The organism is Spiribacter sp. SSL99, assembly GCF_009805925.1.
Classification (GTDB): domain Bacteria; phylum Pseudomonadota; class Gammaproteobacteria; order Nitrococcales; family Nitrococcaceae; genus Spiribacter; species Spiribacter roseus.
The window spans coordinates 1-57671 of the sequence record NZ_MAOM01000002.1; the positions used below are offsets into that span (position 1 = coordinate 1).

General features: G+C 65.6%; 51 protein-coding genes (1 of these 51 running past the window's edge). 21 read left to right on the forward strand and 30 right to left on the reverse strand.

Annotated elements, in window-relative coordinates:
* Positions 1–61: 61 nt before the first annotated feature.
* Complete coding sequence (gene fdxA, locus BA899_RS00495) at positions 62–385, forward strand: ferredoxin FdxA (protein WP_069133923.1); 324 nt, start codon at positions 62–64, stop codon at positions 383–385.
* Here the strand turns inward: fdxA and xerD are convergent, their stop codons facing one another.
* The 3 genes from xerD to BA899_RS00510 form a co-directional block, all read right to left on the reverse strand.
* On the reverse strand, positions 386–1300 hold the full coding sequence (xerD, locus tag BA899_RS00500; protein WP_159299397.1) for a site-specific tyrosine recombinase XerD: 915 nt from the start codon (positions 1298–1300) through the stop codon (positions 386–388).
* The gene (locus tag BA899_RS00505; protein ID WP_110883009.1) at positions 1293–2105 is read right to left on the reverse strand and encodes a slipin family protein; all 813 of its coding nucleotides are present in this window, start codon (positions 2103–2105) and stop codon (positions 1293–1295) included. The genes xerD and BA899_RS00505 overlap by 8 nt, the downstream gene beginning before the upstream one ends.
* A gap of 99 nt (positions 2106–2204) precedes the next feature.
* The gene (locus BA899_RS00510) at positions 2205–3230 is read right to left on the reverse strand and encodes a Fe(3+) ABC transporter substrate-binding protein (RefSeq protein WP_159299398.1); all 1026 of its coding nucleotides are present in this window, start codon (positions 3228–3230) and stop codon (positions 2205–2207) included.
* Positions 3231–3373: 143 nt separating this feature from the next.
* On the opposite strand from BA899_RS00510, the gene BA899_RS00515 reads away from it, so the two are divergent.
* Positions 3374–4513 (forward strand): ABC transporter ATP-binding protein, encoded by a 1140-nt coding sequence (locus tag BA899_RS00515; protein WP_110883007.1) that lies wholly within the window; start codon positions 3374–3376, stop codon positions 4511–4513.
* Here BA899_RS00515 and BA899_RS00520 read toward each other — a convergent pair whose 3' ends face one another.
* Positions 4514–6211: an iron ABC transporter permease gene (locus BA899_RS00520; protein ID WP_235012699.1), complete on the reverse strand. Its 1698-nt coding sequence runs from the start codon at positions 6209–6211 to the stop codon at positions 4514–4516.
* Between the two features lie 134 nt (positions 6212–6345).
* Here BA899_RS00520 and hisC point away from each other — a divergent pair, with 134 nt between their 5' ends.
* Positions 6346–7416: a histidinol-phosphate transaminase gene (hisC, locus tag BA899_RS00525; protein WP_159299399.1), complete on the forward strand. Its 1071-nt coding sequence runs from the start codon at positions 6346–6348 to the stop codon at positions 7414–7416.
* A 3-nt stretch (positions 7417–7419) separates the two neighbouring features.
* Here the strand turns inward: hisC and BA899_RS00530 are convergent, their stop codons facing one another.
* The gene (locus tag BA899_RS00530) at positions 7420–8787 is read right to left on the reverse strand and encodes an MATE family efflux transporter (RefSeq protein ID WP_159299400.1); all 1368 of its coding nucleotides are present in this window, start codon (positions 8785–8787) and stop codon (positions 7420–7422) included.
* On the opposite strand from BA899_RS00530, the gene BA899_RS00535 reads away from it, so the two are divergent.
* On the forward strand, positions 8786–9466 hold the full coding sequence (locus BA899_RS00535) for a 7-cyano-7-deazaguanine/7-aminomethyl-7-deazaguanine transporter (RefSeq protein WP_159299401.1): 681 nt from the start codon (positions 8786–8788) through the stop codon (positions 9464–9466). The two genes, BA899_RS00530 and BA899_RS00535, sit on opposite strands and share 2 nt — an antisense overlap.
* On the opposite strand, the gene BA899_RS00540 is transcribed toward BA899_RS00535, so the two are convergent.
* The 6 genes from BA899_RS00540 to BA899_RS00565 form a co-directional block, all read right to left on the reverse strand.
* The gene (locus tag BA899_RS00540; RefSeq protein ID WP_144348203.1) at positions 9463–9852 is read right to left on the reverse strand and encodes a GNAT family N-acetyltransferase; all 390 of its coding nucleotides are present in this window, start codon (positions 9850–9852) and stop codon (positions 9463–9465) included. The genes BA899_RS00535 and BA899_RS00540 overlap by 4 nt on opposite strands.
* Complete coding sequence (gene serS, locus BA899_RS00545) at positions 9849–11132, reverse strand: serine--tRNA ligase (protein ID WP_144348202.1); 1284 nt, start codon at positions 11130–11132, stop codon at positions 9849–9851. Before serS ends, BA899_RS00540 begins: the two co-directional genes overlap by 4 nt.
* Positions 11133–11147: 15 nt before the next feature.
* Positions 11148–11531, reverse strand: coding sequence for a fluoride efflux transporter CrcB (gene crcB, locus BA899_RS00550; protein WP_110883000.1), 384 nt, complete (start codon positions 11529–11531; stop codon positions 11148–11150).
* Positions 11532–11595: 64 nt separating this feature from the next.
* Entirely contained in the window at positions 11596–12894 is a 1299-nt protein-coding gene (locus BA899_RS00555; protein WP_159299402.1) for a replication-associated recombination protein A, read from the reverse strand.
* Complete coding sequence (lolA, locus tag BA899_RS00560; protein WP_159299403.1) at positions 12891–13541, reverse strand: outer membrane lipoprotein chaperone LolA; 651 nt, start codon at positions 13539–13541, stop codon at positions 12891–12893. Before lolA ends, BA899_RS00555 begins: the two co-directional genes overlap by 4 nt.
* Positions 13541–15916 carry a DNA translocase FtsK gene (locus tag BA899_RS00565; RefSeq protein ID WP_159299404.1) on the reverse strand — a complete coding sequence of 792 codons (2376 nt, stop codon included), beginning with the start codon at positions 15914–15916 and terminating at the stop codon, positions 13541–13543. The genes lolA and BA899_RS00565 overlap by 1 nt, the downstream gene beginning before the upstream one ends.
* 83 nt (positions 15917–15999) lie before the next feature.
* Here BA899_RS00565 and BA899_RS00570 point away from each other — a divergent pair, with 83 nt between their 5' ends.
* The 4 genes from BA899_RS00570 (at position 16000) to infA (ending at position 18912) form a co-directional block, all read left to right on the forward strand.
* The gene (locus BA899_RS00570) at positions 16000–17157 is read left to right on the forward strand and encodes a GNAT family N-acetyltransferase (RefSeq protein ID WP_148122243.1); all 1158 of its coding nucleotides are present in this window, start codon (positions 16000–16002) and stop codon (positions 17155–17157) included.
* Complete coding sequence (gene aat / locus BA899_RS00575; protein WP_110882995.1) at positions 17150–17896, forward strand: leucyl/phenylalanyl-tRNA--protein transferase; 747 nt, start codon at positions 17150–17152, stop codon at positions 17894–17896. Before BA899_RS00570 ends, aat begins: the two co-directional genes overlap by 8 nt.
* The gene (locus BA899_RS00580; protein WP_235012701.1) at positions 17896–18621 is read left to right on the forward strand and encodes an arginyltransferase; all 726 of its coding nucleotides are present in this window, start codon (positions 17896–17898) and stop codon (positions 18619–18621) included. Before aat ends, BA899_RS00580 begins: the two co-directional genes overlap by 1 nt.
* A gap of 72 nt (positions 18622–18693) precedes the next feature.
* Positions 18694–18912 (forward strand): translation initiation factor IF-1, encoded by a 219-nt coding sequence (gene infA / locus BA899_RS00585; RefSeq protein ID WP_110882994.1) that lies wholly within the window; start codon positions 18694–18696, stop codon positions 18910–18912.
* 6 nt (positions 18913–18918) lie between these two features.
* Here the strand turns inward: infA and clpA are convergent, their stop codons facing one another.
* Both clpA and clpS read right to left on the reverse strand, forming a co-directional pair.
* Positions 18919–21189 (reverse strand): ATP-dependent Clp protease ATP-binding subunit ClpA, encoded by a 2271-nt coding sequence (gene clpA / locus BA899_RS00590; RefSeq protein WP_159299405.1) that lies wholly within the window; start codon positions 21187–21189, stop codon positions 18919–18921.
* 59 nt (positions 21190–21248) lie between these two features.
* The gene (gene clpS / locus BA899_RS00595; RefSeq protein ID WP_069134280.1) at positions 21249–21569 is read right to left on the reverse strand and encodes an ATP-dependent Clp protease adapter ClpS; all 321 of its coding nucleotides are present in this window, start codon (positions 21567–21569) and stop codon (positions 21249–21251) included.
* Between the two features lie 93 nt (positions 21570–21662).
* Here clpS and mnmA point away from each other — a divergent pair, with 93 nt between their 5' ends.
* The 3 genes from mnmA to acnA all read left to right on the forward strand — a co-directional run bounded on the left by mnmA (position 21663) and on the right by acnA (position 26271).
* On the forward strand, positions 21663–22784 hold the full coding sequence (gene mnmA / locus BA899_RS00600) for a tRNA 2-thiouridine(34) synthase MnmA (protein WP_159299406.1): 1122 nt from the start codon (positions 21663–21665) through the stop codon (positions 22782–22784).
* Positions 22771–23388 carry a high frequency lysogenization protein HflD gene (gene hflD, locus BA899_RS00605; protein WP_200833019.1) on the forward strand — a complete coding sequence of 206 codons (618 nt, stop codon included), beginning with the start codon at positions 22771–22773 and terminating at the stop codon, positions 23386–23388. The genes mnmA and hflD overlap by 14 nt, the downstream gene beginning before the upstream one ends.
* A gap of 129 nt (positions 23389–23517) precedes the next feature.
* Positions 23518–26271 (forward strand): aconitate hydratase AcnA, encoded by a 2754-nt coding sequence (gene acnA, locus BA899_RS00610; protein ID WP_159299408.1) that lies wholly within the window; start codon positions 23518–23520, stop codon positions 26269–26271.
* 126 nt (positions 26272–26397) lie between these two features.
* On the opposite strand, the gene tpx is transcribed toward acnA, so the two are convergent.
* The gene (gene tpx / locus BA899_RS00615; protein WP_159299409.1) at positions 26398–26907 is read right to left on the reverse strand and encodes a thiol peroxidase; all 510 of its coding nucleotides are present in this window, start codon (positions 26905–26907) and stop codon (positions 26398–26400) included.
* A 101-nt stretch (positions 26908–27008) separates the two neighbouring features.
* Between tpx and BA899_RS00620 the strand changes: the two genes are divergently transcribed.
* Positions 27009–28547, forward strand: coding sequence for a CoA-acylating methylmalonate-semialdehyde dehydrogenase (locus BA899_RS00620; protein ID WP_159299410.1), 1539 nt, complete (start codon positions 27009–27011; stop codon positions 28545–28547).
* A 78-nt stretch (positions 28548–28625) separates the two neighbouring features.
* Here BA899_RS00620 and BA899_RS00625 read toward each other — a convergent pair whose 3' ends face one another.
* From BA899_RS00625 to BA899_RS00650, 6 genes are all read right to left on the reverse strand, one after another.
* Positions 28626–28790: a hypothetical protein gene (locus tag BA899_RS00625; RefSeq protein WP_159299411.1), complete on the reverse strand. Its 165-nt coding sequence runs from the start codon at positions 28788–28790 to the stop codon at positions 28626–28628.
* The gene (locus BA899_RS00630) at positions 28787–30145 is read right to left on the reverse strand and encodes an amidase (RefSeq protein ID WP_144348190.1); all 1359 of its coding nucleotides are present in this window, start codon (positions 30143–30145) and stop codon (positions 28787–28789) included. Before BA899_RS00630 ends, BA899_RS00625 begins: the two co-directional genes overlap by 4 nt.
* Positions 30138–31556 carry a TRAP transporter large permease subunit gene (locus BA899_RS00635; protein WP_144348189.1) on the reverse strand — a complete coding sequence of 473 codons (1419 nt, stop codon included), beginning with the start codon at positions 31554–31556 and terminating at the stop codon, positions 30138–30140. Before BA899_RS00635 ends, BA899_RS00630 begins: the two co-directional genes overlap by 8 nt.
* Positions 31553–32170, reverse strand: a complete 618-nt coding sequence (locus BA899_RS00640; RefSeq protein WP_144348188.1) for a TRAP transporter small permease subunit — start codon at positions 32168–32170, stop codon at positions 31553–31555. The genes BA899_RS00635 and BA899_RS00640 overlap by 4 nt, the downstream gene beginning before the upstream one ends.
* An 80-nt stretch (positions 32171–32250) precedes the next feature.
* On the reverse strand, positions 32251–33423 hold the full coding sequence (locus BA899_RS00645; protein WP_144348187.1) for a TRAP transporter substrate-binding protein: 1173 nt from the start codon (positions 33421–33423) through the stop codon (positions 32251–32253).
* A 151-nt stretch (positions 33424–33574) separates the two neighbouring features.
* Positions 33575–35752, reverse strand: coding sequence for a malate synthase G (locus tag BA899_RS00650; protein ID WP_144348186.1), 2178 nt, complete (start codon positions 35750–35752; stop codon positions 33575–33577).
* 87 nt (positions 35753–35839) lie between these two features.
* On the opposite strand from BA899_RS00650, the gene sthA reads away from it, so the two are divergent.
* Together sthA and ppk1 are read left to right on the forward strand one after the other, a co-directional pair.
* Positions 35840–37237 (forward strand): Si-specific NAD(P)(+) transhydrogenase, encoded by a 1398-nt coding sequence (gene sthA, locus BA899_RS00655; protein WP_144348185.1) that lies wholly within the window; start codon positions 35840–35842, stop codon positions 37235–37237.
* 80 nt (positions 37238–37317) lie between these two features.
* The gene (gene ppk1, locus BA899_RS00660; RefSeq protein WP_144348184.1) at positions 37318–39396 is read left to right on the forward strand and encodes a polyphosphate kinase 1; all 2079 of its coding nucleotides are present in this window, start codon (positions 37318–37320) and stop codon (positions 39394–39396) included.
* On the opposite strand, the gene ppx is transcribed toward ppk1, so the two are convergent.
* Genes ppx through BA899_RS00680 form a run of 4 tightly spaced genes read right to left on the reverse strand, consistent with a single transcriptional unit; the run spans position 39397 to position 42984 of the window.
* The gene (gene ppx / locus BA899_RS00665; protein WP_144348183.1) at positions 39397–40926 is read right to left on the reverse strand and encodes an exopolyphosphatase; all 1530 of its coding nucleotides are present in this window, start codon (positions 40924–40926) and stop codon (positions 39397–39399) included.
* A 20-nt stretch (positions 40927–40946) separates the two neighbouring features.
* Positions 40947–42014 carry a GGDEF domain-containing protein gene (locus BA899_RS00670; RefSeq protein WP_144348182.1) on the reverse strand — a complete coding sequence of 356 codons (1068 nt, stop codon included), beginning with the start codon at positions 42012–42014 and terminating at the stop codon, positions 40947–40949.
* Positions 42011–42406 carry a DUF2721 domain-containing protein gene (locus tag BA899_RS00675; RefSeq protein ID WP_069134258.1) on the reverse strand — a complete coding sequence of 132 codons (396 nt, stop codon included), beginning with the start codon at positions 42404–42406 and terminating at the stop codon, positions 42011–42013. Before BA899_RS00675 ends, BA899_RS00670 begins: the two co-directional genes overlap by 4 nt.
* A gap of 23 nt (positions 42407–42429) precedes the next feature.
* Positions 42430–42984: a hypothetical protein gene (locus tag BA899_RS00680; protein ID WP_159299412.1), complete on the reverse strand. Its 555-nt coding sequence runs from the start codon at positions 42982–42984 to the stop codon at positions 42430–42432.
* Between the two features lie 115 nt (positions 42985–43099).
* On the opposite strand from BA899_RS00680, the gene BA899_RS00685 reads away from it, so the two are divergent.
* Positions 43100–43777, forward strand: coding sequence for an N-acetyltransferase (locus tag BA899_RS00685; RefSeq protein ID WP_159299413.1), 678 nt, complete (start codon positions 43100–43102; stop codon positions 43775–43777).
* Here the strand turns inward: BA899_RS00685 and BA899_RS00690 are convergent.
* The 6 genes from BA899_RS00690 to relA form a co-directional block, all read right to left on the reverse strand.
* On the reverse strand, positions 43713–44399 hold the full coding sequence (locus BA899_RS00690; protein WP_069134255.1) for an ABC transporter permease: 687 nt from the start codon (positions 44397–44399) through the stop codon (positions 43713–43715). The two genes, BA899_RS00685 and BA899_RS00690, sit on opposite strands and share 65 nt — an antisense overlap.
* Positions 44396–45088 (reverse strand): ABC transporter permease, encoded by a 693-nt coding sequence (locus tag BA899_RS00695; RefSeq protein ID WP_148122253.1) that lies wholly within the window; start codon positions 45086–45088, stop codon positions 44396–44398. Before BA899_RS00695 ends, BA899_RS00690 begins: the two co-directional genes overlap by 4 nt.
* An 18-nt stretch (positions 45089–45106) precedes the next feature.
* The gene (locus BA899_RS00700) at positions 45107–45844 is read right to left on the reverse strand and encodes an ABC transporter substrate-binding protein (protein WP_083217700.1); all 738 of its coding nucleotides are present in this window, start codon (positions 45842–45844) and stop codon (positions 45107–45109) included.
* Positions 45841–46635, reverse strand: coding sequence for an ABC transporter ATP-binding protein (locus BA899_RS00705; protein ID WP_069134253.1), 795 nt, complete (start codon positions 46633–46635; stop codon positions 45841–45843). Before BA899_RS00705 ends, BA899_RS00700 begins: the two co-directional genes overlap by 4 nt.
* Positions 46636–46706: 71 nt before the next feature.
* Positions 46707–48353, reverse strand: coding sequence for an ExeM/NucH family extracellular endonuclease (locus BA899_RS00710; protein WP_159299414.1), 1647 nt, complete (start codon positions 48351–48353; stop codon positions 46707–46709).
* Between the two features lie 3 nt (positions 48354–48356).
* Positions 48357–50573 carry a GTP diphosphokinase gene (gene relA / locus BA899_RS00715; protein ID WP_159299415.1) on the reverse strand — a complete coding sequence of 739 codons (2217 nt, stop codon included), beginning with the start codon at positions 50571–50573 and terminating at the stop codon, positions 48357–48359.
* Between the two features lie 89 nt (positions 50574–50662).
* Here relA and lexA point away from each other — a divergent pair, with 89 nt between their 5' ends.
* From lexA to recQ, 6 genes are all read left to right on the forward strand, one after another.
* Entirely contained in the window at positions 50663–51298 is a 636-nt protein-coding gene (gene lexA, locus BA899_RS00720) for a transcriptional repressor LexA (protein WP_069134250.1), read from the forward strand.
* Between the two features lie 24 nt (positions 51299–51322).
* Positions 51323–51997, forward strand: a complete 675-nt coding sequence (imuA, locus tag BA899_RS00725; protein WP_069134249.1) for a translesion DNA synthesis-associated protein ImuA — start codon at positions 51323–51325, stop codon at positions 51995–51997.
* A gap of 32 nt (positions 51998–52029) precedes the next feature.
* Positions 52030–53478, forward strand: coding sequence for a DNA polymerase Y family protein (locus BA899_RS00730; RefSeq protein WP_159299416.1), 1449 nt, complete (start codon positions 52030–52032; stop codon positions 53476–53478).
* A gap of 40 nt (positions 53479–53518) precedes the next feature.
* Positions 53519–54406 (forward strand): EamA family transporter, encoded by an 888-nt coding sequence (locus tag BA899_RS00735; protein ID WP_159299417.1) that lies wholly within the window; start codon positions 53519–53521, stop codon positions 54404–54406.
* A gap of 6 nt (positions 54407–54412) precedes the next feature.
* Positions 54413–57505: an error-prone DNA polymerase gene (locus tag BA899_RS00740; protein ID WP_200833020.1), complete on the forward strand. Its 3093-nt coding sequence runs from the start codon at positions 54413–54415 to the stop codon at positions 57503–57505.
* A 65-nt stretch (positions 57506–57570) separates the two neighbouring features.
* A protein-coding gene (gene recQ, locus BA899_RS00745) for a DNA helicase RecQ (RefSeq protein WP_159299418.1) crosses the window boundary here: on the forward strand, positions 57571–57671 show its 5' portion. Its footprint extends 1738 nt past the window's final position; the window shows 101 of its 1839 coding nt (coding positions 1–101); its start codon is at positions 57571–57573; its stop codon lies off the right edge, out of view.

The window sequence follows — 57671 nt, forward strand, 5'->3', positions numbered from 1 at the left end:
TGCCACCCGGCAGCGGCCCTAGCATCCGGGGGCATCGATTGATCACCGACCGGAGAGAACCATGACGTACGTCGTCACCGACAACTGCATCAAGTGCAAATACACCGACTGCGTGGAAGTCTGCCCGGTGGACTGCTTCCACGAGGGTCCCAACTTTCTCGCCATCGATCCCGATGAGTGCATCGACTGCACGCTCTGCGAGCCCGAATGCCCGGCCGAGGCGATCTATTCAGAGGACGACCTGCCGAACGAGATGGTGCATTTTCTGGACCTGAATGCCGATCTGGCGCAGAAGTGGCCGGTGATCACCGAAATGAAGGAAGCGCCGGCGGATGCCGAGCAATGGGACGGCGTTCCCAATAAGCTCGAGCACCTCGAGCGCTAGCTAGCCACGCGGATGATGCGCCGCGTGCAGGGCCTGTAACCGGGCCTGGGCCACGTGGGTGTAGATCTGCGTGGTCGACAAGTCGCTATGGCCGAGCAGCAGCTGCACCGCCCGCAGGTCGGCGCCATGATTGAGCAGATGGGTGGCGAACGAATGGCGGAGCGTATGCGGTGACAGCGGTTGGTGAATGCCCGCCGTGCGGGCATGATCGCGCACCCGGTACCAGAAAGCCTGACGGGTCATCCCCTGACCCCGTTGGGTGACGAACACGGATGTCGCGCCCGCGGCCCGGGTGACCGCCGCACGGCCATCCGCCAGATACTGTTCAAGGGCGGCGAGTGCCGTCTCACCCAGGGGTACCAGGCGCTCCCGGCCGCCCTTACCCGTCACCCGGACCACACCCTGTCGGCGATTGATCTGATCGAGTCGCAGCCCGACCAGTTCCGAGACCCGCAACCCGGTGGCATACAACAGCTCGAGCATCGCCCGATCGCGCAGCCCGAGAAACGAATCGGTGTCGGGCGCCTCCAGCAGGCGCTCCACCTCCGCCTCGGTGAGGGATGTCGGCAACGGCCGGCCCGAACGCGGTGCTTCCACCCGCGCGGTGGGATCATGCTCAATCATCCCCTGCCGGAGCTGGAAGCGATAGAAGCGCCGCAGGGCCGAGAGCAGCCGGGCGCTGCTGCGCCGGCTGGCCCCGCCCGCCACGCGGGCCGCGAGGTAGCGCATGACCTCCGCTCGCCCGACATCCAGCAGCGCCGGGGCACCGGATTCATCCAGCCAGCGGGCAAACGCCAGCAGATCGCTGCGATAGGCCGCCAGGGTATTGCCGGCCAGCCCCCGCTCCATCCACAGGCCGTCGAGGAAGGCCTCGACGGTAGCAGCCTGGGCCTCGGCCCGCGCCGGCTCAGCCATTGGCCCCCGCCGGCGCCGCGTCGCTGCCGGGGTTCACGCTGAACGGCGCGCCACCGGTCTGCAGCCCACCGGGGCCGAGGGCTTTCATCATCTCCATGGGCACCGGGAAGACAATGGTCGAGGCGTTGTCCACCGAGATATCGCTCAGCGTCTGCAGATAACGCAGCTGGATGGCCTGCGGATTCTCCGCCAGCACATTCGCGGCATCCAGCAACTGCTGCGAGGCCTGGTACTCACCCTCGGCATGAATCACCTTGGCACGCCGATTGCGCTCGGCCTCGGCCTGCCGGGCTATCGCCCGAATCATGGATTCATCAAGATCGACATGCTTGATCTCGACATTCGCCACCTTGATGCCCCAGGCATTGGTCTGGTCATCGAGGATCTCCTGGATGTCGGAGTTGAGCTTGTCGCGCTCCGAGAGCATCTCGTCGAGATCGTGCTTGCCAAGCACCGAGCGCAGCGTCGTCTGCGCGAGCTGGCTGGTGGCCGCGTTGAAATCTTCGACATGAATGACCGCCCGCTCGGGATCCATCACGCGGTAGTAGAGCACCGCGTTCACCTTGACGGTCACGTTGTCCTTGGAAATGACGTCCTGGGAGGGGACATCGAGCGTGATCACCCGCAGATCCACCTTGACCGCTTGCTGGATGATGGGAATGACCAGCCGTAGGCCGGGCCCTTTCACGCGCCAGAAGCGCCCGAGCAGAAACACCACCGCGCGTTCATATTCGCGGAACACACGAAACGATGCCACCACGATCAGCAGGATCGCAGCGGCGACAATCAAACCTGGAATCAACATGATATCCCCTTATCGGTATGTCTCCATTCTAGGACAGAAAAGGCCGCGAGCGGGTTCGTTCCCGTCGCGGCCAAGCCATCAAGGGGAGGGAATCAGGGATCAGCGCCAGCCGGCCCGGTCCATCAGTCGCACCGCGTCGGCGTTGTAGTCACCCAGCACGCTCATGCTGACATCGTCGAAGGCGACGTCGGTGTAGGGCTGAAGTGCCGCGACCGGCTCAACACCCTCGACCGCGGGAAACTCATTGTTGCCAGCGGAAAACAGCTTCTGAGCCTCGTCCGAGGCAAGAAACTCAAGGAACTGACGGGCCGCCTCGGGGTTCGGGGCGCCCTCGACCATGCCCGCGCCGCCAATGTTGCGATGCGTGCCCCGGCCATCCTGGTTGGGGAAGATCAACCCGGCCCGCTCGGCGACGGCCTGATCGGCCTCGTCGTCGGACAGCGCGAGGCGGATCCAGTAGTAGTGGTTACCCACCGCCAGGCCACACTCGCCGGCGGCGACCCCACGGATCTGGTCGGTGTCGCCGCCCTGCGGCGGACGCGCCATGTTGTCGACCAGTCCCTCGGCCCAGGCTTCGGTGGCCTCCGGCCCGTTGGCGGCGATCAGCGAGGCCACCAGCGACTGGTTGTAGTCATTGTTCGAGGAGCGGATGCAGACCTCGCCCTCGAAACGCGGATCCGCGAGCTCCTCGTAGCGACTGAGCGGCGGCTCGTCATACTGCTCCTTGTCGTAGTAGACGATCCGCACCCGCTCGCTGAACCCGAACCAGAGGTTTTCCGGATCGCGCAGGGGCGCCGGGATGCGCTCGGTGAGCACTTCCGAGTCCACCGGCGCAAACAGCCCCGCCGCCTCGGCGCGCTGGAGCCGGGCGGCGTCCACGGTCATGAAGATGTCCGCCGGGCTCGCCGCCCCCTCGCGACGGATCCGCTCGATGAGCTGATCGGAATCACCCTCGAGCACATTCACTTCAACGCCGGTCTGCCGCTCGAACGCCTCATAGAGCGCTTCATCCGAGTCGTAATGCCGGGCCGTGTAGAGGTTGAGGGTCTGGGCACTGGCGACGCTGACTCCCGCCGCCACGCCGACGCCGAGCATCCACGCGGTGTTTCGGATCTTCGTTGACATGCAAGTCTCCTGGTTTTTGCCGAGTTAAATGCGGATGCGAACCATTCGCAACTTGAAAGCGATTAAACCGAACCCATCGCCCCCCGTCAACCGCCAATGAGAATCGCTTGCAAAAACGCCGGGTGATGACCGAAACTCCCGGTATGAGCGCACAGCAGAACGATCTTGTCTCCCGGTTTCCCGCCGGTGGCGTCGCCGGCGTACAGGCCCCCTGCCCGACGCCGTCCGGCGAGGCCCTCCAGCTCGAGGGGATCAGTCATCAGTTCGATACCGTGACCGCGGCCGACGACATCAACCTGAGCGTCGAGCCTGAGGAACTGCTTTGCCTGCTCGGCCCATCGGGATGCGGCAAGACGACCCTGTTGCGGTTCGCCGCCGGGCTGGAGCGTCCCCAGGCCGGTCGGGTACGGATTGGCAACAAGCTGATGTCCGACGCCAGTGACAGCACCTGGACCCCGCCGGAGCAGCGCCAGGTCGGTCTTGTCTTTCAGGACGCCGTGCTGTTCCCGCACCTGAGCGTTCTCGACAATGTGGGCTTCGGGTTACCCAGAATGTCGGCGCGCGAGCGCGAGCAGCGTTCCCGCGCGCTGCTCGCGCAGCTGGGACTTGCGCCCTTTGCGGAGAGCTTCCCGCATGTCCTGTCCGGCGGGCAGCAGCAGCGCGTCGCGCTGGCCCGCGCGCTGGCCCCATCGCCGCGGATCATGCTCCTCGACGAGCCGTTCTCGGGCCTTGATGCGCGTCTTCGTGACCGCATCCGCGACGACACGCTGCACCTGCTCAAGCGCAACGGCACCGCGACGCTGCTGGTCACCCATGACCCGGAGGAAGCCCTGTTCATGGCCGACCGGATCGCCGTCATGCGCGACGGCCGGATCGTCCAGCAGGGCACGCCGACCGAGATCTACTGCAACCCGCAGGATCCCTTCGTGGTGCGCTTCTTCGGGGATGTGAACGAGGTCCGCGGGGTGGTCACGGACGGTCAGGTCGCGACCCCGCTGGGCCCTGTGGATGCAGGCCATCTGGCGGAGGGCACCAATGCCCAAGTATTGATCCGCCCGGAGGCGCTCAGCGTCGAAAAACGCTCAGGCCCCATGGACCACAGCCACAGCCATGTCCTCATGTCGCGGCTGCTGGGCGGGGCCAGCTTCATTCACCTGTGTGTGCACCAGGGCAATGATGAATTCCACATGCATGCCCACATGCCCGGGGTTTTCCTGCCTCAGCGCGACGAGCCCATCGATATCCACCTCGACCCCAGTCAGACGTTCGTCTTTGCGGCCTGATCAGTGATCCGAGTCGGCCGATCCGGGCCGGGAATGCCGCATGGCGCGGCTGAGCAGGATCACCGGGATGATCCCCACCAGCACGATCGCCAGTGACGCCGTGGACGACTGACTGAGGCGCTCATCCGAGGCCAGCTCGTAGGAGCGCACCGCCAGTGTGGTGAAGTCGAAGGGCCGCAGAATGATGGTCGCCGGCAGCTCTTTCATGACGTCGACGAACACCAGGATCCCGGCGCCCAGCAGACTGCCGCGCATGATCGGCGCATGCACCCGGCGCAGGGTCCCACCGGCGGTCTTGCCCAGAGTGCGCGACGCGGCATCCATGGTGGGCGTGACCTTGGTCAGACTGGCCTGGACCGCGTTGTAGGACACCGCCAGAAAGCGCACCAGATAGGCATACACCAGTGCCACGCCACTGCCGGTGAGCAGCAGACCGACATCCCAGCCGAACTCGCCGCGGAACAGCGCATAGATCTGCTGATCCATCCAGCCCAGCGGGATGAGGATGCCCACGGCGATGACGGCGCCCGGCACGGCATAGCCCATCGCGGAGACCCGCACCGCCGCCTCGGTGAGGGGCGAGGGCGCCAGCCGCACGCCGTAGGACAGCAGCACCGCCAGGCCGACCGCGCCCAGTGCGGCCGCGGTGGCCAGGCTGACACTGTTGAAGATATAGGGCAGAAACGCCCAGCCGAGCCGCCCATCACCGTTGGTCAGGCTCATTTCGAGCAGCAGCAGCGCCGGCAGGACAAAGCCCAGCACCACCGGCAGCCCGCAGCCCGCCACCGCCAGCCAGCGCCGCGCGCCCCGCAGCTCATACTGTGGCAGTTCGCGGTAGCGACTGGAGGTGTGAAAGTACTGTGCCTTGCCGCGCGAGATGCGCTCGATCAGCAGCAGCGCCAGCACGAACAGTAGCAGCACCCCCGCGAGCTGGGCCGCCGCGGTACGCTCACCCAGCCCGAACCAGGTCCGGTAGATGCCGGTGGTGAAGGTATCGAGGGCGAAGAACTGCACGGCGCCAAACTCGTTGAGCGTTTCCATCAGCGCGAGCGCGGCGCCCCCGGCGATGGCCGGCCGCGCCAGCGGAATGGCGATGGTGCTGAACAGCCGCCACGGCCCGCGCCCCAGCGTGCGGCCCACTTCGAGCACGCAGACGGACTGCTCGAGGAACGCCGCGCGCGTGAGCAGATAGACATAGGGATAGAGCACCAGGGACAGCAGGGCGATCGCCCCACCCAGCGAGCGCACCGGCGGGAACCAGTAGTCGCCCGCACTCCAGCCGAACAGGTCCCGCAGTAGGCTCTGCAGCGGCCCGGCAAACTGCAGGAAGTCGGTGTAGGCATAGGCGATGACGTAAGTCGGCACCGCCAGCGGCAGGAGCAGCGCCCACTCGAACAGGCGCTGGCCGGGGAACCGGCACATCACCACCAGCCATGCCGTACCGACCCCCAGCACCAGCACACCGATACCCACGCCCAGCACCAGACCCGCGGTGTTGAGCAGATAACGCGGCAGCACCGTAGTCGCCAGGTGCGCCCACACATCCGGCGCGGGCACGAACACATGCGCCAGCACCGTGAGCACCGGCAGCGAGACCAGCAACGCGATCGTGAGCATCATGACCGTCCAGATGCTCATGCGCCGCGAGGCGAGAAGCAGGCGGGGGAAGAACGAGAGCGAACGCGCAGACGCTGCCACTGTTGGATACTCCAGGCGCAATCGTGGATCAGGACCTTATTGGTCCACAATGATAGCGGTCTCGGGCGGGTTTTTCAGCCCATCACGGCCGGGTCGGCGCTGACGCCCGTCAATGCCGGCGGTATGATGCCCCTATGACTTACGAACGCGACATCATCCGCCGTATGGCGGGTTACGTGCCCGGCGAGCAGCCCACCGACCCGGGCGTCATCAAGCTCAACACCAACGAAAACCCGTGGCCGCCCTCGCCCCGGGTCATGGAGGCGCTGACAACGATCGGCGCCGAGGCCCTGCGCCGCTACCCCTCCCCCGGCGCGGCAGCGGTGATGAACGAGGCGGCGGCGCTGCATGGCGTGAACCGGAGCCAGCTGGTGGCCACCAACGGGGGCGACGAACTGCTGCGGCTTGCCATCACCACATTCGTCCCGCCCGGGCAGCCCATCGGCATCGCCGAGCCCAGCTATTCCCTCTACTCCGTGCTGGCCGCGATTCACGACACCCCGGTGCACCGGGTGGCACTGGACAGCGACTGGGCGCCGCCGGCGGAATTTGCCGCCGAAATGAACCGTGCCGGCGTACCCCTGACGCTGCTGGTCAATCCCCACGCCCCCAGTGGTCGGCTGCTTGCCGCGGATGTCATCAGCGCCCTGGCCGACGCGCTGCAGGGCGTGCTGCTGGTGGACGAGGCCTACGTGGACTTCGCCGACCCCGATCACGATGTCACCGCCCTGATCCACCGGCACGACAACCTGATGATTCTGCGGACGCTGTCAAAGGGCTATTCGTTGGCCGGACTGCGGCTTGGCTACGGCATCGGCCCGGCTGGCCTGATCGAGCCGATCGCCACCAAGACCCGGGACAGCTACAGCGTCGATGCGTTGGCTGATCACCTGGGCGCCGCCGCGCTGGCGGATCAATCCAGCGCCCGGGCCAGCTGGGCGGCGGTGCGTGATGAACGCCAGCGCCTGACCGGGACCCTGCGCGAGGCAGGCTTCACGGTGCCCGACAGCCAGGCGAACTTCTGCCTGGCGCGGGTGCCTGGGGGCGCTGCGGCCGGCGCCGCGCAGCTGTACGCCGGGCTCAAGGACCAGGGCATCCTGGTGCGCCATTTCGACACCCCGCGGCTGCGCGATCATCTGCGCATCAGCGTCGGGACCCCGGCGCAGAACGATGCGCTGCTGACCGCGCTGCTCGCGATGCTCTAGGCGTCAGGCGTCCAGCGCTGCGGCAAACCAGGTGCGATGCCGCCAGCTGCGCCAGAACACCGCACCCAGCAGTACACCGCGGGCCAGGGTGAAACTCACGAAGGCCAGCCACAGGCCGTGGTTGCCCAGGGGCTGCGACAGCCACCAGACCGGCAGATAACCGGCCACCACCGCCACCACCATGGTGTCCCGCATGGCTCGGGTCCGTGTCGCCCCAATGAAAATGCCATCAAGCAGATAACTGGCCACCGCCAGCAATGGCATGGCCACCATCCAGGGCAGAAAGCGCTCGGCCATGGCCCGCACATCGGGGAGATCGGTGAGCAGCCGGATCAGCGCCTCGCCCCCCAGCGCAAAGCCCAGACTCGCCAGCATCGCGGTCGCCAGCGACCATTCCAGCGCGGCCCGCACCACCCGTCGGAAGCCGGCCTCGTCATCGGCGCCGATCTGTTGGCCCACCAGTGACTCGGTGGCATGCGCGAACCCGTCGAGCCCGTAGGAGGCGAGCAACACGAACTGCAGCAGCACCGCGTTCGCCGCCAGGGTGACATCCCCCAGCTGCGCGCCCTGGGAGTGGAAGAAGGCGAACGCGAACAGCAGGCACAGCGTGCGAATGAAAAGCGCCGCGTTCACCCCCAGCAACCGCCGATACCCCGCGACGGGGCCAAAGACACCGGTCACCCGGCGCCACCCCCAGCCCCGCCAGGCATGCAATGCCCAGCCGGCGCCAACGATCAGCGCCAGGTAGTCGGCCATCACGCTGGCAAGCGCGACGCCGTCGGTGGTCATGCCAAGTCCCACCACAAACAGCAGGTCCAGCAGGATATTGGCCACATTATTGACGATCATCAGCACCAGGGTGATGCGACTGTAGCCGCGCCCCAGAAACCAGCCGATCAGCGCATAGTTGGCCAGCACGGCCGGCGCGCTCAGTATGCGGATGCGGGCGTAGGTATCGGCCTCGGCGGTGACCGCCGCGCTTCCGTCGAGCAGCGCGAGGCCTGCGGGGATCAACAGCGGATGCAGGGCGATCAGGGCCAGACCAATCACCGCCGCCAGCATCAGGCTCTGTCCCAGCAGCCGGATGAGATCGTCCTGATCCTGCCGCCCGCAGGCCTGGGCCGCCAGACCCGTCGTGCCCATGCGCAGAAAGCCGAACCCCCAGTAGAGGAAACTGAACAGCGTCGCGCCCAGCGTCACCCCACCGAGGTATTGGCTGTCGGACAGGTGACCGACCACCGCGGTATCGACCAGGCCCAGCAGCGGCACCGTCAGGTTGGACACGATCAGCGGCCAGGCCAGCGCCATCACGCGCCGGCGCGCCGCCCCGGGCGTGCGTGGCGCTGTCGGGCTGCTATACTCCGCACCCATGAAAATGGTCACTCCTGAACAGTATCGCCGCGCCCTGCTGGTGCTTGCCGGGGCGCATATCGCCATCATCGCCGCCAGCAACTACCTGGTGCAGCTACCGGTGACGCTCTTCGGGGTGCAGAGCACCTGGGGCGCGTTCTCGTTTCCTTTCATTTTCCTTGCCACGGACCTGACGGTACGGACCTTTGGCAAGTACGCCGCCCGGCGGATCATCTTTTTTGCCATGGGCCCGGCACTCGTGGTGTCGTATGCACTCGGCGTGCTGTTCCAGCAGGGCAGCTTCCAGGGGAGCGAGGCGCTGCTCACGCTCAACAGCTTCGTCGGCCGGATCGCCATCGCCAGTTTCATGGCCTATGCCCTCGGGCAGCTGCTCGACATCCAGCTGTTCGATCGTCTGCGGGCCTCGGCCCGCTGGTGGGTGGCCCCGGCGGTTTCCACCCTGTTCGGCAATCTCGCCGACACCGTGGCGTTCTTCGGCATTGCCTTCTACCGCAGCCCCGACCCCTTCATGGCCGCCCACTGGCCGGAGATCGCGGCGGTGGACTATGCCATGAAGCTGGGCATCTCGCTGCTGCTGTTCCTGCCCGCCTACGGGCTTCTGCTGGGCTGGCTGCAGCGCCGGGTGCTGGGGCCGGACGGGCGCATCGGCCTGCGACCGGCCACGGCGTCGCCGCGCTAGTCAGCCGGCGCCGGGCGGCGCGGATACCAGACCAGCGGCCCGCCGCGGCGGCTGGCATCGATTTCAAACCCGTGCCGGGCATACCAGTCGAGCAGCGCGGTCTGCTCCAGGCCGCCCGCCTCGTCGACGTTGGCCTGCCCGAGCAGCGTCACGCCATGGCGATCGCACAGCGTTTTCAGCCACTCCAGCGCCTGACTCGCCTCGCCGCGGCCCCGCGAGGCCGGATCGGTCTCGATGCGCATCAGGACCAGATAATCCGACTCGGCCTCGACCACGGCCCGCACTGAGCCGAACCAGCGGTAGGCGAGCAGCGAGTCGGGCTCGCCAGCCGCCGGAATGGTCTGTTCGCGCCAGCCGCGAATGGCCGCGTCGACATCCCGACTCATGGTGTCAGCCACTCGCACCCGCCCATATAGGGCTGGAGCACGGCGGGGATGGCCACACGGCCATCGGCCCGCTGGTAGTTCTCGAGCACCGCCACCAGGCAACGCCCCACCGCCAGCGCCGAGCCGTTCAGGGTGTGCAACGGCTCGGGACGACCGGTATCGGGGTGGCGCCAGCGCGCCTGCATGCGGCGTGCCTGGAAAGCCTCGGTATTGCTGCAGGAGGAGATCTCCCGGTAGCTCGCCTGACCGGGCAGCCAGACTTCGATGTCGTAGGTCTTGGCGGCCGCGAAGCCCATGTCGCCGCCACAGAGCGTGACCACCCGATACGGCAGTGCGAGCTGTTGGAGGATGATCTCGGCATGCCGGGTCAGCCGCTCGAGGGCCGCGTAGGAGTCGTCCGGACGGGTCAGCTGCACCAGCTCGACCTTGTCGAATTGATGCTGGCGGATCATGCCGCGGGTATCACGCCCGTAGGAGCCGGCCTCGGAACGAAAGCAGGGGCTGTGACAGACATAACCCAGCGGCAGTTGATCGGCCTCGATGATCTCGCCGGCCGCCAGGTTGGCGAGCGGCACCTCGGCGGTGGGAATCAGCCGCAGCGACGGCTCGAACCCGGCGATGGAGAACAGATCCTCATCAAACTTGGGCAGCTGCCCGGTCCCGGTCAACGCCTCTTCGCCCACCAGGTAGGGGACATAGGTTTCGTGATAGCCATGCTGCTCGGTATGCACGTCCAGCATGTACTGCGCGAGTGCCCGGTGCAGCCTTGCAACGCCCCCGCGCATGACCACGAAACGCGCCCCCGACAGCTTCGCTCCTGCCGCAAAATCCAGTCCGCCACCCAGCGCCTCGCCGAGCTCGACATGATCGCGGGCCTCGAAGTCGAAGGACGGCGGCGTGCCCCAGCGTCGGACCTCGATATTGTCCGCCTCGTCGCGACCGGGCGGCACCGTGTCATGGGGCAGGTTGGGCAGTCCCAGCTGGATGGCGCGCAGCTCGGCCTGCAGGGTCTCGAGCTCGGACTGGGCGGTCTTGAGCGCCTCACCCAGATCAGCGACCGCATCCAGTAGAGGCTGCACCGGCTCGCCGGCCTGCTTGGCCTGACCGATCGCCCGCGACTGGGCATTGCGCTCGTGCTGGAGGGATTCGGTGCGCGACTGCAGCTCGCGGCGCCGCGCCTCGAGCCCGGCATAGTGCTCGGCATCAAAGGCATGACCGCGCCGCGCCAGCTGCTCGGCCACCGCGTCAGGATTCTGCCGGAGGGTTTTTTGATCAAGCATCGATTGGCTCGTGTCCTAGAAACTGCGGGTGATGAGAATGCCCGTGAGCGTTGCCAGCAGGCAGGTGGTCACGCTCGCCAGGACATAGGCCGCCGCCTGCAGACCGGCACCGGCCTCGTACAGCGCGATGGTGTCTAGCGAGAAGGTTGAAAACGTGGTGAACGCCCCCAGCACGCCAACGGCAAAGAAAAGCCGCAGGCTTGAGCCGGGCAGACTCCGCTCCACAAGCAGGACGAAGGCCACCCCGATCAGGAGGCTGCCGACCACGTTCACCGCCAGCGTTCCCCAGGGAAAGGCCCGGGGCAGCACGCCGTGGACCGCCGCCGTGGCGCCGTAGCGCAGTGCCGCGCCAATCGCCCCGCCACTGGCTACCGCCAGATATTCACCGACAAATGCCATCGCCTGACTCTTCCTCGAGAAGACCGCCGAAGTGTACGCGAAACCCGATGGCCATCGTAGCCAATCAGCGCCGCCCCGCCGCCTCATCCAGCTCGGCCAGCCATGCCAGTCGGTCGGCGATGCGGCGCTCGAGGCCGCGCTCGGTGGGCTGGTAGTAGCGCCGCCCCGCCAGTGCATCGGGCAGGTACTGCTCACCGGCGGCGTAGCCGTGGGGCTCGTCGTGGGCATACCGATAGGCATGCCCATAGCCGAGGGATTTCATCAGCCGGGTGGGGGCATTGCGCAGATGCACCGGCACCTCGAGCGACCCCTCGCTGCGGGCATCGGCCATGGCCTGGTTGAAGGCGCTGTACACGGCGTTGCTCTTGGGCACCGAGGCCATGTAAGTAATGGCGTGGGCGATCGCCAGTTCGCCCTCGGGTGAGCCCAGCCGCTCCTGGGCCTGCCACGCATCGAGGCCCACCTGCAGGGCACGCGGATCGGCATTGCCAATGTCTTCCGAGGCCATGCGCACCACCCGACGGGCGATGTACAGCGGATCGCAGCCGCCTTCGAGCATGCGCGCGTACCAGTACAGTGCGGCGTCGGGTGCCGAGCCACGCACCGATTTGTGCAGGGCCGAAATGAGGTCGTAGAAGGCATCACCGCCCTTGTCAAAGCGCGCCCGGCCGCCGGCCGCCGCCTCGCGGACCCGGTCCACACCGATGACCCCGTCGTCGCCCACCAGGTCCGCGGCCACCTCCAGCAGGCTCAGCGCCGTGCGGGCATCACCGTCGGCCAGCTGGGTCAGTGCCTCGCGCGCCGCGGGGTCGAGCTGCAGGGGCGTATCCCCGAGGCCGCGCTCGGCATCCCCCATGGCGGCATCGATCAACCGGCCGATGGCCTCGGGCTCGAGGGTACGCAGCACATAGACGCGCACCCGGGAGAGCAGCGCGTTGTTGAGCTCGAACGAGGGGTTTTCAGTGGTGGCACCGATGAACAGCAGCGTGCCGTCCTCGATATACGGCAGAAAGGCATCCTGCTGGGCCTTGTTAAAGCGATGCACCTCGTCGACGAACAGCAGGGTCTGACGTCCGGCCTCGCGGTTGGCCCGACCGCGGGCCGCCGACTCGCGGATATCCTTGACCCCGGCCATGACTGCGGAGAGGGTCAGAAACTCCGCATCCGCCGCTGTCGCGACCATCCGTGCCAGCGTTGTCTTGCCAGTGCCCGGCGGTCCCCACAGGACCATCGAGTGCGGCCGGCCAGCCACCAGCGCCTCCCCCAGCGGCCGACCCGGGGCCAACAGGTGCGACTGGCCGGCGAATTCATCCGCATGGCGCGGCCGCATGCGGTCGGCCAGCGGACGGGTGCGGTCGATCATGCGCCCTGCATCACATCCACGCCCTCGGGCGGTTCAAATTCGAAACGCTCAAAGTCAACGTCTGGATTGCGCTCAATGGCGAGCAGTTCAACGCTCACGCGCTGGCCCATGCCATCCTGGACCTCGATGATGGCGGGCACTCCGTCCTCAAGCGTGAGATGCACGCGCTGGAAATTCCACGCCGGATCGGTGGGTCGCATCCGAATCCGGCCGTCGTTGGTCACCGACAGGTCGAAATTGTCTTTCAGGTTGGCGAAATCGCCACTCAGCAGCTGCGCGGCGCCCACCCCCAGGGCGTCGTCCAGCGGCCGGACCACCACCTGCTCGAGGGCGACATCGTGCACCCAGAGCTGCTCGCCATCGGCCACGATGAGCTGTTCCCAGGGCTTGTCGTAGTCCCAGATGAAGCGCTGGGGGCGGGCCATGACAAACGACCCGGCGGCCTCTTCCACCACGGTACCGGCCTCGTCACGGGTGGTCTGGCGGAACTCACCCTCGAGGGTTTCCACCGACTCGAAATACGCCGCCAGCCGGTCCAGCGGCGTGGGTGTATCGGGCTCGGCCACGGCTGTGCCAGCCAGCGCTGCGCAGGCGCCGAGCACGGCCATCAGGCAGCCCCGGATCCTGTTGTCGATTCTGCGGTCCATCAATCCCCCGGCGGTGGTGGCGCGATCACCTCGCGCGAGCCATTGGCCTGTAGCGGTCCGACGATGCCGGCCGCCTCCATTTCCTCGACCAGGCGGGCCGCGCGGTTATAGCCCACCTTGAGGCGTCGCTGAACCCCCGAGATCGAGGCCTTGCGGGTCTCGGTGACGATTCGCACCGCCTGGTCGTAGAGCGGGTCCGACTCGCCGCCGGCCGCGTTCATTTCACCCGGCAGGGCGCCGACGCCGGCGGCGTCCCCGCCGCCCTCGTCCAGAATCCCGTCGACATAGTCCGGCGAGCCGCTCTGCTTGAGATGCTCGGCCACCCGATGCACCTCGGCATCCGAGACGAATGCGCCGTGCACCCGCTCGGGCAGGCCGCGACTGCTGGGCCCCATGTACAGCATGTCGCCATGCCCGAGCAGGGACTCCGCCCCCATCTGATCAAGGATGGTGCGCGAATCCACCCGCGAGGACACCTGAAAGGCCATCCGCGTGGGGATATTCGCCTTGATCAACCCGGTGATGACGTCCACCGACGGCCGCTGGGTGGCCAGGATCAGATGAATGCCGGCAGCACGGGCCTTCTGCGCCAGGCGCGCGATGAGCTCCTCGACCTTCTTGCCGACCATCATCATCATGTCGGCGAATTCATCGACCACCACCACGGTGTAGGGCATGGGCTCGAGCACCGGGGGTTGCGGCGCCTCGCCATCCAGCGTCGGCTCGACCCGGTCGCCCCCGAGGTTCCAGAGCGGATCAGTGAGCGGCTCACCACGATCCCGCGCCTCGCGGATCCGGCGGTTGGCCCCGCCGATATTGCGCACCCCCAGCGCCGACATCACGCGATAGCGCCGCTCCATCTCGCCGACACACCAGCGCAGCGCATTCGCCGCCTCCTTCATGTCCGTGACCACCGGCGCCAGCAGGTGCGGGATGCCGTCATACACCGAGAGCTCGAGCATTTTCGGATCAATCATGATCATGCGCACCTGCTCGGGGGCGTTTTTATAGAGCATGCTGATGATCATGGCGTTGATGCCCACCGACTTGCCCGAGCCGGTGGTACCGGCCACCAGCAGATGCGGCATCTTCGCCAGGTCGACCACCTGGGTATAACCACCGATGTCCTTGCCGATCGCCAGCGTGAGGGGCGAATCGGCCTTCTCGAAGGCATCCGCTCGAATGATCTCGGACAGCGCGATGACCTGACGATGCTCGTTGGGGATCTCGAGCCCCACCACCGACTTGCCGGGAATGACTTCCACCACCCGCACCGCCGTCACCGACAGGGCGCGTGCCAGGTCCTTGGACAGATTGCTGATCTGACTGACTTTCACCCCGGCCGCGGGCTTGAGCTCGAAACGGGTGATCACCGGACCGGGCTGAACGGCGACCACCTCCACCTCGACACCGAAATCCGCCAGCTTGGTCTCGACCAGCCGGGACATCGCCTCGAGCGCCTCGTGGCTGTAACCGGGCTGCTCGGCCTGGGGCGAATCCAGCAGTGACACCGGCGGATGGCCACCATTGGGCGGCGGCGTCTCAAAAAGCTGGCGCTGTTCGGCCCGATTGCCACTCGCCGCCCGCGCCGGCGCGGGCTTGGGCGCAGGCGCGGCGGGCGCCGGTGACGCGGGGGCCGGTGCCGCGATGGCGGGCTTCTGGCGCTGGCGGTCACGGCGCCGCTCGGCGTATCGGGCGGCCTGCCGCGAGCCGGCCGAGCGCAGCGCGGTGATTCCGCTCTGCAGCGCGCCCTGCAGCGCCAGCAGGTATTTGCCCTGGGCCAGCACCAGCTGACCGAGCCGATCCATGAGCGAGATCCACGACAGCCCCGTGAACAGCGTCACCCCGGCCAGAAACACCGCCAGCGCCAGCAGTGTGGCACCGGTAAAGCTGAAGGCCTCGCGCCCCCAGTCGCCGACCAGATTGCCCAGCACACCCCCTGAACTGAGCGGCACGGTGCCGGCCACCGGCTCGATGTGCAGGCGGGCCACGGCCGCACCGGCGAGCAGGGTGATCACGAAGCCGGCCACCCGCACCCCGATGATGCCCCAGTGAACGGCGCCGTCACGCCGCTGCCAGCGATAGACGAGCGTAGCCAGCAGGCCGAGCAGCACGGGGAACAGGTAGGCGAGGTAACCAAACAGGTAGAGACTGAGATCCGCCCAGTAGGCGCCGACCACACCGCCGGCGTTACCGACACCGCGGGTCGGCCCGGACTGACTCCAGCCCGGGTCGGCCGGCGTGTACGTCAGCAGCGAGAGCATCAGGAAACCGGCCACCGCCATCAGCAACAGCAGGGCCGCCTCCCGGAGAACCCGACTGATGTGCTGACTGCCGGGCGCGGTCAGTCGCCGTGCGGTTGTCTTGCCTGCCATGGCGTTGAGTGTACAGTAGGCGGTCGACCTTTCGCAGCGATGGGTGTGGGCACTTCCGGGTGCTTACCGTGGTCTGTCCAGACATGCAAATCAGAGCTTTATCGGCCATCGACGAAATCGCGCCGGCGCGGTGGAATGCGCTGACGGGGACCGACAACCCGTTCCTGCGGCATGAATTCCTGGCGGCCCTCGAACGCCACGGGGCGGTCTCAGCGGACAATGGCTGGGTTCCGCATCACCTGGTCCTCGAAGACGGCGACACACTCGTCGCCGCGGCGCCGGCCTACCTCAAGGGCAATTCATGGGGCGAGTTCGTCTTCGACTTCGCCTGGGCGCATGCCTATGAGCGCAACGGCCTCGACTACTACCCCAAGCTGATCATCGCAGTGCCCTACAGCCCGGTAAACGGCCCGCGCATGCTGATCAACCACGACTACCCGGTGGAGGGGGCGCGTCAGGCACTCGCCGACGGGGCCCGGCAGGTGGTGGACGCCCTCGACATCAGTTCGGTCCACTGGCTGTTCGCCAACGACGCTGACATGGCTGAACTGGAGGCGGCGGGCTACTCGCGCCGGGATGGCTGTCAGTATCACTGGCGCAACGCCGGCTACCACGACTTTGATGATTTTCTCGGCGGTCTGAATGCCAAAAAGCGCAAGAACATCCGCCGCGAGCGCCGCCGGGTGGACGAACAGGGCCTGACCCTGCGCACGCTGCACGGCGATGAGATGTCGCCCGAGCTCTGGACCGCCCTGCACGGTTTCTACGTCGATACGTTCCTCGCCCACGGCAATCGGCCGGTCATCACCCGGGACTGCTTTGTCGAACTCGGCGATCAACTCGGTGACCGGCTGGTGGCCTTCGTGGCCGAGGCCGACGACGAGCCGGTGGCGGCGGCCATCTGCCTGCGCAGCGACGACACGCTCTATGGGCGCTACTGGGGCGCCGCCGCGGAGTATGACGATCTGCACTTCGAAGCCTGTTACTACCAGGGCATCGAGTACTGCATCCGTGAAGGCATGGATCGGTTCGAACCCGGCGCCCAGGGGGAGCACAAGGTGGCGCGGGGATTCCTGCCGGTGCTGACCCATTCGGCGCATCATCTGCGCGACGACCGGTTTCAGGCGGCGGTGGACGACTTTCTTGCCCGCGAGCGACCAGCGGTTGCCGAATACGCCGACACCCTCACTGCCGAAGGCCCCTACCGCGCCGACGTACTGGAAACCCTGCCGCGTGGCTGAGCCCCGACTGCCCATTCCCTGGCTTGCGCCGGACGACGAGACAACGCCGCTGCCCGACCCGGACAGCGCCATGACCGACCCGGAAGGCCTGCTGGCCATTGGTGCGACGCTGTCGCCGCAACGCCTCGAGTCGGCCTATCGACGCGGGATTTTTCCCTGGTATTCGCCCGGCGAGCCCATTCTATGGTGGAGCCCTGACCCACGCGCGATCATCGTCCCGGCACGATTCCACGTCAGCCGGTCACTGCAGCGGCAACTCCGCCGGCGCGACCACCATGTCTCACTGGATACCGCCTTCGAAGCGGTGGTGGCCGCCTGCGCCGCGCCGCGGCTTGATCAGCCGGGCACCTGGATAACCCCGGAAATGGCCGATGCCTATTGCCGGCTGCATGAGCGCGGGCTTGCCCACTCCATCGAAGTCTGGCGCGATGATCGCCTCATTGGCGGTCTCTACGGAGTATCCACCGGCCGCGCGTTCTTCGGTGAGTCGATGTTCAGTCATGCCACCAACGGCAGCAAGATCGCGCTGGCCTGGCTGCTCTGCCAGCTGGATATCTGGCAGTTCGATTTCCTTGACTGCCAGATGCCCACCGACCATCTGCTGAGCCTGGGGGCTGAGACACTGCCCCGGCGACGGTTTCTGCTGCAGCTGGCCGCCAGCCAGCGCGCTGCCACGCGCCTCGGGCCGTGGACGCTGTCCATCGAGCGCGACGACGTCACGCGTCACTGGCGGGGCTGATGACCGGCTCTGACGCCCCGACGCAATCGATCCGCCTGTTCGGCACGGGGTACCGACCCTGCCCCTACCTCCATGACCGGCCCTCGCAGTTCGACTTTGTCGATCCGCGGCTCACCCCCACCGCCGAGCTCTACGACGCCCTGCTCGCCCAGGGCTTCCGGCGTGGTGGCGAGCATCTCTACCGCAATGCCTGCCCCGGCTGTCAGCTGTGCCAGAGCATTCGCATCCCCGTGGCGCGCTTCCAGCCGCGGCGCCGGCACCGGCGCTGCCGCCGCGACAATGCCGATGTCTACCTGCGCGACGTGGGCTTTCGCTATTCCGCCGAACACTTCGCGCTCTATAGCCGCTACGTATCGGCCCGGCACCCCGGCGGCGGCATGGATGATGCCGACGCCGATCTGTACTGGCAGTACCTGACCTCGGAATGGTGCCCCACGGCATTTCTCGAGCTGCGCCAGACCGGCAGTGACCAGCTGCTGGCGGTCGCCGTCACCGACGACACCGGCGCAGCCTTTTCGGCGGTCTATACGTTCTACGAACCCGAGCTCACCCATCGCGGCCTGGGCACGCTGGCCATCCTGATGCAGATCGAGGAAGCGCGGCGTCGCCAGCGCGACTGGCTTTATCTGGGCTACTGGATTGCCGGCTGCCCGGGAATGGACTATAAAACCGGCTTCCATCCCCACGAGCGGCTGTCACCCCGGGGCTGGATCGCCGAGGGCTGAGGCCTGCGGCGATTGGTGAACGACCCCGCCTCGGGTAGAATCAGGCGTTTTATCAGGAAGAGTAAAGGCTGAATGGCGAAGGAAGAGAACATCCGCATGCAGGGTACGATCACCGAGGTGATGCCCAACACCATGTTTCGTGTCGAGCTCGAGAACGGCCACGTCGTCACCGCCCACATATCCGGCAAGATGCGTAAGCACTACATCCGGATCCTGCGCGGCGACAAAGTGACCGTCGAACTGACCCCCTATGACCTCAACAAGGGGCGCATCGTCTTCCGGGCCCGCTAAGCCGGCCTACTCGACCGGCTCGGGCGTGTCGATCTGAAACGCGAGCGACTCGCCGGTCTCATCCAGATCGACCCGGACATGTCCGCCATTCGTTAGCTTGCCGAATAACAGTTCGTCCGCCAGGGCCCGCTTGAGCTTGTCCTGAATCAGGCGGGCCATTGGCCGTGCACCCATCTTGGGATCATAGCCCTGCTCAGCGAGCCAGTTGCGGGCCGGATCGCTGACATCCAACGTGACCCGCTTCTGGGCCAGCTGATGGCGCAGATCGCGGATGAACTTGTCCGCCACCCGCTGAATCACCTCCGGTGCCAGCCCATTGAACTGAATGATGGCATCCAGCCGGTTACGGAACTCGGGCGTGAACTGCTTGCGAATGACCTCGATGGCATCACTGCTCTGATCCTGCGGCGTGAAGCCGATCGTACGCCGGCTCTGCTCCTCGGCTCCGGCGTTGGTGGTCATCACCAGGATCACATTGCGGAAGTCCGCATGACGGCCATTGTTATCCGTCAACGAGCCGTGATCCATCACCTGCAGCAGCAGATTGAACACATCCGGATGGGCTTTTTCGATCTCATCGAGCAGCACCACCGAGTGCGGATGCTTGAGCACTTCCTCGGTCAGCAGACCGCCCTGGTCAAAGCCGACATACCCCGGCGGCGCCCCGATCAGGCGCGAGACCGTGTGCCGCTCCATGTACTCCGACATGTCGAACCGGATCAGGTTGATGCCCATGGTCTCGGCCAGCTGACGGGTGACCTCGGTCTTGCCGACGCCGGTCGGCCCGGCGAACAGGAAGCTGCCCACCGGCTTGCCGGTGTCGCGCAGTCCAGCCCGGGACATCTTGATGGTGGTCGCGAGCGTATCGATGGCCTCGTCCTGACCGAAGATGGTCCGCTTGAGATCCTTTTCGATGGTCTCGAGCAGACGCATGTCCGATGTGGACACCCGCTTGGGCGGAATCCGCGCGATCTTGGCGATGATCGTCTCCACATCCGAGACACTGACCGTCTTTTTCTTCTTCGACGGCGGCAACAGGCGCAGATTGGCACCCGCTTCGTCGATCACGTCGATGGCCTTGTCGGGCAGGAAGCGGTCGCTGATGTACTTCGCCGCCAGCTCCGCCGCCGACTCGAGCGCGGGATTCGTGAAGCGCACGCCATGGTGCTTTTCGAACCGGTCCTTGAGCCCGCGCAGGATCTGGACCGTCTCGTCGACCGTGGGCTCGGCGACATCGATCTTCTGGAACCGCCGGGCCAGCGCCCGATCCTTTTCAAAGACGCCCCGGAATTCCTGATAGGTGGTCGAGCCGATGCACTTGAGCTCGCCGCTCGCCAGCATGGGCTTGAGCAGATTGGACGCGTCCATGACGCCGCCCGACGCTGATCCGGCACCGATGATGGTGTGGATCTCGTCGATGAACAGGATCGCGTGCTTCTGCTTTTTGAGCTGCGCGAGCAGCCCCTTGAGGCGCTTCTCGAAGTCGCCGCGGTACTTGGTGCCGGCCACCAGCGCGCCCATGTCGAGCGAGTAGATCGTCGCGTCAGCGAGCACCTCCGGCACATCGCCGTCCTCGATCAGCTTGGCCAGCCCCTCGGCAATGGCAGTCTTGCCCACACCGGCCTCGCCGACGTACAGCGGGTTGTTCTTGCGCCGCCGGCAGAGGATCTGGATGGTGCGCTCAACCTCGAACTTGCGGCCGATCAGCGGATCGGTCCGGCCCTGCCGGGCCCGCGTGTTGAGGTTGGTGGCAAAGCTCTCAAGCGGATTGCTGCTCTCGCCATCCTCGGTGGTCTCGCTTTCCTCGCGGGAGGGCTCGGACTCGTCGCCGCCCTCCTCGCTGCCGTTCTTCGAGATCCCGTGGGACAGGAAATTCACCGCATCCAGCCGCGAGATGTTCTGCTTGTGCAGGAAGTACACCGCCTGCGACTCCTGTTCGCTGAAGATCGCGACCACCACGTTGGCGCCGCTCACTTCCTTCTTCCCGGACGACTGGACATGCAGGATCGCCCGCTGCAGGACCCGCTGGAAGCCCAGCGTCGGCTGTGTCTCGCGGTTGTCGTTGGCCGGCAGCAGCGGCGTCGTTTCGTCGAGGAACGCCTCAAGATCCTGTCGCAGGCTCTCGAGATCGGCCTCGCAGGCACGCAGCACCTCGAGCGCCGCCGGGTTGTCGGTCAGCGCGAGCAGAAGATGCTCCACGGTAAGGAACTCATGACGCTTGTCACGCGCTTCCTTGAAGGCGAGGTTCAACGTGAATTCCAGCTCTTTGCTCAGCATCGCTATCTCACTTGCAATCTTGTTGGGAAAACCCGGTCACCCCAGGTCCGGTCGGCCCCTCAGGCCGGCTCGAGCGTGCACATCAGTGGGTGGTCATTGTCGCGTGCATAGTCATTGACCTGATCCACCTTGGTTTCGGCCACGTCGCGGCTGAACTCCCCGCAGACGCCCTTGCCCCGGGTGTGGACGTGGAGCATCACCTGCGTGGCCTGCTCACGGTCCATGCGGAAAAACGTCTGGAGCACTTCCACCACGAACTCCATCGGCGTGTAGTCGTCGTTGAGCAACACGACGCGGTAGAGCGGCGGTTGCTTGACGGTCGGCTCAGCTTCTTCGACCGATAAATCGTCGTCGCGTTTCGGATCGTTCTCTTCAGTCATCAACCGATCATCCCAAGGCTACCTGTACGGATATGAGGACACTGACCCGCGAGTAAAAGGTCCATCCCGCATCGCCAGTGTTATTATTTCAGCATGCAGCACACATCACACGTCATTGTCGGTCTGTCGGGCGGTGTCGACTCCGCGGTCAGTGCCTGGCTGCTCAAGGCACAGGGCTACCGGGTCGAGGGCCTGTTCATGAAGAACTGGGAAGACGACGATACCGACACCCACTGCACCGCCGAGGCCGATTTCGCCGACGCTCGCCAGGTGGCGGATACGCTCGGTATCCCGCTGCATCGGGCGAACTTTGCCGCCGAGTACCGCACCGAGGTGTTCGACCACTGTCTGCGCGAGTTCCAGGCCGGCCGAACCCCGAACCCCGACATTCTGTGCAACCAGCGTATCAAGTTCCGGGCGTTTCTTGACCATGCCCGGCGTCTGGGTGCCGATGCGGTGGCCACCGGCCACTACGCCCGGGTGGGGGGCGAGCCGGGCGCACGCACGCTCGAGCGCGCCGCCGATGCCGATAAGGATCAGACGTATTTTCTGTACACGCTGGGCCAGACCCAGCTCGAGGCCGCACTGTTTCCGCTCGCCGGGCGCACCAAGCCCGAGGTGCGGCGGCTCGCCGACGAGGCCGGCTTCGAGAACTTCAACAAACCCGACAGCACGGGCATCTGCTTTATCGGCGAGCGCGACTTCCAGGGATTCCTCGGGCGCTACATCGATCGCCGCCCCGGGCCGATCGTGTCACTGGACGGCGAAACCCTGGGCGAGCACAACGGCCTCGCCTTCTACACGCTGGGCCAGCGCCGTGGTCTGAATCTGGGCGGCAGTGCCGCGCACCCCGGGCTGCCCTGGTACGTCGCCGACAAGGACATGGCCGGCAACCGGCTGATCGTGGTGCAGGGCCATGACCACCCGGCGCTGCAGAACGACGGGCTGATCGCCGACCAGTGGCAGTGGGTGGATGGTCGCGGCCCGATGGGGCCGATCCGCTGCACTGCCCGGCTGCGACATCGTCAGGTGGATCAGCCGGGCTGGCTGACACCGCTGGACGACGGTCGCCGGCGGCTCGACTTTGATCAAGCCCAGCGGGCGGTGGCCCCGGGTCAGTCGGTGGTGGTCTATGACGGATTGCTGTGTCTGGGCGGCGGCATCATCCAGACGCGGCTGCCGGCTGCGGGGAGCCCGATCCTTGGCGTCGCCTGAGCAAGCCCGCGCCGCGGCGATGGCAGCGGTTTTTCAGGCGCTGGACGGGGTGCGCGATATCGCCGACCGCGGTCAGCACGATGCCGACGCCACCCGCACCTGCCTGAGCGGACTGCTGGGCGATTACAGCGGCTCCGTGGCCGGCCTTTACGGCGGCGATGCCTCGCTGCGGCGGGGGCTGGATCTGCTGATCAGCCATCTCGCCCAACCGCAGTCCATGCACCTGACGCGCTATCTGGTCGCCGTCCTGCAGCTGGAACGGCGGCTGCGTCGCGACCGCGCCCGCCTGACCGCCCTCGCCGCCGGACTTGAGCGCACGCGCCACCAGGCGGATTATTTCGGCCAGATTGACCATGACAGCGTCATCCACCATCTGGGCGACCTGTACAGCGAGCACATCAGCCCGCTGAGGCCCCGGATCATGGTCCAGGGACATGCCCACCACCTGCAGGACAGCCGCAACGCGGCACTGATCCGGGCCCTGCTGCTGGCGGCCATCCGGGCGGCGGGACTCTGGCAGATGAACGGCGGCGGCCGACTGCGCCTGGTGCTCGGGCGTCGTGCCCTCATCGAGACGGCCCGGACCCTGAAGGCCGCGGCGTGACCCCCGGCGTGCGTCGCTGAAAGTGCATGCTCATGGCGGCCGGGTCATGTAAAATAATGGATTCACACGGGTCGACGGACCCCACACAAAGGACGTGCACGATGCGCACGCCGATTCCGGGAGGAAGTCATGAGCAATAGCTACAATGCCCGCGGGACACTGGACGTCAAGGGCAAGCAGTACGAGATCTACCGCCTCGACGCGCTCAGGGATCAGTACGACATCGACCGGCTGCCATTCTCGCTGAAGGTGCTGCTCGAGAATCAGCTGCGCAAGGAGGACGGCAAGAACATCGGTCCCGAGCAGATCAAGGCCATCGCTGAGTGGGATCCGCATGGCGGGCCCGGCAACCAGGTGTCATTCATGCCGGCGCGAGTCGTGCTCCAGGACTTCACCGGTGTGCCGGCCGTCGTGGACCTGGCGGCGATGCGCGATGCGATGAAACGCCTGGGCGGCAATCCCGACCTGATCAACCCCCTTGAGCCGGCGGATCTGGTCATCGACCACTCGGTCATGGTGGATCACTTCGGCACGTCCAATGCGCTCGATCTCAACAGCAAGATCGAGTTCAAGCGCAACGAGGAGCGCTACAAGTTCCTGCGCTGGGGTCAGAAGGCCTTCTCCAACTTCCGCGTGGTTCCGCCCGGCACCGGCATCGTGCATCAGGTCAACCTCGAGTACCTGTCCAAGGGCGTATTCACCAAGGAAACCGAAAACGGCACCCAGGCCTACCCCGACACGCTGGTCGGCACCGACTCCCACACCACGATGGTGAACGGGCTTGGCGTGCTGGGCTGGGGCGTGGGCGGCATTGAGGCCGAGGCCGCCATGCTCGGCCAGCCCATCACCATGCTGGTCCCCGAAGTGATCGGGTTCCGTCTCAGCGGCGAGCTGCGGGAAGGCGCGACCGCCACCGATCTGGTCCTGACCGTGACCGAGCAGCTCCGCAAGAAGGGCGTCGTCGGCAAGTTCGTCGAGTTCTTCGGCGACGGCCTCGACAATCTGCCCCTCGCCGACCGCGCGACCATCGGCAACATGGCGCCGGAGTACGGCGCGACCTGTGGCATTTTCCCGATCGACAAGGAGACCATCGAGTATCTCCGCGTCTCAGGGCGTGACCAGGAAACCATCGACCTGGTCGAGGCCTATGCCCGCGAGCAGGGCATGTGGCGCGAGACCGGCTCGCGCGAGGCGGAATATACCGACGTGGTCGAGCTCGATCTGGGCGACGTCGTACCCAGCATCGCCGGTCCGCGCCGGCCGCAGGACCGGATCCCGCTGACGAATGCCAAGTCGGCCTTCCTCGAGTACCTCGAAGAAGAGCTCACCGCTCGCGGCACCATGCCCGATGCCGAAGAAGCCCGCTTCGAGGGCGAGGGCGGCTCCACGGCCCCGGGTCAGGCGCTCTGGCATGAGAAGGGCGCCATCAAGGTCAACAACGAGGGGGAGGAGTTCATGCTCAAGCACGGCGATGTCGTCATCGCCGCGATCACCTCCTGCACCAACACCTCCAACCCGGCCGTGCTGGTAGCCGCGGGGCTGGTCGCCAAGAAGGCCCGCGAGCGCGGCCTGACCAGCAAGCCGTGGGTGAAGACCTCGTTCGCGCCCGGCTCGCAGGTGGTGCCGGCCTATCTCGGCGAGGCCGGGCTGATGGAGCCGCTCCAGGCACTCGGCTTTGACGTGGTCGGATTTGGCTGCACCACCTGCATCGGCAACTCCGGGCCTCTGCCCGAGCCGATCAGTGAGGCCATCCGCGAGGGCGATCTGAATGTCGCCGGCGTGCTGTCGGGCAACCGGAACTTTGAGGGCCGCATCCATCCGGACGTGCCGGCCAACTATCTGGCCTCGCCGCCGCTGGTGGTGGCCTATGCCCTTGCCGGCAGCGTCGCCAAGGACATCGCCCACGATCCCCTCGAGTACGACGCCGATGGCAATCCGGTGTATCTCAAGGATATCTGGCCCAGCCAGAAAGAGATCTCGGACATCATCGAGGAGTACATCAACTACAAGATGTACCGCGAGCAGTACGCCAACGTGTTCGAAGGGTCGAAGACCTGGCGCGAGCTGCCGGCACCGGAAGGCCAGACCTACGAGTGGCCGGATTCGAGCTATGTCCGCAACCCCCCCTACTTCGAGGGCATGGACATGGAGCCGGGGGATATCTCAGAGATCAAGCAGGCACGCTGCCTGGTGAAGGTCGGCGATTCAATCACCACCGACCACATCTCCCCGGCCGGCGCCATCAAGGCGGACAGCCCCGCCGGTGAATATCTGCGCTCGCTGGGTATCCTGCCGCAGGACTTCAACAGCTACGGCTCCCGGCGTGGCAACCACGAGGTCATGATGCGCGGCACCTTCGCCAACGTGCGGCTGAAAAACCAGCTGGCACCCGGAACGCAGGGCAGCTGGACCACGTTCTTCCCCACCGGCGAGCAGACCTCGATCTTCGATGCCGCGATGCGCTACAAAGAGCAGGGCACCCCGCTCGTCGTGCTGGCCGGCAAGGAGTACGGCACGGGCTCGAGCCGTGACTGGGCGGCCAAGGGCACTGCGCTGCTGGGCGTCCGCTTCGTCATCGCCGAGAGCTACGAGCGCATCCACCGATCCAACCTGGTTGGCTTCGGCGTGGTTCCGCTGCAGTTCGCCGAGGGTGAGAATGCCGAAAGCCTTGGCCTGACCGGCGAGGAGACGTTCAGCGTCGGCAGTCTCGATTCAGAGCCGGATTCGGTCACCGTCCGGGCAGTGACGCCGGATGGCGAGGTGAAGAGCTTCGAGGCACGGGTGCGCATCGACACACCCACCGAGTGGGGCTATTTCCGCAACGGCGGGATCCTGCACTACGTGCTGCGGGATCTGGCTCAGCGCAGCCACCAGGCTGCCTGAGCCACCGCCATCCGGCGAAGACAGAAAACCCGGCCATGTGGCCGGGTTTTTTTATGCTCGAATGACAGTCCCGATGACGCGGACGCGGACCCGCCGACAATGGCGGGGCGAGCAATCACCCGTCGATCAGCTCGCCGCCTCCAGTGCCGTCAGGGCCGCGTCGTAATCCGGCTCCTGGCGGATTTCGGGGACAAGATCGCGGTAGACGACGACATCATGGGTGTCGAGCACGAGGACCGCGCGGGCGGTGAGGCCCGCCATTGGGCCATCAACCTGAAGGATGCCGTAGTCGGTAGCAAAGCGTCGGTCGCGCATCATCGACAGAGCCTCAACGGCCTCGATGCCCTCGATCTCGCAGAACCGCGCCATGGCGAAGGGCAAGTCGGCAGAGATGTTGAGCACCACGGTGTTCTCGAGCGCCGCCGCGCGCTGGTTGAACTGCCGCGCGGACATCGCGCAGGTCGGTGTATCCAAGCTGGGGACAATGCTGAGTACCTTGCGCATGCCAGCGTAGTCCGCCAGAGAGACATCGCTCAGGTCCTTACGGGTCAGTTTAAAATCCGGAGCCACGCTCCCGATGGCCGGCAGGTCACCATTGATTTGCACGGTCTCGCCGCGTCGAGTAATCGTGGTCATGTCGGGCTCTCCCGCTCAAATTGTTTTAATCGCACACAAGGTTATCGTCGCATGGTCTGAGTCGCTACACTCGGCGTTAAAAGACCATAAGAGGAGAGACCATGGCCACCGCATCCCAGGACGCCACCGCCACGGGCGAGATTGGCCACTTCATCAACGGCGAAGCCGTCGCCGGTGCCTCGGGCGGCCGTACTCACCCGGTCTACAACCCTGCGACAGGGGCGCAGACTCATTCAGTCGCGCTCGCCTCGGCCGATGAAGTGGAAAAAGCCATCACCAATGCCACCGCCGCGCAGGTCGAGTGGGGGGGCACGCCTCCGCTGCGTCGGGCGCGGGTCATGTTCCGTTTCAAGGAACTGATCGAGCGTAATCACGACCGGCTGGCTGAGTGCATCACCCGCGAGCACGGCAAGACCCTCTCCGACGCCAGGGGCGAGGTGGTCCGCGGCCTTGAGGTCGTCGAGTTCGCCTGCGGCATTCCGCATCTAATAAAAGGCGAGCACTCGCCCAACGTCGGGACCGGCGTGGACAGCCACTCCATGCAACAGCCCGTGGGGGTGTGTGCTGGCATCACGCCATTCAACTTTCCCGTCATGGTGCCACTGTGGATGGCGCCCGTGGCGCTCGCCTGCGGTAATAGTTTTATCCTCAAACCCTCCGAGAAGGATCCGTCGGCCAGCATGCTGCTGGCGGAACTACTCAAGGAGGCGGGCTTGCCCGATGGCGTTCTGAATGTCGTCAACGGTGATAAGGAGGCCGTCGATGTCCTGCTGACCGATCCGCGGGTTGGCGCCATCAGCTTCGTGGGCTCCACGCCGATCGCGCAATATATCTATTCCACCGGATCGGCCCACGGCAAGCGCGTCCAGGCCCTCGGGGGCGCTAAGAATCATGCCGTGGTCATGCCCGATGCTGACATTGAGCAGACAGTGGACGCCCTCATGGGCGCCGCCTACGGCTCGGCCGGTGAGCGCTGCATGGCGATCTCGGTCGCCGTTCCAGTCGGCGAAGAGACCGCTGATCGCCTGGTGGCGGGCCTGAAGGCCCGTCTCGAAACCCTGACCATTGGCGACGGCCTCAGCAAGCCCGAGCCTGAAATGGGTCCGCTGGTCACGCGCGAGCACCGCGACAAAGTCGCCAGCTATCTCGATATCGGGACTGCCGAAGGGGCCGAGCTTGTCTTTGATGGCCGGCGGGCCCATTTCCCGGGAGACGATAGAAACGACGGGTTCTTCATCGGCGGCTCGCTGTTCGATCGCGTCCGCCCGGGCATGCGTGTGCACAGCGAAGAAATTTTCGGCCCCGTCCTCAGCGTGGTCCGCGCCGCCGACTTCGAAGAGGCCCTCGGCGTCGTCAATGGCCACGAATACGCCAACGGCACGGCCATCTTCACTCGCGACGGCGATGCCGCCCGAACCTACAGCGAGCGCGTCGAAGTGGGCATGGTCGGCGTCAATGTACCAATCCCGGTGCCGATGGCCTTCCACAGCTTTGGTGGCTGGAAGCAGTCGCGCTTTGGCATCCTCCACGCCCACGGGCCGGATGCGGTGCGCTTTTACACCCAGATGAAGACCATCACCAGCCGCTGGCCAAAGGGCGTGCGCGACGGCGGCAGCCAGTTCGTGATGCCAACGATGTAATCGAGTGCCCGGATCCGCGACAAAACCCGGCCATGAGCCGGGTTTGTATTACCCCCTTCAGAACGACGGAATCGGCCGCTAGGGCCTTTTGAGGGCAAGATGTCGCCACATGTCATATGTAGCCAGCACCGCGCACCCAGTCATCGCAATCATCAAATCGATGTGCGGCACGAAAAGCGGCACCACCAACAGGAATGCGCCAAGCATCAGTAACGCGATCACCGCCATAACCCGATCCATCATTGGCCTGTCTCCTCGTCCGGGCTGCACTGCAACAGCAGCCAGCGTGCCGTTCTCAATAACCGTGCATCCTGTCCGTAAGCACCGACCACCTGAACACCCACCGGCATATTGTTGGGGCCTGTCAAAAGCGGCAGCGTAATTGCTGGGAGCCCACACAAGCTCCAGAGCGAGCAGAAGATCGGATCACCCGTCGTGCTCAGATCGGCGGGGGCCTCGCCCGGCGCCGCCGGGGTAATGATTGCGTCAAATCGCTCAAATAAGGGATCGAGGGCCTCGCGCAGAACCGGCTGCATATCCCGGGCTGCGAGGTAATCGACTGCTGCGATGCTGCGGCCCTGCTCCATTAATGCGCCGAACGCATCGCTCAGTTGATCCGCATCGCGGTCATAGTAATGCCCGAGATTTCGCGTCATCTCACTGGCCATGATGGTTGCGAGCCATCCCGCGCTACGACCGAATAAATCCGGCAGGGCCGCCTCCGTGCCATGCTCACCGAGCAGATCGACCAGCTCTGCAAACCCCTCGGTTGTCGCCGATTCAAGACGCTCACTGAACGGCGTGTGGACCATCGCAATGTCAGGGGTAACCGGCGGCGCTGACAAAGCCGTGTCCAGCAACGGCCCCGGATTCAAGTCACAGTCGCGATCCTGCCCATCCGGACCCATCACTGTCGCAGCCAGGGCAGCATCCTCGACACTGCGGGCGAAAAACCCAACCTGATCAAGCGACTGGGCAGCCTTTAGCACACCCGTTCGTGGCACCGAACCAAAGCTTGGCTTATACCCAACCACGCCGCAGTATGAAGCCGGGCGTATGACTGAACCATTCGTTTGAGTACCGACGGCAAATGGCACCATACCGGCCGCGACCGCCGCTGCGGAGCCGCTTGATGATCCACCCGGCGTACGTGCTGGATCGTGAGGATTCGTCGTGGGCCCGGGATGAAAGTAGGCCAGTTCACTGGTAACGGTCTTCCCCACGATCACCACGCCGGCGTTACGGAGACGCTGTGTCAGCGTCGCATCCTGGTTAGGGCGTTGCCCCGCATCCAGTGATGTGCCGTTTTCGGTCGGCATTCCGCGAGCATCAATGATGTCCTTGAGGCCGATCGGAACCCCGTGAAGTGGGCCGAGGGGCAAACCCATTGCGCGCCGGCGATCGGCCTCTTTTGCCTGCATGAGCGCCCGCTGCGGATCATAATGGGCCCACGCGTGCACACTTGGCTCTATCGCCTCGATCCGTGCCAGACAGGCTTTGGTAACCGTTTCGCTGCTCAACGCCCCATCGGCCAGATACCTGGCCATCTGCGACACCGTGAGGCTCGCCGGGTCTCCAATTTCTACGCGCTCAACCATAAACAGTATCCGGAAGCCAGAAGACGATTTGCGGGAACACGTAAAGCACCACCATCGCGACGAGTACAAAGAAAAGGAAGGGCATACAGCCTCTGAAAATGTCCACCAGATTCACAGACGGTGGCGCGATCCCCTTGAGGTAATAGGCCGACATCGCCATCGGTGGCGTCAGGAATGAGGTCTGTAGGTTAAGCGCGACCAGGATCCCGAAGAACAGCGGATCGACGCCGAAAATGTCCAGCAACGGCAGAAAGATCGGCACGAATATGATGATGATCTCTGACCACTCAAGCGGCCACCCGAGCAGGAATATAATCAGTTGAGCAAGTATCAGGAAAGTGATGACATTGAGATCGAGCCCAACCACAAATTCTGTAATGAGATGCTCGCCACCTAGATAGGAAAATACCGACGAGAATGTCCAGGACCCCACGAAAAGCCAGCACACCATGGCCGTCGTCTTGAGGGTGAGATAAACCGAATCCCGCAGTTTATCCCAGGTTAGCGCCCGATAGATCGCTGATAGCGCCAGCCCACCCAGCGCGCCTGCCGAAGCGGCCTCGGTCGGAGTGGCCAGACCGAAGAGGATGGAGCCGAGGACGGCCAGGATGAGCACCGCGAGGGGCACAAAGGACGTCAGGATCATCAGCAGTAGCCGGCTGTATGGCACGTCCCCAACCTCGTCATCGGTTGGTTTAGGTGCGACTGACGGCTGGAGGATACTCCGTATGACGATATAGCTGATATACAGACCAGCCAGCAGCAGTCCCGGGAAGAGCGCTCCGGCGTAAAGCCGCACGATCGACGTGCCCGTTGCCGCTGCGTAAACAATCAGCATGATCGATGGCGGAATAAGGATTCCCAGGGTACCACCGGCACAAATGACGCCCGAGGCAAATGCGTTGTTGTAACGCGCATTGAGCATCGCCGGTAGCGCCAGCAACCCCATCAATGTCACGACCGCGCCGACGATACCGGTCGCAGTCGCGAAGAGCGTACAGGTGATCAGCGCCGCCACGCCCATGGCACCGGGCACTCGTCGCGCCGCAATATAAAGCGTGGAGAAGAGCCGCTCCACAATGTTGGAGCGTTCGACGATGTAGCCCATGAAAAGAAACAAGGGGACCGCCGTCAGCACTTCGTTCGCCATGACCGAATAGGTCTGGTTGACGAACAGATCAAAAATGCGGTTATTCAGAAACCCTTCGAAATAAGCCTGCCAGACCTCCCAGCCCTCAGCGCCCTGCTCGACCAGGCGATCATAGGCACGCCACATCCGGCCTGAGTCAAAATAAGCGAAATAGCCAAAGGCGATACCCAGCGCCATCAGCGTAAACGCGATGGGAAACCCCAGAAAGATCGACAGAATGAAGATCCCCAACATCAGGATCCCGATTTGAGGATCGGTCATCGTCCCTCGCCTCCTGTGTCAGGCGCGGTGTCCATAGCGTTGTCCGCGTGATCCGCACCGCCAGTCTCGAGAAGCTGATCTTCCAATTCAGTCACATCCTTCACGTCGGCCGGCCACTCTCCGGTGCGAAGGCAAACGAGGCAGCGGCAGACCTGAGCAATGCCTTGAATAAGCAGCAGCACGCCGCCCACCACCATCATCGTCTTAAAATGAAAGATCGGTATTCCGGCCGGTGAAAAGGTACTCGTTTCCAGGTACTGCCAGGAGCGGGAAGCATATTTCCAGCCAGAGAACACCAGCGCGAGGATGCCGGGAAAAAAGAACAGAAAGTAGAGCGTTAACTCGACGGCTGCCTGGGTCCGTGGCTTCCAAAGCCGATAGAGAAAGTCGCCTCGAACATGCGCGTTGCGCGAAAGCGTGTATGCCCCGCCAACCATGAACAGCGTGCCGTACAGGATATACGACATATCGTAGGCCCAGGCTGTCGGCGCGTTGAAGAGATAACGCGACACCACCTCATAACCCATACCAAAGGCCATGAGCAGGATCAGCCAGGCGAAACTCCGTCCGACCCAGGTCGTGAATCGATCAATAGTGCGGATGATCTGCAGCATGGATCACTCTTTTCCAGCCGGTCGTCATAAACCCGCCCCGGTCGAGGGACCAGGGCGGATCATTGGGCGGACACTCCGCTTTACATGTTCAGCCGGCCGGGGAAGAAGTGCTCGTAGGCAAGCTGCAGATCCGGCTGGTTCATGAGCTCATAGAACACGGTCCGCTCAACCCAGGCTTTCTGACTTTCCATGACACGGCGCATGAAGTCGTCCTCTTCCAGCTTCGGAATGAGTGTGCTCCAAGCCTCCAGCTGTGCAGCGAGGATTTCGTCAGAAGTCCGATGTACGGTCACTCCGGACTCGGTCTGCATCCTCTCGAGGTCCGCTGAATACCGATCCAGCGCGCTGGCTGTGTTCGACGTTGAGGCCGCCTCGACCGCATGCAGAAGGATCGCCTGCAGGTCGTCATCCAGACTCTCGAGCATGTCGCGGTTGAACAACCACTCAAAGGACTCACTGGCCTGATGGTAGGAACCCAGATAGTAGTTTTTCGCGACATCCTGCGCACCGAAATCACTATCGGACGACGGGTTGTTGAATTCGAAGGCGTCAATGACGCCCCGCTCCATCGCTGGCACAATCTCGCCACCAGGGAGCTGGGCAACGGACATACCCATCTCATTGAGCAGATCAGCGGCAAGACCCACGGTCCGGTATTTCAGGCCCTGGATATCCTCGACCGACGTAACATCACTGTTCTTGAACCAACCGAATGGCTGGGATGGCATCGGAAAGCCGAATTGGCCGACCACGTTCAGACCCATGATGTCCTGAGTGAGCTCGCGATACAGCTCTTTGCCGCCCCCGGCATACCACCAGGCCATCATGTTGTTGGCATCGCCGCCCCAGACCGGACCGGTGCCGAACAGGGAAGCGGCGTTATTTTTGCCGTACCAATAGACCGGCACTTCATGGCCGATATCGATGATTCCATCGCTGACTGCGTCAATGACCTGGAAGGCTCCCACAATGGCGCCAGCCGGGAGCAGATCGATCTGTATCCGCCCGCCCGACATGCTGTGCACGCGGTCAACGTATTCTCGGGCGAAATCATTCCAGATATTGCCGCCGCCCCAGGCCGTCTGCATTTTCAGCACGATTGGTGACTGGGCGTGCACATACGGTGCACCGACGACCGCCGTGCCCGCCGCGATACCGCCGGCGGCTGAAAGACTGCTCTTCAGAAACTTACGGCGGGAACCATCCGGCTCTACCGAATTTGCATTGCCATGATCCACTTTAGAATCGGTCATGCCGCGCTCTCCTCCTGTTTTATGTGTCGTGCCCCGTCTTTGCAGGGCACTCTCAGCACGGATCACCGGCGTCCTAGACGCCGACGATTCGCCTGCGATCAAACTGCATCATATCTGTGCCCTTTGAGCAAACCACATTTGCCGTGAATGCCTAAGTCTGGGACTGGCCCTTGAGCGCCAGACGATGGGCATGCAGCAACGGCTCGGTATAGCCACTGGGCTGCTCGCGGCCCTTGAAGACCAGATCACAGGCGGCCTGGAAGGCTGCGCCCCCAAAGCCAGGGCCCATCGGCGTATAGGTCGGGTCATCGGCGTTCTGCCGATCCACCACCGCGGCCATCCGCTTCATGGCGGCCATGACCTGTTCCTCGCTGACGATGCCGTGATGGAGCCAATTGGCGATGTGCTGACTTGAGATACGCAGGGTCGCGCGATCTTCCATCAGTCCGATGTCATTGATGTCCGGCACCTTGGAACAGCCGATCCCCTGATCGATCCAGCGCACCACGTAGCCGAGAATGCCCTGGCAGTTGTTATCGAGCTCGGCGCCGATCTCCTCATCGCTCCACTGCGTGTCGGTGGCGACGGGGATTGTCAGCAGATCGTCGATGGCTGCCCGCGACTGGCCCGCCAGCTCGGCCTGCCGGGCCCGCACGTCCACCTGGTGGTAGTGGGTGGCATGCAGGGTGGCGGCCGTGGGTGACGGCACCCAGGCGCAGTTCGCGCCGGCCCGTGGATGGCCGATCTTGGCTTCGAGCATGTCGGCCATGCGATCCGGCATCGGCCACATCCCCTTGCCAATCTGGGCATGGTCCGGCAGCCCGCAGGCCAGCCCGGTATCCACATTCCAGTCCTCATAGGCATTCAGCCAGCGCGACTGCTTCATGGCCGCCTTCCGGATCATCGGCCCGGCCTCCATGCTGGTGTGGATCTCGTCGCCCGTGCGATCGAGGAAGCCGGTGTTGATGAAGATCAGCCGCTCGCGGGCCGCCTCAATGCAGCGCTGCAGGTTTAGGGTGGTGCGCCGCTCCTCATCCATCACGCCGATCTTGAGCGTGTTTTCGGCCAGCCCCAGGATCTGCTCGACGCGGGCGAACAGCGCCACGGTCAGCGCCACCTCGTCGGGTCCATGCATTTTCGGCTTGACGATATAGACGCTGCCAGTGCGGCTGTTGCCGCCGTCGCGCTGCAGGTCATGCATGGCGATCATCGCGGTGCACAGGGCGTCGAGGATCCCCTCCGGGATCTCGTTGCCCCGGGCGTCGAGGACCGCCGGCGTCGTCATCAGATGCCCGACGTTGCGGACCAGCATCAGGCTGCGTCCGGGTAGATTCAGCGGCTGCCCGTCGGCGCCGGTGTAGGCACGATCGGGATTGAGGGCTCGCACGACCTCGCGGCCCTGCTTGTAGAAGCGCTCCTCGAGGTCGCCCCGCATCAGCCCCAGCCAGTTGGCATAGACCTGTGCCTTGTCCTCGCCGTCCACCGCGGCCACCGAATCCTCACAGTCCTGGATCGAGGTGACCGCCGATTCCATGACCAGATCGCGCACACCGGCGGGGTGAGTCCGGCCAATGGGATCATGGGCATCGATGCTGATCTCGACATGCAGGCCATGACGCCGCAGCAGGACGGCTTCGGGGGCCGATGCCGTCCCGGCGTAACCCACCCACTGGCCGGGGTCCGCGAGGCCGGTCTCGCCGCCTCCGGTCAGGGTCACGCGCAGTGTCTGGTCGCCCTCGCCAGCCGCCACCCGGTAGGCCGTCACATCCGCGTGACTGCCCGCCGCGAGCGGAAAATTGGCGTCCAGGAAGGCGGTCGCCCAAGCCACGACGTGGCGGGCACGGTCCGGGTTGAAGGCCGTACCGCGCTCAAGCCCCTCGCTGTCGGGAATGGCATCGGTGCCGTAGAGCGCGTCATAGAGACTGCCCCAACGGGCATTGGCGGCATTCAGGGCGTAGCGGGCGTTGTTGAGCGGCACCACCAGCTGCGGACCGGCGATGCGCGCGATCTCGTCGTCCACGTTCTCAGTGCTGACCTCGACCGCTCCGGTGGGCGGCTGCAGGTAGCCGATTTCTTCGAGGAACCGCCGATACGCAGCGCTTGAATGCTCGTCGGGGTGAGCGCGATGCCACTCATCGATCTGTCGCTGCAGGGTATCGCGATGCGCGACCAGGGCATGGTTGCGGGGGCCGAGCTCGTCGACCAGCTCCGCAAGGCCTTCCCAGAACCGGGTCTCGTCAACGCCCGTGCCGACGATCGCCGCCTGGCCGATCAAATCGTCCAGGGGTCTCGCTACCTGTAATCCCGCCCGCTCGACACGCTCAGTCATTGACTCTTCCCCGTCATCGTTGCTGTGAATTTTGTTCTCTAATGGCGTCCAGCTAAAATAAAGCACAACGCGAGGAGGATGAACCCCATGAGTGATCAGCATTACGACACGCTCGTCCTCGGCAGCGGGCCGGCCGGCGAAGGCGCGGCGATGAAGCTTGCCAAGGGCGGTCAGCGTGTCGCCATGATCGAGCGGCTGAGCGAGGTGGGCGGCGGCTGCACGCACTGGGGCACGATTCCTTCCAAGGCGCTGCGCCACAATGTCCGCCGGCTCATGGAGTACAACAGCTCCGCCCTGTTCCGCGAGGCCGGCGAGCCCCGGCATGTGTCATTCCAGACCATGCTGCGTCACGCCCGGTCGGTCATCGATCAGCAGGTCGGCCTGCGCAGTGGGTTTTATCTGCGCAACAATGTCCCGGTGCTTACCGGCGAGGGGCGCTTCGAGGACGAGCACACCCTCGCGCTGACCGGTGCGGACGGCCGCACCGAGCGCCTGACGGCCCGGCATTTCCTGATCGCCACCGGTTCACGGCCCTATCGCCCGGCGGATGTTGATTTCTCTCATCCACGCATCTGCGACAGCGACCAGATCCTGTCCCTCGAACATACGCCCCGCAGCCTGATCATCTATGGTGCCGGCGTCATCGGCAGTGAATACGCCTCGATCTTCCGCGGCCTCGGCGTCAAGGTCGACCTGATCAACACGCGTGAGCGCATGCTGGCGTTTCTTGACGACGAAATCTCCGATGCCATCTCCTATCATCTGCGTGAGCACGGCGTTGTCATCCGTCACCGCGAGCAGTACCAGTCCATCGAGGCCGACGACGACGGCGTGACCCTCTACCTGCAGTCGGGCAAGCGGGTGCGCGGGGACCTGCTGCTGTGGGCCAACGGGCGCAGCGGCAACACCGATGGCATGGGGCTGGAGCATATCGGCATCCAGCCCAACGGTCGGGGTCAGGTGGAGGTCAACGACGACTTCCAGACCGCGCAGCCATCGATCTATGCCATCGGCGATGTGGTGGGGTATCCGAGTCTGGCCAGCGCCGCCTACGACCAGGGGCGCTACGCGGCGACCCATATGCTCGAGGGACACTGCGAGTATCGGCTGGCGCATGACGTACCCACCGGCATCTACACCATCCCCGAGATCAGCTCCGTCGGCCGCACCGAGGGCGAACTCACCGATGCCCAGATCCCTTATGAGATCGGCCACGCCTTTTTCAAGGATCTGGCGCGGGCACAGATCTCGGGACAGACGGTGGGCATGCTCAAGCTGCTCTTCCACGCCGATACGCTGGAGCTCCTCGGCATCCACTGCTTTGGCGACCAGGCCGCCGAGATCGTCCACATCGGCCAGGCGATCATGGCGCAGCCGGCCCCCAACAACACCCTGCGCTACTTCATGAACACCACATTCAATTATCCGACCATGGCCGAGGGCTATCGCGTCGCCGCCCTCAACGGCTATAACCGGGTCGCCTGAACCGAGGCAGAGCGCGCACGTAACCTCATCGCAACCGAACCGGTTTATGCTGGGCGGCGACTTTAAAGGACAGCGACGCAATGCAATCGGACAACCTCCACCACCCCGGGCTCTACCTGAACCGTCAGTTGAGCCTCCTGGCCTTCAATGAGCGGGTCCTCGCGCAGGCCGCCGACGACTCCAATCCGCTGCTCGAGCGGCTCAAGTTCCTCTGCATCGCAAGCTCGAACCTGGACGAATTCTTCGAGATCCGGGTGGCGGGCCTGCGCCAGGCCCGGGAACTTGGCGTAGGCCAGAGCGGGCCGGACAACCGGACGCCCCAGCAGGTGCTGCGCGAGATCAGCGAACGCGCCCATGCCCTCGTGGACGAGCAGTACCGGCTGCTCAATGATGAGGTCACCCCGGCGCTGGCCGCGGCGGATATCCGCTTTCTGCGCCGCAACGAATGGACGCAGGCGCAGCAGGACTGGATCCGCAGCTATTTCGAGACCGAGCTCCTGCCCATCCTCAGCCCGCTGGGGCTGGATCCGGCGCATCCGTTCCCGCAGGTCCTCAATAAAAGCCTCAACTTCATCATCTCGCTGGAAGGCAAGGATGCCTTCGGGCGCAGCAGCGGCATGGCGGTGGTCCAGGCGCCTCGGGCCCTGCCCCGCATCATCCAGCTGCCACCGGAGCTCGATGGCGGTGGTACGTACGACTTCGTGTTCCTGTCCTCGGTCATCCACGCCCATGTCACCGACCTGTTCCCGGGCATGAAGACCACCGGCTGCTATCAGTTCCGGGTGACGCGCAACTCGGACCTGTATGTCGACGAGGAGGAAGTGGATGACCTGCTCCGGGCCATGGAGGGCGAGCTGCCATCACGGCGCTATGGCGATGCCGTGCGCCTCGAGGTGGCCGCCAACTGCCCCGAGCACATGGCGCATTTCCTGCTCGAGGAGTTCGAACTCGAGCCCGAGGCCCTCTATCAGGTCAACGGACCGGTCAATCTCAACCGGCTGTTCGCGGTCTGTGACCTGGTCGACCGGCCCGACCTCAAGTACCCGGCCTTCAAGCCCGGGTTGCCGGCGGAACTCAGCCACACCGGCGATATTTTCAAGGTCATGCGACGGCGCGACATCCTGCTGCATCACCCCTTCGAGTCGTTCGCCCCGGTCATCGAGCTGCTGCGCCAGTCAGCCCAGGATCCCGACGTGCTGGCGATCAAGCAGACCCTGTACCGGACCGGCCCCGACTCGGCGGTGGTCGATCATCTGGTCACCGCCGCGCGCAGCGGCAAAGAGGTGACCGTGGTGGTGGAGTTGCGCGCCCGATTTGACGAGGCGGCCAACATCGGGCTTGCCAACCGGCTGCAGGAGGCCGGTGCGCATGTGGTCTATGGGGTGGTGGGTCACAAGACCCACGCCAAACTGATGCTGATCGTACGCCGGGAAAGCGGTCGGCTGCGCCATTACGTCCACCTTGGGACCGGCAACTACCACTCACGCACGGCCCGGCTCTACACCGACTATGGCCTGATGACGACCCGCCCGGCCATTGGCGAGGACGTCCATCGCGTGTTCCTCCAGCTCACCAGCCTCGGCAAGGTCTCGGCGCTCAGTCATCTGCTCGAGTCACCGTTCACCCTGCATCCCGGCATTCTCGAGAAGATCGCCCGCGAGCAGCGCCACGCCGAGGCCGGCCGACCGGCCCGGATCATCATCAAGGTCAACTCGCTGGTCGAACCCAAGGTCATCCGGGCGCTGTACGCGGCATCCCAGGCGGGTGTCGGGATCGACCTGATCGTGCGTGGCATGTGCTGCCTGCGTCCCGGCGTCGAGGGGGTCAGTGACACCATCCGGGTGCGCTCGGTCATCGGGCGGTTCCTCGAGCACACGCGGGTGTTCTACTTCGCCAACAACGGCGACCCGGAGCTCTACTGCAGCTCGGCGGACTGGATGGAGCGCAACTTCTTCCGGCGCGTCGAGGCGGCCTTCCCGCTCCTCGATGCCGAGCTCCGCGACCGGGTGCTCGCCGATCTGCAGACCTATCTTGCGGATAACACGCAGGCCTGGGTGCTGGATGCCGATGGTGAGTACCGCCGCCTCACCCCCGGGGCCGATGAGACCGGCGTGAGCGCCCAGACCGCGCTGCTCCAGGGCTACGGCGAGGACGGCTGATCAGTCGCGATTGATCCGCAGGCGAAAACCCGCTGCCTCGAGAAAGCCGGCCTCCTCGCTCAGGTCGGCTTCAACCAGCGGGTTGTCATCCAGCCAGCCGGCGGGAAAGCGCACGGTGAGCTTGCGCCCGGCGGCCTTGAGAGTGAGTGCCGGCAGGGGTTCGTCGCTGCGCGCGCGCTGCAGGGTCACCGCAAGACGCAGCAGTACCGCCAGTCGGACCGAGGCGGTCTGCCAGTCCTCGGGCAGCTCACGGAAGGCATTACGCGGGAACTTGCGTCGATGGGCCCGGATCAGCGTGGCCAGCAACTGCTGCTCCTCGCGGGCGAAGCCGGCCAGGTCGCTGTGCCGCACGATGTACTCGCCGTGTTTGTGGTACTGGCTGTGGGAAATGTCCAGGCCGATCTCGTGCACCCAGGCGGCCCACTGCAGGGTATCCCGAGCGGCCGGTGTGGCCAGCCCCCAGTCGGTCGCCACCTCGCCGCGCAGGGAATCGGCCAGCGTTGCCACGCGACGCGCCTGATCCTGATCGACGTGGTAGCGCTCGGCCATCGCCCGAACGCTCGCCGTGCGCACGTCGGCATGCCGGATCCGCCCGATCAGATCAAATAACAGCCCCTCGCGCAGCGCCCCATCCGCGGCCTCCATCTGCTCGAGACCGAGTTGCTGGAAAGCACCCAGGAGCACCGCCAGCCCACCGGGCAACACTTCAGCCCGCGAGGCATTGACGCCATCGAGCTTCAGGCGCTTGATATCGCCCGCCTTGACCAGCGCCCGGCGCAGCTTCTGCAGGCCCTTCGGATCAATCCCACCGGCTGTCCAGCCATTTTCGCGCAGACACCGCTCAATGGCGCGAATGGTCCCGGAAGCACCGATGGCCCGCTCCCATCCGAGTCGCCGATAGCGATCGGCTATTGGCTCAAGCTCCCGACGCGCGGCGATCTCGGCCTGCCGCAGGCGTTTGTCGGTGATCACCCCGTCACTGAAGAACCGCTGCGTGGTGCTCACACACCCCATGTGCAGGCTTTCCATTTCGCGTGGGACGAAGTGCTCACCAATAATGAATTCGGTGCTGCCACCGCCGATGTCCATCACCAGGCGGCGATCCTCATCATCGGCGATGCTGTGCGCGACCCCCAGATAGATCAGTCGCGCCTCTTCGTAGCCGGAGACGATCTGGATCGGGTGGCCGAGCGCCTGTTCGGCCTCGCGCAGAAACGCCCGGCTGTTACGCGACTGCCGCAGTGTGTTGGTGCCCACCGCCCGCACGGCACCTTCGGGGAGCTCGCGGACGCGCTGACCGAAGCGCTCAAGACAGGCAAGCGCCCGGGCCCGGGCATCGGCGGACAGCCGCTTCTCGGCATCCAGCCCGGCTGCCAGTCGGACCGACTCACGCAGCCGGTCGTGGGTGCGCAGCCCCGACTCATCGGGCCGCGCGATGATCATATGAAAACTGTTGGAGCCGAGATCGACCGCCGCAATTTCATCGGCCTCGTTGACCGGGTCATGGGTGGGCGCTGCATCGACGGCCATCGGTTCTGACTCCCGTTCGTCTAGCCCGACTCGGAATCAATCCGGGCGCGCTCAATGGCCTGCCAGATGTCCGGGTCGGATGAATGGAACATGCTGGTGCCCAGCGCACAGCGCACACGCTCGCGGACCGGCAGGGCGGTAAAGCGCTGACCTTCGATGCAGCTGCGGAGTCTTTCCGCCACACGGGCCGCCTCATCGGCGTCGGCGTCGGGCAATGCCACCAGGAACTCCTCGCCGCCGTACCGGCCCAGCCCATCAATGTCGCGGACGCAGCCCCGCAGCCGCCGCGCGACCTCACGCAGGACGTCGTCGCCGGTGGCATGGCTGTATTCGCGATTGATCCGCTTGAAGTGCACCAGGTCGACAAAGATCACCGCCAGCGGCTGGTCAAGGCGCTCGGCGCGCTGCCACTCCTGGTCGATGAACGCGATGATGGCGCTGCGGTTGCTGATGCCGGTCAGTGGGTCAAGCACCCGCAGGTCATGGGCCTCCTCGCGGGCCCGCTGCAGTTCGATCTGACGGTCCCGCAGCAGGCGTCGCAGCCGGCTGACATGACTGGCGAAAAAGCCGCCACAGGGCACCAGCGTGCTGAGCGCCACCAGATGCAGCAGCTCCACCTGGGCGTTGAACGCCTCCGGCCGCTGCTGCCAGACGGCCCCCACCGCGACGGCATAGCAGAGCAACGCGAAACCGCCCAGCGCGGTGAACTGTCGAGCATTGAGGCGCAGCACCCCAAACATCAGCAACACCAGAAACAGCAGCAGAAGACCGCCCCGGCCGCCGTCCAGCAGGTACATGGTCAGCCCCATCAGCAGACAGACCATGAACATCTGGAGCCCGGTCAGGCTGGGGTCAACGAAACGCTCGTTGCGGCCGCTGCGGAGAAGCGCGTAGAGCCCCGCATTGACCAGCACGATCACCAGGCTCAGGAATTGCCACTCGGGGATCGCCAGCAGCCCCTGACGGACATAAAGCCCCATCAGGGCGATGGCAAGGCCGTAGACGGTGGCCGCCAGCAGGAAGCGTCGCACCCGGAGCGACTGCCGCGGGTCATTGCCGGGCAGGATCACCCCTGGCAGGGCATTCATCGCTCCGACTCCATATCGGCCAGCTGGATATTGATGGCGTTCACCGATATCCAGATCTCGCGCACCGACAGGGCCAGCGAGACCATCATCAGAATCAGGCTGAGGCCGAACAGCCACCGGGCCACCAGGACAAACCCGCCGAACAGCAGGAACATGCTGGCGACACAGGCCATCAGGCTGCCAACGCCGGCGGCCTGCATGTACTGAATCAACTTCACGCGCCGACGCAGATTATCGATCTGCGCCAGCAGGCTGCGCCGCTGGGTGCTGGAGTAGCGGGCCTGCAGATCCCGGATCAGCGAGGCCAGCGCGAGGAACCGGTTGGTGTAGGCCAGCAGCAGCAGGGACACCGCTGGAAACAGCAATGACGGCGTTCCCAGCGTAAGATCCATGCCCTGCTCCCCCTGACGGACGCTTACTGAGCGCCGCTACCCGACTGGCGTTGCGACTGGACATTGCCACGGAGGGTCTCAAAGCGGTCGATCATCTCCGGGACGCTGTCATCGATATCGGACATGGCGTCGACGATGTCTTCCTGCAGCTGCATCTGGTCGTCCTGAATGCCGCTGTCCTGCATGGCAGTGCGACGTGCCTGTAACAGCGCCTGACGCGTGCTCTGATACTCTTCCATCATCGCCGCGCGGTCTTCCTCGGCCACTTCGCCGCCACGCAGCTCACGAGCGATGTCCTGGAGGCGCTTGACGTCCTCCCGGGGGCTGACGCCCTCGTCGCGCATACGCGACATCATGCGGTCTTCCAGCGACTGCTGACGGTCCGCCAGACCGGGGTTCTCGTTAATCGCCTCCTCGCGGATTGAGGCCAGCGACTGCTGCAGGGACTGCAGCTCCTGGCGGCTCGACGATCCTCCCTCCGAGCTCTGGGCCTGGGCGAGCCCCGTCGCAGCGACTGCGGCGATCGCAAGCGTGAAGACGGCGCGCCGCGTCCAGTGACAAATGGGTAAATGCGACATTGGTGACTCCATCCAGTCTGTTCTGTTCGAATATAAGCCGGCAAAGTACCAGCCTGTTGCGCTGTCGTGTCAACAATCGCTGCGCGATATCAACCAACCACGAGTGCATTCCACCATGAACGATCCGCTTGACCCCTTCCAGCGTTACTGCCGGCCCGATCAATTCGGCTACAGCTCACGGGTGATGTTTCTTGAGCAGCCCGTTGACTCGACGACTGCTTGGGCTGAAAAGGCCCGGCGCTGGTTCCCCGGTGTGGATGATTATCTTCAGGCGTATCACCGGGTCGGCAATCCGTGGCTCTGGTCCGATCGGCTGGCTCAGGGGCGGGCCGCGATCGCCCGTGACCTGGACAATCCCGATCATCGCTGCTGGCGCCTCGACCAGGGGGGCGAGCTCGCGGGGTTCTGCGAACTGATCCTGCGTCGCGATGGTCAGGCGGAAATCCTTCACTGCGGACTCGTGCCCGGCGCCCGTGGCCAGGGCCTGGGCCAGCGGCTGATGGGCAGCGCGCTCGCCGGTGCGCAGGCGCTGGGGGCCCGCCGGATCTGGCTGCATACCTGCAGCGAAGACTCGGTGGCGGCACTGGGTTTTTACCAGCGCGCCGGGTTTCGGCCCTTCGCCACGCGCCTGGAGTGGGTGATCGACCCACGGCGTCGTGGGCTACTGGGGGCCGATGCCGGCGATCAGGTCGATCTGCCGTGGACGGGCGCCCAGGCCGTGCACGCCTTCAACGCGGCTGCAGATGCCGGTTCAACCGCTTCTCGAGCAGCCGAAACCCGCCCAGGATCATGAACGTGAGCAGCACATAGAGCAGTCCGGCGGCCAGAAACAGCTCCATGGGCGTGTAGGTTCGGGCAATGATGGTCCGCGCCACCCCGGTCAGATCCATCAACGTAATGGTGCTCGCGAGCGCGCTGCCCTTGAGCATGAGGATCACCTCGTTGCTGTACGCCGGCAGCGCGATCCGGAACGCCCGGGGCAGGCGGATGCGACGCCAGATCAGCGCCGGGGTCATGCCCACCGCCTCGGCCGCCTCGACCTCACCGCGTGGCACCGACTGAAGGGCCCCACGCAGGATCTCGGCGGTATACGCCGACGTATTCAGGGTAAAGGCGATGATGGCGCACCAGTACGCCTCACTCAGATAGGGCCAGAGAAACGACGTTCGGATCGCCTCGAACTGCCCGCTGCCGTAGTAGACCAGATAGATCTGCACCAGCAGCGGCGTGCCCCGAAAGAAATAGATATGCGCCATGGGCAAGGCCTTCACCCACCCGCGTGGCGAGACACGCGCCATTGCCATGGGCACCGCCAGCACCAACCCCAGGACCCCCGAAACGGCGACCAGCTCAAGGGTCAGCAGGGCCCCCTCGGCGAGCGCCGGCAGGCTCTCGATCATTACCTGCCAGTTCATCCGGCCAGCGTCCTCATGCCATGCGTGGTCCGCCGTTCAAGCCAATGGATCGCGAGCGTGGTGAGCGCCGTCAGCCCCAGATAGATGAAAGCCGCCGCCACATAGAAGGTGAATGGCTCTTTGCTGTAGCCCACCGCCACGGAGGTCTCGCGCATCAGATCCTCAAGGCCGATGACCGAGACCAGTGCCGTGTCCTTGATGAGCGAGAGAAAGATATTGCCGCTGGCCGGCAGGGCGACCCGCCAGACCTGTGGCAGGACAATGCGCCGGAAGATCCGGGCCCGCCCCATCCCCAGCGCCAGCCCCGCTTCGCGATGCCCCGCCGGTATCGTCGCCAGGGCCCCACGGAAGACTTCGGTCATGTAGGCGCCGTAGTTGAACGCCAGCGCGATCACGCCGGCCATGAACGGCGACAGCGCGATATACCCGGTGTAGCCCAGCATCGAGGCGACCGCGTTGATCGCGTTGGCCGCGCCGAAATACACCAGCAGGATGACCAGCAGCTCGGGCAGCCCCCGGACCGTGCCGGTATAGAGCGTGCCCAGCGCCCGCACAGGCGCCGGCCCGGCGGTCTTCGCACTGGCACCCAGCAGACCCAGAATGACGGCACAGGCCATGCTGACGATGGCAAGCTGTACCGTCACCCAGGTGCCAGCGGCGAGCTGCGCGCCAAACCCCTGAAGATCCATGCGCAGTCGCCCGGCGGATCAGTAGATATCGAAGGGGAAGTACTCGGCGTTGATCGCCTGATACGTCCCGTCGGCGCGGATCGCCTCAATGGCCTCACTGAAACGCGCGGCCAGGGCCTCGTCCCCCTTGCGCACGGCGATAGCGATCTTGTCATCGTCGTAGACCGGGTCGCCCTTGAACTCGTAAGCGGCGCCTTCGTCGCTCTCGAGCCACTCGTAGCTCACGTAGACGTCGGCGAGCACGGCATCCAGGCGACCGCTTTCAAGGTCCAGATAGGCGTTTTCCTGGGTGTCATAGACCCGGATGTCGGCCTCGGGGACATTGTCCTGCAACCACTGGGCGGCAATGGTCGCGCGCTGGGCGCCGATCACGGCATCGGACGCATCAGACGGGCCGAAATCGCTCTCGTTGGGGGCAATGAACTGCAGCTTGTTGGAATAGTAGGGCTCGCTGAAGCTCACGGCCTCCTGACGCTCGGGGGTGATGGACATCGAGGCGATGATGGCGTCGTAGCGACCCGCAATCAGGCCGGGGATGATGCCATCCCAGGACTGGGTGACCAGCTCGCAGTCAGCGCCCATTTCGGCGCACAGGGCCTCGGCGATGTCGACATCAAATCCTTTGACCTCGCCCGAGGCGTCGATGAAGTTGAAGGGCGGATAGGCGCCCTCAGTCGCGATTCGCAGCGTGTCCTGGGCCGATACGGGCAGGGCGATGAGGCTGCCGAGCAGCAGGGCGAACAGGGAACGGATCATGACAGTGTCACTCCTTTGGCTTCCGATAGATGGGTTGCGAGAAATGCGCGACAGCGCTCTGATCGGGGCTGACCGAAGACCTCGGAGGGCGGCCCCTGCTCTTCGATGCGTCCGGCGTCGAGGAATACGACGCGATGGGCGACATCGCGGGCAAAGCGCATCTCGTGGGTCACGATCAGCATGGTCCGGCCCTCTTCGGCGAGCTGCCGGATCACGCCCAGCACCTCGCCCACCAGCTCGGGGTCAAGGGCGGAGGTGGGCTCGTCAAAGAGGATGACGGCGGGCTTCATCGCCAGCGTCCGGGCAATGGCCGCGCGCTGCTGCTGGCCGCCCGACAGGAACGCCGGGTAGGCGTCCTTCTTATCGCCGAGCCCGACTTTCTCGAGCAGATGCTCGGCCTCGGCAACGGCCTGACGGCGGGAAAGGCCGGAGACATGGATCGGCGCCTCAATGACGTTCTCAAGCACGCTCATGTGAGGCCAGAGATTGAAGTTCTGGAACACGAACCCGATGCCCGCGCGCACCCGGGTGATCTGCTCGTGGTGGGCGGGGCGCAGCGTACCGTCGCGGCCGGCGCGCAGATCAATCGACTCACCGTTGAACAGGATCTCGCCGGCATCCGGGCGCTCAAGCAGGTTGACGCAGCGCAGCAGGGTGCTCTTGCCCGAGCCACTGGTCCCGATCAGCGCCACCACCTCCCCGCGCCGGGCGGTCAGGTCGATGCCCTTGATGACTTCCAGATCACCAAAACGCTTGTAAATCCCGCGCAGCTCGATCGCGGTCTCGTCCATGGGATTCCCCGGCGATATGACAGTGCAATGACTACATTAGCAGCGCAACATGGCGATGTCGCCCAATGCGCTCACGACGTCGGCGGGTGCAGGTCGATGATGATCGGATCGTGATCCGACAGCCGCCAGACGCCATGCCCCTCGCGCGCCAGATGCGCGGACTCATCGGCATTGATCGGCCAGACGCGGACCGCGGCGATGCGCGCGAGCATGCCGCGGTTGGCCAGTGCGTGATCGAGGTAGCCGGCACGACCGCGGTAGTTGTAGGTATACCGGTCGAGGGGCGTCACATGACGCGCCAGCAGATCGTGATACCCGGCGGTGGTCCATGCGCCAACCGCCCGCTCGGCTGGATAGGCATTGAGGTCGGCCAGCACCAGCAGTGGCGTGTCCGACGCGGGGCGGCCCGCCAGCCAGTCGATCATCGCCCGGCTCTGGGCCTGGCGCCGATCCGCCCAGCACCCTTCACCGCGATCGACATCGCCGCGCTGCGGGCAGCCACCCCGGGACTTGAAATGCGCGGCCGCCACACGGAATTCAGCCCCCGCCGGCGTCCGGAACCGGACGACAATGGGCTGCCGCGGATGGGCGGGGTGCGCCTGGCGATCAGCCGTCCGCCGGCTCAGGCGATCGGGGCGATACAGCACGACGCTGCGAATGACTGCGTCACCCCGGCCGTCCACGGCCGCGCGATAATCATCCGCCGGCGGCGTCGAGGCGTTCAGCAGGTTGACCAGATTGTCGACGGTAGCGGCATTGTTCTCGACCTCGTGAAGGGCCAGCAGATCCGGATCGAGGGCCTGCACAAGGTCCAGCAGGCGCTCGCGCTGGCGCTCGAAGGCGCGCTCGGTTGGTGCACCGCGGCCACGGCGGTCGGTGAAGTAGTTCTGCAGGTTGAGCTGCACCAGGCGCAGGCCCGGCCCGCGGGGTGGCGCCGCCGGGCGCGGATTGCGGGCCTGGAAGGACGGCGGCTCGGTGGGATGAATGCGCCAGCGCCCGAAGGCGCGGGTGAGGATCCCGGTCACCCGCTCGACCCGGTCGCCGGCCCGTCGGATGCCATCCCGGGTGTGCGGAACCGGCCGCGGGTCGCGCCGATAGCTGCCGTCATCGAGGAGCAGGTCCAGCCGCTCGCCGCCCTCAACCCCGTTGTTGGGATGAAACGGCCGCCCGCCCCGGGCGAGGCGCAGACTGCCATAGCGCCCCAGGTTGTAGACTTCGGCAATGCTGAGCGACCCGTCGATGCGCACCGGGCGGTCGCGCAGACGTGCGTAGGTCGTCGGATCCCCCGGCTCCAGCCGGACCGGGTCGACCGTACCCACCCCGCAGCGTGACATGGCCACGACCCGTTCGAGCTGGATCCGTCCGCGGTAACGCCCGGTATGGGCGCGGATCCGCAGGCGCGTCTGGCGATCCGGGGTTTCGGCGGTTGCCAGATCGGGGGCATAGACGAAAATCCCGGCCGGCGATGACTCGGAGACCAGATAGAACCCGTTCAGTCCGGAGTCGCCGGGGAAACGCCCGCTGACCAGGGCCTGGACCTCAACCTCCCGGCCGGCCGGCAGGGCCTCACCCTTCAGACCGAGGATTGCCGTGAGCGGAGTCGCCCCCGTTGCCCCGCATGCCGGACGGGCCTGAACGCCGGCGCTGGACAGCGCCAGAACCAGACCGATCAACCCGGCACCCAGCCACCAGCGCCTGCAGTCACCCGACGTTGTCATGCCTCAGACCGCCCGGTGGACATCGCGGATATTGCGCAGACCCACCATCCGCTGCATGACCCCACTCAGCTGATCGACGTCCGCCACCTCAACGGTCATGACCATGCGCGCCACCTGATCATCAGGATCGGTGCGGGTGTTGACCGCCGTCACATTGATGCCCTCGTTATTGAGCAGCGATGAGATGTCGCGGATCAGACCCGGGCGATCATAGGCCTCGACCACGATATCCACGGGATAGGCACGCCCCGACCCACGACTCCAGCTGACCTCGATGAGGCGCTCCGGCGTCGTCTCCTGCAACCGCCGGATGTTCGCACAGTCGCTGCGATGGACCGTGACCCCCTCATTGCGGGTGATGAAGCCGAGGATGGCGTCACCCGGCGTGGGCTGACAGCAGCGCGCCATCCGCGTCATCAGGTTGCCAACGCCATAGACGCTGATGTCGTCCTCGGGATCCGTTGGGGTCGAGGCACTGCCACTGCGGCGGCGCAGCAGCTGCTCGCGGCTTTCGGGCTCGGCGGGCAGCAGCCGGTCACGCAGCAGATGGGCGATCTGCCCGCCGGTCACATCGCCCCGCCCCAGGGCAGCCAGAAAATCGGGCAGCCGGGCGTAGCGTGACCGCGCGGCCAGTGACTCCAGATTGACGTCGGCAAGCCCCAGCCGATGGAGTTCGCGCTCGAGCAGCTCGCGGCCCAGCTGAATGGTCTTGTCCTGATCCTGCTGACGGAACCAGGCGCGCACTTTGGCCCGCGGGCGGGGCGAGTTGAGATAGCCCAGTGCCGGGTTGAGCCAATCGCGACTGGGCCGGGCATGGCGGGCGGTGAGGATCTCGACCTGGTCGCCGTTCTGCAGGGAGTGAGTCAGGGGGACCATTCGCCCGTTGACCCGCGCGCCCCGGCAGTGATGCCCGATCTCGCTGTGAATGGTGTAGGCGAAATCCAGCGGCGTGGTGCCCCTGGGCAGGTCGACCACATCGCCCCCGGGCGTAATCACATAGACGCGGTCCTCAAAGATTTCGGCACGGAAACGGTCGATGAGATCGCCATCGGTTTCACTGTCCGGTGTCGATTCGAGTAGCTGACGCAGCCAGGCAACCCGCGCATCGAAGTCGGGATCGGCACTGCGACCCTCCTTGTAGCGCCAGTGGGCGGCGATGCCCAGTTCGGCCTGGTCATGCATCTCGCGGGTGCGGATCTGGACCTCGACGGGGCGTCCACCCTCGCCCATCACGGCGGTATGCAGCGAGCGGTAGTCGTTCTCCTTGGGGCTGGCGATATAGTCGTCGAATTCGCGGGGAATCGGCTGCCAGAGGCTGTGAATGATCCCCAGCGCGGTGTAGCAGGCCGGCACGGTGTCCACCAGCACACGCACCGCGCGCAGGTCGAAGAGCTCGTCAAAACCCAGTCCCTTGCGCTGCATCTTCCGCCAGATGCTGTAGATGTGCTTGGGCCGGCCGCTGATCTCGGCGTTCAGGCCCGCCTCGGCCAGATGCGTGCCCAGACGCGCTTTCATGGCCTCGATGAAACGCTCGCGATCGACCCGGCGCTCGGCCAGCAGCCGGGCGATGCGCTTGTAGCTGTCGGGGTCGAGATAGCGGAACGACAGATCCTCGAGCTCCCACTTGATCTGCCAGATGCCCAGCCGGTTCGCCAGCGGCGCATGCAGGTCGAGGGTTTCACGGGCCACCTGCTGGCGTTCGGCCTCGGGCAGGGCGCCCAGAAGGCGCAGATCATGCAGGCGCTCGGCCAGCACCAGAAACACCACCCGAATATCCCGCGCCATCGCCAGCAGCATCTTGCGCAGCGCCTCGGCACGCTTGCCCTCCTGCGCGCTACCCGACCCCGCATGCAGACGACTGACCTGCCCCATCCGCAGGCCACCCTCCACGAGGCTGGCGACCGTGGCGCCGGCCTGCCCGGCAATGGCGGCGAGGTCCGGCCCGCCCGCGTCCGGCAGGTCGTGCAGAAGCCCCGCAATCACGGTATCGGCGTCAAGCTCGAGGCTGCTCAGGATGTCCGCCACCGCGACGGCATGATCGAAGCGGCGGTCCCCGGCCGCACGCCGATCATCACCATAGTGAGCGGCGGCGTACTCCCAGGCCGCGGTCAGCCGGGCGCGCTCTTCCGCCCCCGGCGACCGGGGCATGGCGGCGATCCACTCCGCCGCGGACTGATCACCGGGCCGATCGACGACCGGATTGTCGCTCACTTTCACCATGTTTCAGATTCTAGCGCCTATGGGTATTGAATATCCATACAGTACTGTATAGATTGACAGTTACATCGAAGCCATACCGGTCGCCAACCATGAACACGCTGACACCTCGTCAGGATCAGATCCTCCAGCTTATCCAGCGCTTTCTGGCGCGTACCGGCTACCCGCCCACACGCAGCGAAATCGCGGCGGAGCTCGGATTCCGATCGGCCAACGCCGCCGAGCAGCACCTGCGGGCCATCGCGCGCAAGGGTTTCATCACCCTTCAACCCGGCGCATCACGCGGCATCCGCCTCTGCGACCGGGGGGCCGTCGCCAGCGACGATGTCGACGCCGCCGAGGCGGACGGACTGCCGGTGGTCGGCCGTGTGGCGGCGGGCAGCCCCCTACTGGCGGAAGCACATATCGACCACCACTACCGGGTCAGCGACGGTCTGTTCTCGCCGGATGCGGATTATCTGCTGCGGGTCCGCGGCATGAGCATGCGCGACGCCGGCATCCTCGACGGCGACCTGCTCGCCGTGCATTCCACCACCGACGTCCGCGACGGCCAGATCGTCGTCGCCCGCATTCAGGACGAGGTCACCGTCAAACGTTTCTCCCGCACCGGCCATCGGGTCCGGTTGCTCCCGGAAAACCCCGAATTCGCGCCCATTGAACTCGACCTGCGACACGAGGAACTCGTCATTGAGGGAATCGGTGTCGGTGTCATCCGTTCCGGGCTCTAACGCTGAATCGACAGGAGGTTCATCATGAAGGAAGCCATTCACGAGCTGCTTGACCAGCCCGGCATCTGGCGCGCCAACGATCCGCAGCGCGGGGGTTCGGACGCCGCCCTCGACCATATACCCAGCGGCTTCGCGGCACTGGATCGGGTATTGCCCGGTGGCGGTTTTCCCGGCAGCGCCCTCACCGAGATCCTCCACGAGGGCCATGGCGTCGGCGAGCTGCGGCTGGTCATGCCGGCCCTCGCACGGCTGTCGCGCAGCGGTCGATGGATCGCCATGATCGCTCCCCCCTTCGTGCCCTATGCACCGGCACTCGCCGCCCAGGGGATCGACCTGTCGCGGCTGCTGATCGTCCACCCGGGGGATCAGCCCCAGGCGCTGTGGTCCATCGAACAGGCCCTCAGAAGCGGGACCTGCGCGGCCGTGCTGGCCTGGCCCAGCCGCTGTGACGATCGCAGCCTGCGGCGTCTTCAGCTGGCAGCCGAATCCGGGGACAGTCTCGCCCTGCTGTTCCGTGACGCCGCCGCCGCGCAGGAGCGCTCACCAGCGGCACTCCGGCTGGCACTCGGGGAGAGCAGCGCTCAGCAGCTCAACCTCCGGGTACTCAAGTGCCGGGGCACACCGCCCGGGTCGGTGGCACTCGACAGCTGGTCGACGGCGCCCGTGCGCACACAACAGCCCCTGCCGCTGGAGGACTGAGGGGCCATTCCCTCATGGGTGAATGAACGGCAATGCTCTGGTTGTGCCTGCATTTCCGCGAATTGCCGGTGGAGTGCTTCAGCAGCGGCGGGGACAACGCCCAACCGCTATTTGTCTCCGAGGCGGGCCGTGTCATCGGTGCCAACCGGCCGGCGCGACGCCTGGGGATCCGCCCCGGCATGCTGCCGACAGCTGCCCGGGCAATCAGCGAAGCGGGGCTTCACCGCATCCGCGATCCCCAGCGCGAACGCCGCACGCTGGAGCACCTGGCGACCTGGGCCCTGCAGTTCACGCCGCGGGTAAGCCTCCAGCCGCCCGAGGGGCTGCTTCTGGAGGTGGCCGGAAGCCTGCACTACTTCCAGGGGCTCGAGTCACTGCGCCAGCGAATCTCGGCGGGCCTTGAGCAACGCGGGCATCGGGCCGGAACCGGCATCGCCCCGACACCCACTGCGGCGTGGATGCTGGCCCGGGCGGGCGACAGCACGCCGGTCACGACCCGCGCGGCACTGGCCGATCGGCTCGCGCCCCTGCCAGTCCACGCACTGCCACTGGAAAAACGGGTTCGCGACGCCCTGGAAGGTCTGGGTTGCGAATGCGTGGATGCCGTCCGGTCGCTGCCCAGCGATGGCGCCACCCGGCGACTGGGCCGCCCGCTGCTCGAAACACTCCAGCGGGCCCACGGAGAGCGCCCCGATCCACGCCAGGACTGGCAGCCGCCCGGTCAGTTCGAGCAACTCATCGACTGCCCCGAGGCGGTTGCGGACGTGGCCGGCCTCCATCCCTTGATCCAGCAGCTGCTGGATACGCTCTGCAGCCATCTGCGCGAGCGCGATACTGCCATCATGCGGCTGTGGTTCATGCTCTGGCACCGCGACCGCGATCCAACCTGCCTGCCCGTGGGGGTCATGTCGCCAACCCGCGATGCCAGTCACCTGAAATGGCTGGTCGAGCGACGTTTCGAGCGTCTCGAGCTGACGGCCGACGTCACCGCGGTTACTCTGCGCGCTGGCCGCTTCCATGCCATGCAGGCGACAAGCGGGGCATTCGACCTGCTCGACCGCGATGACCGGCCGGCGCGGGACGCGAACTGGGAAGCACTCATCGAAACCTTCGACAGCCGACTCGGCGAGGAACGCGTCTGCATGATCACCCCCATGGCCGAACATCGACCCGAGCGGGCCTGGGCCTATCGACGGCCTGCCAGGGTCGACCCGTCAGCGCCCTCGCCCTGCACCGGCGCGCGACCCGCCTGGTTGCTCGAACGTCCGCTGCCACTGCGCAGCTGCCAGGGACGCCCGCAGTACCACAACGCCCCGCTGGTGCTCGAGACGGGGCCCGAGCGCATCGAGACCGGCTGGTGGGACGGGCTCGATGTCACCCGCGACTACTACCACGCATGCACCGCCGAGGGGCGTCGCGTCTGGATATTCCGTAATCGGCGCGGACCGCGCGACTGGTATCTGCACGGGATATTCGCCTGATATGCCCGCGGGTCACTTCAGGTTCGCGCCGGGCCGCGGCATGGCGCTCGTGGCAGTGGCGGCCCTGCTCTGGAGCACCACCGGGGTCGTCTCGCGGGTGCTGTTCGAGCAGACCGAGATCTCGCCATTGATGGTGGCGTTCATCCGGCTGGCCGTGGCCGCGCCGTTGTTCACGGCAATCGGTCTTCTCCACCAGGGGCGCGGCTTCCTGCGCCTGCCACCCGCCACCGGCCGCTGGCTACTGCTGCTCGGGCTGGCCCAGGCGGGTTTCCAGGTGGGATATCTGAGCTCGGTGGAAAAGATCGGTGCCGGTCTGGCCACGTTGATCACTCTCTGCCTGGCGCCGGTTCTTGTTGCCCTGCTGGGCACGCTGCTGCTGGGCGAAGCACTGACCCGCCGCGTCCTCACGGCCCTGGCCCTCGCGATTGCCGGCACCGCCCTGCTGGTGATCTCCCCCCAGGCCATGAACATTGGTGAAGGCCTCTGGGCCGGCGTCGGCTACGGACTGTTCGCGGCCGGCGTGTATGCCGCCTTCACCCTGATCAGTCGCCATGCCGCCGATCACGTCCACCCCATGCAGAGCGCCGCGCTGGGGTTCGGAGTGGGTGCACTGGTGATGGTGCCGGCATTATCCATGGAGGGTCTGGCACCGCTGATCGAGACCGCGGCCCTGACGGTACCGGCCCTCGCCTATCTGGCGCTGATCCCCACTACGCTCGGATATGTCTGCTTTTTCAGTGGGCTGCGCCACACCACGGCCACCATTTCGAGCATCCTCGTGTTACTGGAGCCACTGGGTGCGGCGCTACTGGCCTGGGCCCTGCTGGGCGAGGCCCTCGGCCCGTTCGGACTACTCGGCGCCATCATGCTGACCTTGGCGGTCATGGGCCTCACCGTACCGGGTTTCGCTCGACGACTGCTCGGCTGACCCATCATGGCAAACGTCGACGCGACCTATGCCGAGCTTCACTGCATCAGCAACTTCAGCTTTCTGCGCGGGGCCTCACATCCCGAAGAGCTGGTGCGCCGGGCGGCGGCCCTTGGCTACCGGGCACTCGCGCTGACCGATGAATGCTCCCTCGCCGGTGTGGTCCGGGCCCATGCCGCCGCCCGCGATGGCGACCTGTCGCTCATCATCGGCAGTGAATTCCGGCTGGCGGACGGCCTGCACCTGGTACTGCTGGCCCCGGACCGGTCGGCCTATGCCCGGCTGTCGGCGCTGATCGCGCTGGGCCGCAGCCAGGCCGACAAGGGTCACTATCGGCTCGAGCGCAGCGATCTTCAGGATGGTGTCCCCGGCTGTCTGGCACTGCTGGTCACCCAGCCGGACAGCCCCGCGGAAGACGCTGCCTGGATCCGGCGCACATTCCCCGATCGGGCCTGGCTTACCACCGCCATCCAGCGCGATGGCCGCGACGCCGAAAGAATCCGGCATTGCCAGGACCTTGCCCATCGTCATGACCTGCCGGCCGTGGCAAGCGGTGGCATCGTGATGCATCGCCGCGGGCGAAGGGCATTGCAGGACACCCTCACCGCCATCCGCCACGGCCGACGGCTCAGCGAGCTGGGCGCGGCCGCGATGGCCAATGGCGAGCGTCACCTGCGCCCGGGACGCCACATCGCCCGCGATTATCCCCGGGCCATGATCAGCGAAACCCTGCGGATCGCCGAGCGCTGCCATTTCAGTCTCGACGAACTGCGCTATGAATACCCCGAAGAGCTGGTCCCCGCCGAGCATACCCCCGCCAGCTGGCTGCGCGACCGGGTGGAGGCCGGGGCCCGGGCACGCTGGCCCGACGGCGCCCCGGCATCGGTCCACGCGGCCATCGAGCACGAGCTCGCCCTGATCCGCGAGCTGGCCTATGAGCCGTTCTTTCTGACCGTTCACGATATGGTCGAATTCGCCCGCCGCCAGGGCATCCTCTGCCAGGGGCGCGGCTCGGCGGCCAACTCCACCGTCTGCTATTGCCTGGGGATCACCGCGGTGGATCCGGCCCGGTCGAGCCTGCTGTTCGAGCGTTTCATCTCGCGCGAGCGCAATGAACCGCCGGACATTGATGTCGACTTCGAGCACGACCGGCGCGAGGAGGTCATTCAGTACATCTACCGCAAATACGGCCGGCATCGGGCGGCCCTGGCCGCCACGGTGATCTGCTACCGCCCCCGAAGCGCAGTGCGCGACGTCGGCAAGGCGCTGGGACTGGATGGCGATCAGATCGAACGCCTCACCGGCACCCTGCAGTGGTGGGATGGACAGTCCATCGAGCCCGAGCGACTCATCGAGGCGGGATTCGATCCGGACAATCCCATGATCCATCGCCTCCTGACACTGGTCCATGAACTGGTGGGATTCCCGCGTCACCTCTCCCAGCACGTCGGCGGTTTCGTGATCAGTCAGGGCCCGCTCAGCGAGCTGGTGCCCACCGAGAATGCGGCCATGGCCGGACGCAGCATCATCCAGTGGGACAAGGACGACCTCGAGACACTGGGACTGCTCAAGGTCGACTGCCTCGCCCTGGGCATGCTCAGCGCCATCCGGCGCAGCCTGGCACTGATCGAGCGGCATTACGGACGCCTGCTGGCGCTGGCGGATATCCCGGCCGAGGATCCGGCGGTTTACGACATGCTGGGTCGTGCCGATACCGTGGGGGTCTTTCAGGTGGAGTCGCGGGCGCAGATGGCCATGCTGCCGCGGCTTCGGCCACGCTGCTTCTATGATCTGGTCATCGAGATTTCCATCGTTCGTCCGGGACCGATTCAGGGCGACATGGTGCACCCGTATCTGCGACGCCGGGCCGGGCAGGAAGCCGTGGATTATCCCAGCGACGCCGTTCGCGGCGTCCTCGAGCGCACCTTGGGCGTACCGATTTTCCAGGAGCAGGTCATGCAGCTCGCCATTGTCGCGGCGGGCTTCAGCCCGGGCGAAGCCGATTCACTGCGTCGCGCCATGGCCGCCTGGAAAAAGCGTGGCGGGCTGGGGCCATTCAGGGAGCGTTTACTCGAGGGCATGCGCGAGCGTGGCTATGCACCCGAGTTCGCGGAGCGATTGTTCGAGCAGATCTGCGGGTTCGGCGATTATGGCTTCCCCGAATCCCATGCCGCCAGTTTTGCCCTGCTCGTCTATGTCTCGGCCTGGCTCAAGTGCCACTACCCGGCGGTCTTCACCTGTGCACTGCTCAACAGCCAGCCCATGGGCTTTTACGCCCCCGCGCAGCTGGTTCGCGACGCCCGTGCCCATGGCGTCGAGGTGACCGGCGTTGATGTGCGTTTCAGCGACTGGGACTCCACCCTCGAGCGCGATCGCGACTCGACGGCGGCACCCAGTCTGCGGCTGGGCATGCGCCTGGTCCGCGGACTGAGCACACAGGCCGCGCGGCGCCTGTGCCAGACCCGCGAGCAGGACGGGCCGTTTCGCGATGTCGCCGATCTTGCCCGGCGCGCCCGTCTCGACCGGGGCAGCCTGCGGGCACTGGCCGACGCCGGGGCCCTGGCCGGCATCGGCGGGCATCGCCGCCGGGCCTGGTGGCAGGTGCTGGGCATCGAGGCGCGCGGCCCGCTGCTTGCATCAACGCCGGCCCGGGAATCCACGCCGGACCTGCCCGCACCTTCCGAGGCCGAAGATCTGCTGGGCGACTATCGCGGCCTGGGGCTCAGCCTGGGCCGCCATCCGCTGGCGCTGCTTCGGCCACGACTCCGTCAACAGGGGTTTCGGCCGGCCACGGAACTGGCCGATCACGGTCATCGCCGCATCGCCCGGGCAGCGGGCCTGGTCATCAATCGCCAGCGCCCGGGCGCGGCGGGTGGCGTGGTTTTTCTGACCCTCGAAGACGAAACCGGCAGCGTCAACGTGGTGGTCTGGAAGGACCTTGCCGAGCGCCAGCGCCCGCAGGTGATCGGCGCGCGGCTGCTCGGCGTCATCGGTATCTGGGAGCAGCGCGACGATGTCTGCCACCTGGTTGCCGGACGACTCGAGGATCACAGCCACCTTCTGGGCGAACTGCAGACCCGATCACGGGATTTCCACTGACGGCGCGCACCCGGTGGCGATAGGATAGGGGCATTCAGTCAACCGGACGCCCATTGATCCAGCCCATGCACAACGCGATGTCGAGCCCCCCGGCGGTCACCGAAGCCGGCCAGATCCTGGAATCGGTCTTTGGCTATTCGCAGTTCCGTGGCCGCCAGGCCGAAAT

Bases quoted from the DNA above. Each gene is read 5' to 3' on its own strand.
- fdxA (WP_069133923.1), top strand. From the start codon at position 62: ATGACGTACGTCGTCACCGACAACTGCATCAAGTGCAAATACACCGAC.
- xerD (WP_159299397.1), bottom strand. From the start codon at position 1,300: ATGGCTGAGCCGGCGCGGGCCGAGGCCCAGGCTGCTACCGTCGAGGCC.
- BA899_RS00505 (WP_110883009.1), bottom strand. From the start codon at position 2,105: ATGTTGATTCCAGGTTTGATTGTCGCCGCTGCGATCCTGCTGATCGTG.
- BA899_RS00510 (WP_159299398.1), bottom strand. From the start codon at position 3,230: ATGTCAACGAAGATCCGAAACACCGCGTGGATGCTCGGCGTCGGCGTG.
- BA899_RS00515 (WP_110883007.1), top strand. From the start codon at position 3,374: ATGAGCGCACAGCAGAACGATCTTGTCTCCCGGTTTCCCGCCGGTGGC.
- hisC (WP_159299399.1), top strand. From the start codon at position 6,346: ATGACTTACGAACGCGACATCATCCGCCGTATGGCGGGTTACGTGCCC.
- BA899_RS00535 (WP_159299401.1), top strand. From the start codon at position 8,786: ATGAAAATGGTCACTCCTGAACAGTATCGCCGCGCCCTGCTGGTGCTT.
- BA899_RS00530 (WP_159299400.1), bottom strand. From the start codon at position 8,787: ATGGGTGCGGAGTATAGCAGCCCGACAGCGCCACGCACGCCCGGGGCG.
- BA899_RS00540 (WP_144348203.1), bottom strand. From the start codon at position 9,852: ATGAGTCGGGATGTCGACGCGGCCATTCGCGGCTGGCGCGAACAGACC.
- serS (WP_144348202.1), bottom strand. From the start codon at position 11,132: ATGCTTGATCAAAAAACCCTCCGGCAGAATCCTGACGCGGTGGCCGAG.
- crcB (WP_110883000.1), bottom strand. From the start codon at position 11,531: ATGGCATTTGTCGGTGAATATCTGGCGGTAGCCAGTGGCGGGGCGATT.
- BA899_RS00555 (WP_159299402.1), bottom strand. From the start codon at position 12,894: ATGATCGACCGCACCCGTCCGCTGGCCGACCGCATGCGGCCGCGCCAT.
- lolA (WP_159299403.1), bottom strand. From the start codon at position 13,541: ATGGACCGCAGAATCGACAACAGGATCCGGGGCTGCCTGATGGCCGTG.
- BA899_RS00565 (WP_159299404.1), bottom strand. From the start codon at position 15,916: ATGGCAGGCAAGACAACCGCACGGCGACTGACCGCGCCCGGCAGTCAG.
- BA899_RS00570 (WP_148122243.1), top strand. From the start codon at position 16,000: ATGCAAATCAGAGCTTTATCGGCCATCGACGAAATCGCGCCGGCGCGG.
- BA899_RS00580 (WP_235012701.1), top strand. From the start codon at position 17,896: ATGACCGGCTCTGACGCCCCGACGCAATCGATCCGCCTGTTCGGCACG.
- infA (WP_110882994.1), top strand. From the start codon at position 18,694: ATGGCGAAGGAAGAGAACATCCGCATGCAGGGTACGATCACCGAGGTG.
- clpA (WP_159299405.1), bottom strand. From the start codon at position 21,189: ATGCTGAGCAAAGAGCTGGAATTCACGTTGAACCTCGCCTTCAAGGAA.
- clpS (WP_069134280.1), bottom strand. From the start codon at position 21,569: ATGACTGAAGAGAACGATCCGAAACGCGACGACGATTTATCGGTCGAA.
- mnmA (WP_159299406.1), top strand. From the start codon at position 21,663: ATGCAGCACACATCACACGTCATTGTCGGTCTGTCGGGCGGTGTCGAC.
- acnA (WP_159299408.1), top strand. From the start codon at position 23,518: ATGAGCAATAGCTACAATGCCCGCGGGACACTGGACGTCAAGGGCAAG.
- tpx (WP_159299409.1), bottom strand. From the start codon at position 26,907: ATGACCACGATTACTCGACGCGGCGAGACCGTGCAAATCAATGGTGAC.
- BA899_RS00620 (WP_159299410.1), top strand. From the start codon at position 27,009: ATGGCCACCGCATCCCAGGACGCCACCGCCACGGGCGAGATTGGCCAC.
- BA899_RS00625 (WP_159299411.1), bottom strand. From the start codon at position 28,790: ATGATGGATCGGGTTATGGCGGTGATCGCGTTACTGATGCTTGGCGCA.
- BA899_RS00630 (WP_144348190.1), bottom strand. From the start codon at position 30,145: ATGGTTGAGCGCGTAGAAATTGGAGACCCGGCGAGCCTCACGGTGTCG.
- BA899_RS00635 (WP_144348189.1), bottom strand. From the start codon at position 31,556: ATGACCGATCCTCAAATCGGGATCCTGATGTTGGGGATCTTCATTCTG.
- BA899_RS00640 (WP_144348188.1), bottom strand. From the start codon at position 32,170: ATGCTGCAGATCATCCGCACTATTGATCGATTCACGACCTGGGTCGGA.
- BA899_RS00645 (WP_144348187.1), bottom strand. From the start codon at position 33,423: ATGACCGATTCTAAAGTGGATCATGGCAATGCAAATTCGGTAGAGCCG.
- BA899_RS00650 (WP_144348186.1), bottom strand. From the start codon at position 35,752: ATGACTGAGCGTGTCGAGCGGGCGGGATTACAGGTAGCGAGACCCCTG.
- sthA (WP_144348185.1), top strand. From the start codon at position 35,840: ATGAGTGATCAGCATTACGACACGCTCGTCCTCGGCAGCGGGCCGGCC.
- ppk1 (WP_144348184.1), top strand. From the start codon at position 37,318: ATGCAATCGGACAACCTCCACCACCCCGGGCTCTACCTGAACCGTCAG.
- ppx (WP_144348183.1), bottom strand. From the start codon at position 40,926: ATGGCCGTCGATGCAGCGCCCACCCATGACCCGGTCAACGAGGCCGAT.
- BA899_RS00670 (WP_144348182.1), bottom strand. From the start codon at position 42,014: ATGAATGCCCTGCCAGGGGTGATCCTGCCCGGCAATGACCCGCGGCAG.
- BA899_RS00675 (WP_069134258.1), bottom strand. From the start codon at position 42,406: ATGGATCTTACGCTGGGAACGCCGTCATTGCTGTTTCCAGCGGTGTCC.
- BA899_RS00680 (WP_159299412.1), bottom strand. From the start codon at position 42,984: ATGTCGCATTTACCCATTTGTCACTGGACGCGGCGCGCCGTCTTCACG.
- BA899_RS00685 (WP_159299413.1), top strand. From the start codon at position 43,100: ATGAACGATCCGCTTGACCCCTTCCAGCGTTACTGCCGGCCCGATCAA.
- BA899_RS00690 (WP_069134255.1), bottom strand. From the start codon at position 44,399: ATGAACTGGCAGGTAATGATCGAGAGCCTGCCGGCGCTCGCCGAGGGG.
- BA899_RS00695 (WP_148122253.1), bottom strand. From the start codon at position 45,088: ATGGATCTTCAGGGGTTTGGCGCGCAGCTCGCCGCTGGCACCTGGGTG.
- BA899_RS00700 (WP_083217700.1), bottom strand. From the start codon at position 45,844: ATGATCCGTTCCCTGTTCGCCCTGCTGCTCGGCAGCCTCATCGCCCTG.
- BA899_RS00705 (WP_069134253.1), bottom strand. From the start codon at position 46,635: ATGGACGAGACCGCGATCGAGCTGCGCGGGATTTACAAGCGTTTTGGT.
- BA899_RS00710 (WP_159299414.1), bottom strand. From the start codon at position 48,353: ATGACAACGTCGGGTGACTGCAGGCGCTGGTGGCTGGGTGCCGGGTTG.
- relA (WP_159299415.1), bottom strand. From the start codon at position 50,573: ATGGTGAAAGTGAGCGACAATCCGGTCGTCGATCGGCCCGGTGATCAG.
- lexA (WP_069134250.1), top strand. From the start codon at position 50,663: ATGAACACGCTGACACCTCGTCAGGATCAGATCCTCCAGCTTATCCAG.
- imuA (WP_069134249.1), top strand. From the start codon at position 51,323: ATGAAGGAAGCCATTCACGAGCTGCTTGACCAGCCCGGCATCTGGCGC.
- BA899_RS00730 (WP_159299416.1), top strand. From the start codon at position 52,030: ATGCTCTGGTTGTGCCTGCATTTCCGCGAATTGCCGGTGGAGTGCTTC.
- BA899_RS00735 (WP_159299417.1), top strand. From the start codon at position 53,519: ATGGCGCTCGTGGCAGTGGCGGCCCTGCTCTGGAGCACCACCGGGGTC.
- BA899_RS00740 (WP_200833020.1), top strand. From the start codon at position 54,413: ATGGCAAACGTCGACGCGACCTATGCCGAGCTTCACTGCATCAGCAAC.